46 protein-coding genes and 3 pseudogenes (1 of these 49 only partly in view) are annotated in these 56,817 nt (G+C 71.9%); 18 read left to right on the forward strand and 31 right to left on the reverse strand.

The window, feature by feature from the left end; translation table 11 throughout:
* Positions 1-108: 108 nt before the first annotated feature.
* On the reverse strand, positions 109-648 hold the full coding sequence (locus ACFW6P_RS22735) for a TetR/AcrR family transcriptional regulator (protein ID WP_386424507.1): 540 nt from the start codon (positions 646-648) through the stop codon (positions 109-111).
* Positions 649-672: 24 nt separating this feature from the next.
* On the opposite strand from ACFW6P_RS22735, the pseudogene ACFW6P_RS22740 reads away from it, so the two are divergent.
* Positions 673-1,612, forward strand: a pseudogene (locus ACFW6P_RS22740) (ergot alkaloid biosynthesis protein).
* A 17-nt stretch (positions 1,613-1,629) separates the two neighbouring features.
* Here ACFW6P_RS22740 and ACFW6P_RS22745 read toward each other — a convergent pair.
* The 5 genes from ACFW6P_RS22745 to ACFW6P_RS22765 all read right to left on the reverse strand — a co-directional run bounded on the left by ACFW6P_RS22745 (position 1,630) and on the right by ACFW6P_RS22765 (position 8,292).
* Positions 1,630-2,469: a carbohydrate ABC transporter permease gene (locus tag ACFW6P_RS22745; protein WP_386424509.1), complete on the reverse strand. Its 840-nt coding sequence runs from the start codon at positions 2,467-2,469 to the stop codon at positions 1,630-1,632.
* Entirely contained in the window at positions 2,466-3,827 is a 1,362-nt protein-coding gene (locus ACFW6P_RS22750) for an ABC transporter permease subunit (protein ID WP_386424511.1), read from the reverse strand. The genes ACFW6P_RS22745 and ACFW6P_RS22750 overlap by 4 nt, the downstream gene beginning before the upstream one ends.
* A 6-nt stretch (positions 3,828-3,833) precedes the next feature.
* Positions 3,834-5,159, reverse strand: coding sequence for an ABC transporter substrate-binding protein (locus tag ACFW6P_RS22755; RefSeq protein WP_386424513.1), 1,326 nt, complete (start codon positions 5,157-5,159; stop codon positions 3,834-3,836).
* Positions 5,160-5,196: 37 nt separating this feature from the next.
* Positions 5,197-6,855, reverse strand: coding sequence for a glycoside hydrolase family 13 protein (locus tag ACFW6P_RS22760; RefSeq protein ID WP_386424515.1), 1,659 nt, complete (start codon positions 6,853-6,855; stop codon positions 5,197-5,199).
* A 165-nt stretch (positions 6,856-7,020) separates the two neighbouring features.
* Positions 7,021-8,292 (reverse strand): ABC transporter substrate-binding protein, encoded by a 1,272-nt coding sequence (locus tag ACFW6P_RS22765; protein WP_386357427.1) that lies wholly within the window; start codon positions 8,290-8,292, stop codon positions 7,021-7,023.
* Between the two features lie 122 nt (positions 8,293-8,414).
* On the opposite strand from ACFW6P_RS22765, the gene ACFW6P_RS22770 reads away from it, so the two are divergent.
* The 3 genes from ACFW6P_RS22770 to ACFW6P_RS22780 all read left to right on the forward strand — a co-directional run bounded on the left by ACFW6P_RS22770 (position 8,415) and on the right by ACFW6P_RS22780 (position 12,082).
* Complete coding sequence (locus ACFW6P_RS22770; RefSeq protein WP_386357430.1) at positions 8,415-8,930, forward strand: PadR family transcriptional regulator; 516 nt, start codon at positions 8,415-8,417, stop codon at positions 8,928-8,930.
* A complete protein-coding gene (locus ACFW6P_RS22775) occupies positions 8,927-9,685 on the forward strand; it encodes an ABC transporter ATP-binding protein (protein ID WP_386357433.1) in 759 nt (252 codons plus the stop codon). Before ACFW6P_RS22770 ends, ACFW6P_RS22775 begins: the two co-directional genes overlap by 4 nt.
* A gap of 114 nt (positions 9,686-9,799) precedes the next feature.
* A complete protein-coding gene (locus tag ACFW6P_RS22780) occupies positions 9,800-12,082 on the forward strand; it encodes an FtsX-like permease family protein (RefSeq protein WP_386357436.1) in 2,283 nt (760 codons plus the stop codon).
* Between the two features lie 337 nt (positions 12,083-12,419).
* Here the strand turns inward: ACFW6P_RS22780 and pgi are convergent, their stop codons facing one another.
* The 12 genes and pseudogenes from pgi to uvrC all read right to left on the reverse strand — a co-directional run bounded on the left by pgi (position 12,420) and on the right by uvrC (position 27,121).
* Complete coding sequence (gene pgi, locus ACFW6P_RS22785) at positions 12,420-14,072, reverse strand: glucose-6-phosphate isomerase (RefSeq protein WP_386357439.1); 1,653 nt, start codon at positions 14,070-14,072, stop codon at positions 12,420-12,422.
* A 211-nt stretch (positions 14,073-14,283) separates the two neighbouring features.
* Positions 14,284-14,508 (reverse strand): annotated as a pseudogene (locus tag ACFW6P_RS22790) (MFS transporter); the annotation flags it as partial.
* 124 nt (positions 14,509-14,632) lie between these two features.
* Positions 14,633-14,968, reverse strand: coding sequence for an RNA polymerase-binding protein RbpA (locus tag ACFW6P_RS22795; RefSeq protein WP_003957010.1), 336 nt, complete (start codon positions 14,966-14,968; stop codon positions 14,633-14,635).
* A gap of 207 nt (positions 14,969-15,175) precedes the next feature.
* Positions 15,176-15,412 (reverse strand): preprotein translocase subunit SecG, encoded by a 237-nt coding sequence (secG, locus tag ACFW6P_RS22800; RefSeq protein WP_386357442.1) that lies wholly within the window; start codon positions 15,410-15,412, stop codon positions 15,176-15,178.
* A 95-nt stretch (positions 15,413-15,507) separates the two neighbouring features.
* Positions 15,508-16,284 carry a triose-phosphate isomerase gene (gene tpiA / locus ACFW6P_RS22805; RefSeq protein ID WP_386357444.1) on the reverse strand — a complete coding sequence of 259 codons (777 nt, stop codon included), beginning with the start codon at positions 16,282-16,284 and terminating at the stop codon, positions 15,508-15,510.
* 6 nt (positions 16,285-16,290) lie between these two features.
* Positions 16,291-17,502 carry a phosphoglycerate kinase gene (locus ACFW6P_RS22810; RefSeq protein WP_386357446.1) on the reverse strand — a complete coding sequence of 404 codons (1,212 nt, stop codon included), beginning with the start codon at positions 17,500-17,502 and terminating at the stop codon, positions 16,291-16,293.
* A gap of 140 nt (positions 17,503-17,642) precedes the next feature.
* Entirely contained in the window at positions 17,643-18,650 is a 1,008-nt protein-coding gene (gene gap, locus ACFW6P_RS22815; RefSeq protein WP_386357449.1) for a type I glyceraldehyde-3-phosphate dehydrogenase, read from the reverse strand.
* Between the two features lie 245 nt (positions 18,651-18,895).
* Complete coding sequence (locus ACFW6P_RS22820; RefSeq protein WP_386424518.1) at positions 18,896-21,850, reverse strand: M14 family zinc carboxypeptidase; 2,955 nt, start codon at positions 21,848-21,850, stop codon at positions 18,896-18,898.
* A gap of 150 nt (positions 21,851-22,000) precedes the next feature.
* The gene (whiA, locus tag ACFW6P_RS22825; protein WP_386424521.1) at positions 22,001-22,990 is read right to left on the reverse strand and encodes a DNA-binding protein WhiA; all 990 of its coding nucleotides are present in this window, start codon (positions 22,988-22,990) and stop codon (positions 22,001-22,003) included.
* Positions 22,981-24,063: a uridine diphosphate-N-acetylglucosamine-binding protein YvcK gene (yvcK, locus tag ACFW6P_RS22830; protein WP_386357458.1), complete on the reverse strand. Its 1,083-nt coding sequence runs from the start codon at positions 24,061-24,063 to the stop codon at positions 22,981-22,983. The genes whiA and yvcK overlap by 10 nt, the downstream gene beginning before the upstream one ends.
* Positions 24,060-25,019 carry an RNase adapter RapZ gene (rapZ, locus tag ACFW6P_RS22835; protein ID WP_386357460.1) on the reverse strand — a complete coding sequence of 320 codons (960 nt, stop codon included), beginning with the start codon at positions 25,017-25,019 and terminating at the stop codon, positions 24,060-24,062. Before rapZ ends, yvcK begins: the two co-directional genes overlap by 4 nt.
* Positions 25,016-27,121: an excinuclease ABC subunit UvrC gene (uvrC, locus tag ACFW6P_RS22840; protein ID WP_386424524.1), complete on the reverse strand. Its 2,106-nt coding sequence runs from the start codon at positions 27,119-27,121 to the stop codon at positions 25,016-25,018. The genes rapZ and uvrC overlap by 4 nt, the downstream gene beginning before the upstream one ends.
* 254 nt (positions 27,122-27,375) lie before the next feature.
* Here uvrC and ACFW6P_RS22845 point away from each other — a divergent pair, with 254 nt between their 5' ends.
* From ACFW6P_RS22845 to ACFW6P_RS22860, 4 genes are all read left to right on the forward strand, one after another.
* Positions 27,376-27,534, forward strand: a complete 159-nt coding sequence (locus ACFW6P_RS22845; protein WP_386424527.1) for a hypothetical protein — start codon at positions 27,376-27,378, stop codon at positions 27,532-27,534.
* Positions 27,535-27,811: 277 nt separating this feature from the next.
* Positions 27,812-28,759 carry a hypothetical protein gene (locus tag ACFW6P_RS22850; protein ID WP_386357465.1) on the forward strand — a complete coding sequence of 316 codons (948 nt, stop codon included), beginning with the start codon at positions 27,812-27,814 and terminating at the stop codon, positions 28,757-28,759.
* Positions 28,760-29,061: 302 nt separating this feature from the next.
* Positions 29,062-30,105: a LacI family DNA-binding transcriptional regulator gene (locus ACFW6P_RS22855; protein WP_386357467.1), complete on the forward strand. Its 1,044-nt coding sequence runs from the start codon at positions 29,062-29,064 to the stop codon at positions 30,103-30,105.
* Complete coding sequence (locus tag ACFW6P_RS22860) at positions 30,102-31,010, forward strand: carbohydrate kinase (protein WP_386357469.1); 909 nt, start codon at positions 30,102-30,104, stop codon at positions 31,008-31,010. Before ACFW6P_RS22855 ends, ACFW6P_RS22860 begins: the two co-directional genes overlap by 4 nt.
* Before the next feature lie 158 nt (positions 31,011-31,168).
* On the opposite strand, the gene uvrA is transcribed toward ACFW6P_RS22860, so the two are convergent.
* Positions 31,169-34,270, reverse strand: a complete 3,102-nt coding sequence (uvrA, locus tag ACFW6P_RS22865) for an excinuclease ABC subunit UvrA (RefSeq protein WP_386357471.1) — start codon at positions 34,268-34,270, stop codon at positions 31,169-31,171.
* A gap of 223 nt (positions 34,271-34,493) precedes the next feature.
* Between uvrA and ACFW6P_RS22870 the strand changes: the two genes are divergently transcribed.
* Both ACFW6P_RS22870 and ACFW6P_RS22875 read left to right on the forward strand, forming a co-directional pair.
* Positions 34,494-35,183 (forward strand): maleylpyruvate isomerase family mycothiol-dependent enzyme, encoded by a 690-nt coding sequence (locus tag ACFW6P_RS22870; RefSeq protein WP_386357473.1) that lies wholly within the window; start codon positions 34,494-34,496, stop codon positions 35,181-35,183.
* 61 nt (positions 35,184-35,244) lie between these two features.
* Entirely contained in the window at positions 35,245-35,901 is a 657-nt protein-coding gene (locus ACFW6P_RS22875; protein ID WP_386357475.1) for an MBL fold metallo-hydrolase, read from the forward strand.
* Positions 35,902-36,205: 304 nt separating this feature from the next.
* Here ACFW6P_RS22875 and aroQ read toward each other — a convergent pair whose 3' ends face one another.
* The 7 genes and pseudogenes from aroQ to ACFW6P_RS22910 form a co-directional block, all read right to left on the reverse strand.
* Positions 36,206-36,679 (reverse strand): type II 3-dehydroquinate dehydratase, encoded by a 474-nt coding sequence (aroQ, locus tag ACFW6P_RS22880; protein ID WP_386357477.1) that lies wholly within the window; start codon positions 36,677-36,679, stop codon positions 36,206-36,208.
* Between the two features lie 352 nt (positions 36,680-37,031).
* Positions 37,032-38,135: pseudogene (locus tag ACFW6P_RS22885) on the reverse strand (calcium:proton antiporter).
* A gap of 285 nt (positions 38,136-38,420) precedes the next feature.
* Positions 38,421-39,422: a TerC family protein gene (locus tag ACFW6P_RS22890; protein ID WP_386357479.1), complete on the reverse strand. Its 1,002-nt coding sequence runs from the start codon at positions 39,420-39,422 to the stop codon at positions 38,421-38,423.
* A 222-nt stretch (positions 39,423-39,644) separates the two neighbouring features.
* On the reverse strand, positions 39,645-41,663 hold the full coding sequence (locus tag ACFW6P_RS22895; RefSeq protein WP_386357481.1) for a TerD family protein: 2,019 nt from the start codon (positions 41,661-41,663) through the stop codon (positions 39,645-39,647).
* 73 nt (positions 41,664-41,736) lie between these two features.
* Entirely contained in the window at positions 41,737-42,315 is a 579-nt protein-coding gene (locus tag ACFW6P_RS22900; RefSeq protein WP_386357483.1) for a TerD family protein, read from the reverse strand.
* A 139-nt stretch (positions 42,316-42,454) separates the two neighbouring features.
* Positions 42,455-44,593, reverse strand: a complete 2,139-nt coding sequence (gene uvrB / locus ACFW6P_RS22905) for an excinuclease ABC subunit UvrB (protein ID WP_386357484.1) — start codon at positions 44,591-44,593, stop codon at positions 42,455-42,457.
* Between the two features lie 40 nt (positions 44,594-44,633).
* Complete coding sequence (locus ACFW6P_RS22910; protein ID WP_386357486.1) at positions 44,634-45,506, reverse strand: MHYT domain-containing protein; 873 nt, start codon at positions 45,504-45,506, stop codon at positions 44,634-44,636.
* 291 nt (positions 45,507-45,797) lie between these two features.
* On the opposite strand from ACFW6P_RS22910, the gene ACFW6P_RS22915 reads away from it, so the two are divergent.
* The gene (locus ACFW6P_RS22915; RefSeq protein WP_386424530.1) at positions 45,798-46,676 is read left to right on the forward strand and encodes a glycerophosphodiester phosphodiesterase; all 879 of its coding nucleotides are present in this window, start codon (positions 45,798-45,800) and stop codon (positions 46,674-46,676) included.
* Between the two features lie 52 nt (positions 46,677-46,728).
* Positions 46,729-47,283 (forward strand): methylated-DNA--[protein]-cysteine S-methyltransferase, encoded by a 555-nt coding sequence (locus ACFW6P_RS22920; protein ID WP_386357489.1) that lies wholly within the window; start codon positions 46,729-46,731, stop codon positions 47,281-47,283.
* Between the two features lie 13 nt (positions 47,284-47,296).
* Here the strand turns inward: ACFW6P_RS22920 and ACFW6P_RS22925 are convergent, their stop codons facing one another.
* Positions 47,297-47,722, reverse strand: coding sequence for a VOC family protein (locus ACFW6P_RS22925; protein ID WP_386357490.1), 426 nt, complete (start codon positions 47,720-47,722; stop codon positions 47,297-47,299).
* A 109-nt stretch (positions 47,723-47,831) separates the two neighbouring features.
* On the opposite strand from ACFW6P_RS22925, the gene ACFW6P_RS22930 reads away from it, so the two are divergent.
* Both ACFW6P_RS22930 and ACFW6P_RS22935 read left to right on the forward strand, forming a co-directional pair.
* Positions 47,832-48,737 carry a pseudouridine-5'-phosphate glycosidase gene (locus tag ACFW6P_RS22930; protein ID WP_386357542.1) on the forward strand — a complete coding sequence of 302 codons (906 nt, stop codon included), beginning with the start codon at positions 47,832-47,834 and terminating at the stop codon, positions 48,735-48,737.
* Positions 48,734-49,675, forward strand: a complete 942-nt coding sequence (locus ACFW6P_RS22935; protein ID WP_386357492.1) for a carbohydrate kinase family protein — start codon at positions 48,734-48,736, stop codon at positions 49,673-49,675. The genes ACFW6P_RS22930 and ACFW6P_RS22935 overlap by 4 nt, the downstream gene beginning before the upstream one ends.
* A gap of 30 nt (positions 49,676-49,705) precedes the next feature.
* Here the strand turns inward: ACFW6P_RS22935 and ACFW6P_RS22940 are convergent, their stop codons facing one another.
* Complete coding sequence (locus tag ACFW6P_RS22940; RefSeq protein WP_386357493.1) at positions 49,706-50,500, reverse strand: methyltransferase domain-containing protein; 795 nt, start codon at positions 50,498-50,500, stop codon at positions 49,706-49,708.
* A gap of 288 nt (positions 50,501-50,788) precedes the next feature.
* Here ACFW6P_RS22940 and corA point away from each other — a divergent pair, with 288 nt between their 5' ends.
* On the forward strand, positions 50,789-51,916 hold the full coding sequence (gene corA, locus ACFW6P_RS22945) for a magnesium/cobalt transporter CorA (protein ID WP_386357495.1): 1,128 nt from the start codon (positions 50,789-50,791) through the stop codon (positions 51,914-51,916).
* A 46-nt stretch (positions 51,917-51,962) separates the two neighbouring features.
* Here the strand turns inward: corA and ACFW6P_RS22950 are convergent, their stop codons facing one another.
* Together ACFW6P_RS22950 and ACFW6P_RS22955 are read right to left on the reverse strand one after the other, a co-directional pair.
* A complete protein-coding gene (locus ACFW6P_RS22950; protein ID WP_386357496.1) occupies positions 51,963-52,391 on the reverse strand; it encodes a CBS domain-containing protein in 429 nt (142 codons plus the stop codon).
* Between the two features lie 245 nt (positions 52,392-52,636).
* Complete coding sequence (locus ACFW6P_RS22955; protein ID WP_386424532.1) at positions 52,637-53,278, reverse strand: uridine kinase; 642 nt, start codon at positions 53,276-53,278, stop codon at positions 52,637-52,639.
* Between the two features lie 99 nt (positions 53,279-53,377).
* Here ACFW6P_RS22955 and ACFW6P_RS22960 point away from each other — a divergent pair, with 99 nt between their 5' ends.
* From ACFW6P_RS22960 to ACFW6P_RS22970, 3 genes are all read left to right on the forward strand, one after another.
* A complete protein-coding gene (locus ACFW6P_RS22960) occupies positions 53,378-54,076 on the forward strand; it encodes a DUF2293 domain-containing protein (protein ID WP_386424535.1) in 699 nt (232 codons plus the stop codon).
* A gap of 178 nt (positions 54,077-54,254) precedes the next feature.
* Positions 54,255-54,734 carry a DUF1772 domain-containing protein gene (locus ACFW6P_RS22965; protein WP_386357502.1) on the forward strand — a complete coding sequence of 160 codons (480 nt, stop codon included), beginning with the start codon at positions 54,255-54,257 and terminating at the stop codon, positions 54,732-54,734.
* Positions 54,735-55,185: 451 nt separating this feature from the next.
* The gene (locus ACFW6P_RS22970; RefSeq protein WP_386357504.1) at positions 55,186-56,676 is read left to right on the forward strand and encodes a glutamate synthase subunit beta; all 1,491 of its coding nucleotides are present in this window, start codon (positions 55,186-55,188) and stop codon (positions 56,674-56,676) included.
* 56 nt (positions 56,677-56,732) lie between these two features.
* On the opposite strand, the gene ACFW6P_RS22975 is transcribed toward ACFW6P_RS22970, so the two are convergent.
* Positions 56,733-56,817, reverse strand: the end of a protein-coding gene (locus ACFW6P_RS22975) for a carboxymuconolactone decarboxylase family protein (protein ID WP_386357506.1). It continues 410 nt past the right edge of the window; the window shows 85 of its 495 coding nt (coding positions 411-495); its start codon lies off the right edge, out of view — the gene reads right to left on this strand; it ends in the stop codon at positions 56,733-56,735.

Here is a 56,817-nt window from a genome sequence, read left to right on the forward strand (position 1 = left end):
GTGCTTGGGTTTTCCCGCGGGCGCCCCCCCCACCCCCCGCCCCCCTCCCCCCGCACGGGGGGGCACCCCCTGGGATCAGGAGGTCCGGCCGCTTCGGTCGTTCCTCGTTCAGCCGCCGCGCAGCACCCGCGCGGCGAAGGCGGCCAGGTCCGCCCTGAGCCGCTCCCGCGGCACGTGCTCCCGGTCGGTGAGGTGGTCGAGAAGGTCCGCGCGGACCGCGGCGAGCAGCGCGTGGGCGGCGAAGCCCGCGTCGGTGGAGCCGGGCAGCCGTTCCAGGGCGTCCCGAAGCGTGCCGTGCCACCAGTCGTAGTGCGCGGCGCGGTACGGACTGTCGCTCACCGGGCCCTCCAGCGCCACGGACAGGTGCCGCTGGTCGAGTGTGAGGCACAGCAGGGCGTCGAGCAGGGCCGGGACGCGTTCGGCGGGGGGCGTCGCGGGCCCGAGCGGACCGGGGCCCTCGGCGACGACGTGGCGGATCGGCTCCAGCCGGGACGCGTACAGCGCGCGGATCAGGCCGGTGCGGTCGCCGAACCCGCGGAAGAGGGTGCCCTTGCCGACGCCGGCCGCCGCGGCGATGTCGGCCATGGTGACGTCCTCGGGGCTCGCGCACGTGGCGAAGAGCCGGTCGGCCGCCGCCAGGGACGGCACGGCCGACTTCACGGGGAGCGACCGGTGAACGCCGCCGTTCTCGTCGTCGGTGCCACCGGGCCGGCGGGCGCGTGGCCCGCCTGCGCGCCGGGCGGGGCCTGCGGGTGCGGGCGGCGAGCCGGCGGGCGTCCCCCGTCGCGCGTTCCGGGGCGGTCCGCTTCGACTGGTACGACCCGGAGACGTTCGAGGAGGCGCTGCGGGGCGTGGACCGGGTCCATCTGGTCCCGCCGGTCGGGGACCCCGTTCCCGCCACCGTCATGCTGCCGTTCCTGGAACGGGCCCGTGCGTCCGGGGCAGCTCACGAGCCGCTGCGCACTGGCCGCGGACAGTGCTTCCAGGCAGGCCCGGAGCGTATGCGGACGCACCGGATCATGCTTCGACAACGCCGCCGCGTGAGCCGGGCCGTACTGCTCGGCTCCTGGGCGATCGCCTCCGACGGCCCGGCCGTCGGGCAGGTGCAGCAGGCCCTGCCCGGCCTGTTCGACGCGTGGGCGGTCCTGCGGCCCTCGTGGTTCATGCAGACCTTCACCGGTGATCACGCGCACGCCCGGAGCATCCGCGAGCACGGAACCATCCTGACCGCGACCGGCGCGGGGCGGGTGGCCTTCGTGGACGCGACGACATCGCCGCCGTCGCCGTGCACGCGCTGACCGCCGACGGCGACGCGGGAGGCGATCTGGTCCTCACCGGCCCGGAGGCCCTGAGTTACGACGAGGCGGCCGCGATCATCAGCGAGGTGACGGGCCGCCCCGTCACCCACCGGCGGATGGCCCACGAGCAGTTGCGCGACCGGCTGGCAGGGATCCTGCCGCCGGAGTTCGCCGCGGTCCCCGCCGGCCTGGACCGGAGCGTCGCCGAGGGGGCCGAGGACCGGGTCACGGACACGGTCGAACGTCTCACGGGCCGCCCACCGCGCAGTCTGCGCGCCCACCTGGAGCACGCGATGACGGCGGTGGGCGGCTAGCGGGCCGCGGTGGCGGGCTACTTCACCGAACCCGCCATCACCCCCTGCACGAAGTGCTTCTGGAACGCGAAGAACACGACCACCGGCACGATCAGGGAGACGAACGCCCCGGGCGCCAGGACGTCGATGTTGCTGCCGAACTGGCGGATCTGGGACTGCAGTTCCACGGTCAGCGGTTGTGAGGAACTGTCGGCGAAGAGCAGCGCCACCAGCATGTCGTTCCACACCCACAGGAACTGGAAGATGGCCAGGGAGGCGATCGCGGGCCGGCCGACGGGCAGGACGAGCCGGATGAAGATGCGCCACTCGCTGCCGCCGTCCATCCGGGCCGCCTCCAGCATCTCCTTCGGCATCTCGGCGAAGTAGTTCCGCAGCAGGAACACCGCGAAGGGCAGACCGTAGGCGACGTGGAAGAGGACGACGCCGGGGATCGTGCCGAACAGCCCCAGCTGGCCGAAGAGTTTGGCCACCGGCAGCAGGCCGATCTGCACGGGCACCACCAGCAGCGCCACCACGACGAGGAAGATCGTGTCCCGCCCGGGGAAGTCCAGCCACGCGAAGGCGTATCCGGCGAGCGCCGCGACGACCACGACCAGCACCGTCGTCGGCACCGATATCAGCACCGTGTTCCAGAAGGCCTGGGTGATGCCCGCGTTCCGCAGCAGCGCCGAGTAGTTGTCGAAGGACAGCTGCCCGGGGGTGGCGAACACCGTCCACCAGCCGCCCTTCGCCGTGTCCTCGGCGGACCGCAGGGACGACAGGAACAGTCCGGCAAGCGGTGTCATCCACACCAGGCCGACCAGCACGAGGAAGGCCTGGACGACGCCGTTGCCCAGGGATCGCCGTACCGCGTTCATCGCTGACTCCTTGTGAAGCGGCGGACGTTGAAGACCATGGCCGGGACGACCAGCAGCAGGAGCAGCACGCCCAGCGCGCTGCCGAGGCCCTGGTTGTTGCCGCCGCCGAACGACACCAGCCACATCTGCGTCGCGAGCACGGTCGCGTCCTCCTGCACGGGCCCGGGCGCGATGATGTAGACGAGGTCGAAGACCTTCATCACGTTGATCACGAGGGTGACGAAGACGACCGTGAGCACCGGGGCGAGCAGCGGGACGGTGATGCGGCGGAAGATCTGCCACTCGTTGGCGCCGTCCATCCGCGCCGCCTCCAGCGCGTCCCGCGGCAGCGTCGACAGGCCCGCGCCGATCAGCACCATCGCGAAGCCGGTCCAGATCCACAGGTACGCCCCGATGATCGCGGGGGTGACCAGGGCCGGACCGAGCCAGGAGACGCCCTCGTAGGGCGGGGCGAAGTTGGACGCCGGCAGATTCACCGCGTAGGAGCCCACCTGGAGTCCCTCGAAGCGGAAGGAGCCGTCGGGGGCGGTGGTCGTGGTGGCGATCGTCTCGCCGTCGCGGACGGCCTCCACCTTCATGCCGGGCAGTCCGCTCTCCCGGGCGTCGACCTTCCCCTGCTCCCCTCCCCCGCCGGGCGTGAAGTCCAGGTAGACGACACCGCGCAGTTCGTCGGCGCCGGCCTGCCGCCCCGCCGCCGCCGAGGCCGGCCGGGCGTCGCCGGGCAGGTCGGCGGGCTGCACGCCGACCAGGCCCAGCGTCACCGCGTCCCCGGGAGACACGGGGGTGGTCGTACGGTACGAGCCGTCCTTCTCCTTCGTCAGGCCCTGACCGTCACGCGCCCGGGCCGTCGGGTAGGAGGACGCGCTCTGGAAGGCGTCGTGGACGGAGACCACGGCCGCGTTGAGCACGCCCTTGTCGGGGTCCTCGTCGTAGGCGAGCCGGAAGATGATGCCGGCGGCGAGGAAGGAGACCGCCATCGGCATGAACAGGAGCAGTTTGAAGGCGGTGGCCCAGCGGACCTTCTCCACCAGGACGGCCAGGATCAGTCCGAGTCCGGTGAGCAGCGCCGGGGCCACGACGACCCAGATCGCCGTGTTGCGGACGGCCTTGAGGGTCGCCGGGTCGCGGAACATCTCCGTGTAGTTGTCGCCGCCGACGAAGGTCGTCCCGGAGGCGTCGAAGAAGCTGCGGCCGACGCTGAACAGCACGGGGTAGACGACGAGCGCGCCGAGCAGCAGCAGCGCGGGGAACACGAACAGCAGGGCGATGATCCTGCCGCGCCGCAGCCGCCGGGTGCGGTCGGTGACCGGGCCGGGCGGCGTCGGAGGGCTCGTCTCTTTCACGAGAGTCGCTGTCATGGCGTATCAGTCCTGGTACGCCTTGGCCGCCGCGGCCTCCAGCTTCGCCGCGGTGCCCTTCGGGTCGGACGGGTCGCGCAGGAAGTCCTGCAGGAGCTTCCACTCGCCGGCGCCCTTCGTGCCGCCGAACGCGGCCGGCGCCTGGTCGGACATGTCGAAGCGGACCGAGTCCCCGGCCTCGACGAGGGACTCGGCGGTGGCGCGGGTGACGTCGTCGCCGTACTCGGAGAGGTCGAGCTTCTTGTTCGGGGAGAGGAAGCCGCCGGCCTGGGCCCACACCGCGGAGGCCTCGGGGGTGGCCAGGAACTCCAGGAGGGCCTGCGCGGCCTTCTGGTTCTTGCCGTCCTTGAGGACGACGGCCGCGTCGCCGCCGCTGACGACCGGGGCCTCGCCGCCGCCGACCGCGGGGAACGGGAAGAAGTTCGCGTCCTCGCCGACCTTCTTGCCGAACTGGTCCTTGGCGACGCCGGCGACGAAGTCGCCCTCGTAGACCATGCCGGCCTCGGGCTCCGGTCCGAAGACCTTCTCCACCGAGCCGGGGAAGTCGGTGTTCAGGGCGCCCTTCTGGCCGCCCTCGATCAGCTGCTTGTCCTTGAAGAGCTTGCCGAGCGTGGTGAGGGCGTCGACGACGGAGGCGTCGGTCCACTTCAGCTCGTGCGCGGCGAGGGCGTCGTACTTCTCCGGTCCGGCCTGGGAGAGGTAGATGTTCTCGAACCAGTCGGTGAGGGTCCAGCCGTCCTGCCCGGCGACGGAGAACGCGGCGAGACCGGAGTCGGACACGGTCCTGCCGGCCTTCAGCATCTCGTCGTAGGTCTTCGGGGGCTTCACGCCGGCCTGGGCGAGGGCGTCGGGGCTGTACCAGACGGTCGACTTGTGCGCGGCCTTGAAGTACAGGCCGTACAGCGTGCCGTCGACGCTGCCGTACTCCTTCCAGACGGGGGCGTAGCCGGCGTCGACGGACTGCTCGGTCTTCTTCGACAGCGGCTTGAGCCAGCCCTGCTGCGCGAACTGCTTGAGCACGCCGACCTGCGGCACCATCACCACGTCGGGGGCGTTGCCGCCCTCGATCTTGCTGCCGACGACGGTGGAGACGTTGTCGCCGGTGGACACGAACTGCGTCTTGGCGCCGGTCTTCGCGGTGAAGGCGTCCAGGACCTTCTGGAAGTTCTTCTGCTCGGTGCCGGACCAGACGCCGGCCACGGTGATCGTCTGGCCGTCGAGTGCCTTGTCGCCGCCGCCTGCCGCGACGGGGCCGCCGCCGCAGGCGGTCGCGCCGAGTGCCAGGACGAGGGCGGTGCAGCCGGTGAGGAGGGTGGTGCGTCGTCGCATCATCGTTGATGTCCCTTCGGGAAGTTGACCAGCGGAGCGGTCAGGTACGGATCCACCAGGCGGCCGTCGAGCCGGAGAGCACTCGGGGCGGGCAGGGGCCGCTGGCGAGCAGGGGGGCGCCGGGGACCGGCGCGGGGGTGGGGGCGGTACCGAAGTTGACCGCGCACACCAGGTCGTCGCCGCGCTCGAAGGCCAGGACGCCGGGCGGGGCGTCCAGCCAGCGCAGCGTGCCCTCGCCGAGCTGCGGCAGGGCGGCGCGCAGCTGGAGGCCGTCGCGGTACAGGTGCCAGAAGGAGCGGGTGTCGGCGAGGGCGCGGTCGGTGGCGTACTCGGCGAAGTACTCCGGCTGCGGCAGCCAGGGCTTGGCGCTGTCCGGGGCGGAGGTGAAGCCGAACGGCGACGCCTGGCCCGACCAGGGCAGCGGCACGCGGCAGCCGTCGCGGATGCGGGCCCTGCTGCCGGTGCGGCGGAAGATCGGGTCGGTGAGCACGTCGTCGGGCAGGTCCACGACCTCCGGCAGGCCGAGCTCCTCGCCCTGGTAGACGTAGGCGGCGCCGGGCAGCGCCAGCATCAGCAGGGCGGCGGCCCGGGCCCGGGCGGCGCCGAGGCCGCTGCCCTCGGTGGCGGGCTCGCCGTAGCGGGTGACGGTGCGGACCTGGTCGTGGTTGTTGAGGACCCAGGTGACCGTGGAGCCGGTGCCGGCGATGTCCTGCATGGCCTCGGAGATGACCTTGCGGAAGGCGTCGGCGTCCCAGGAGGCGCTGAGCAGGTCGAAGAAGAACGCCTGGTGCAGCTCGTCGGGGCGGACGTACCGGGCGTGCTCGCGGGCGGTCGGGACGGAGACCTCGCCGACGAGGAGGCGCTCGCGGCCGTCACGCCCGGTGTACTCCTCGCACAGGGAGCGCCAGCGGCGCCACACGTCGTGCACCTCGGGCTGGTTCCAGGCGAGCGGGTTGACCGAGTCGCGGGTGCGGGCGTCGGCCTCCGGGTCGTCGGAGTCGGGCAGCTCCGGGTGCTTGAAGAGGCCGGCGGCGACGTCGATGCGGAAGCCGTCGATGCCCCGGTCCAGCCAGAAGCGCAGGACGCGGTCGAACTCGGCGCCGATCCCGGGGTTGCGCCAGTTCCAGTCGGGCTGCTCGGGGGCGAACATGTGCAGGTACCACTGACCGGGGCGGCCGTCGGGCTCGGTGATCCGGGTCCAGGCGGGGCCGCCGAACATGGAGTGCCAGTTGTTGGGCGGCTCGGATCCGTCCGGGCCGCGGCCGTCGGCGAAGTGGAAGCGGTCCCGGGCCGGGCTGCCGGGCGCCGCGGCGAGCGCCTCGCGGAACCAGGGGTGCTCGCTGGAGCAGTGGTTGGGGACGATGTCGAGCAGTACCTTGACGCCGAGCCGCCGCGCGGCGCCCACCAGCAGGTCGAATTCGGCGAGGTCGCCGAAGAGCGGGTCGACGTCGCAGTAGTCGGCCACGTCGTAGCCGTGGTCGTGCTGCGGCGAGGGATAGAAGGGGCTCAGCCAGATCCCGTCGACGCCGAGCTTCTTGAGGTACGGCAGTCCGGCCCGGACCCCGGCGAGGTCGCCGATGCCGTCGCCTGTGCTGTCGAGGAAGCTGCGGACGTACACCTGATAGATCACTGCGTCACGCCACCAGTGGTGCCTGTTCAACCCATCGACCTGTCTCTGAGGAGGACAGCGGTTATGCATGCATGTTAGGTAGCAGTGTCGAGAGGGTGTCAACGAAATGGCGCAAGCTACCGACGGGTTGGGGAGAGTAAACCTGCACTTACCGGACGCTGCGAGGCAAGATGAGACCCCCGCGTTACCTAACAAGCAAGCAGGAAGGGTCGTCGGTGGGCCGGCGTGACCGCGCTATCGGCGCGAGACGGCCGCGAGTTCGCGCGCCAGCCGGCGCACCGCCGCCTCGGGCGTCTGGTGCCCTGCCATGGCGTCGTGCACGACCGCCTGCACGACGAGGCTGACCTGGCCGTATCGGGGGCTCTTGGGACGCGGCGCGGCCGCGCGCACGCTCTGGCGCAGCGTCGGCAGGTAGGGGAACCGGCGGATCAGCTCGGGGTCCCGGTAGAGATCGGCCCGGACCGGCGGCAGCGCGCCGCGTGTGAGGACCTGGCGCTGGACGGGTTCACCGGTGAGGTACGCGATCAGCCGGGCGGCCGAGTCGGGGTGCCGGGCGTGCGTGCTGACGGCCAGGTTGGAGCCACCGAGGACGCTCGTGCCCGGCCCGTCGGGTCCGGGCAGCGGTACGGCGCCGACCTTGCCCGCGACCTTCGAGCCGGTCGCGGAGGAACCGACGTAGGCGTAGGGCCAGTTCCGCAGGAAGAGCAGCCGGCCGTCCTGGAAGGCCTGCTTGGACTCCTCCTCCTTGTAGGCCAGGGCCTCCCTCGGGATCCAGCCCTCGCGCACGCCGCGCGCCAGGAACCCGATGCCCTCGCGGGCCGCCGCCGAGTCGACGGTGACGCGTTCGCCCTCGTCGCCGAGGATCGAGCCGCCGGCCGAGTAGACGGCCTCTGCCGCGTTGACCGTGAGCCCTTCGTACGGCAGGAACTGCCCGGCGTACCCGTCGAGGCCGTACTTCGGGGCGAGGGTCTTCGCGTACCGCTCCAGCTCCGCCCAGGTGCGCGGCGGGTCGACGCCCTCTTCAGCGAGGACGTCCTTGCGGTAGAGGAGCAGGCCGGCGTTGGTGACGTACGGGACGGCGTAGAGCTGCCCGTCGTAGGTCGCCGTGTCCACGACCGGCGCGAGGAACGTGTCCAGCGGGAAGCGGTCGCGGGGCAGCGGCCGGATCCAGCCCGCCGCGGCGAACTCCGAGGTCCAGTTGACGTCGATGTTCAGCACGTCGAACCGGCTGCGTTCGCGGTCGCGCAGGTCCGTGGTCATCTGCGCCCGGGTCTCGTCGGCGGAGTCGGGCAGCTCGACGAGGGTCACCTTCTCGCCGGGGTGGGTGCGGTTCCAGCCCTGGAGGAGGGGGCCGAGGTAGCCGGTGAGGTCTCCGGCGGTGGCCAGGGTCAGGGGGCCGCGACCGCCCCGAGTGGGCTCGCCCGCCTGGGCTCCTGCGGCGACGTAGCCGGTCAGGACCACGACCAGAACGAGGAGGCCCCTACCCGCGGCATGGATCCACCGCATAGGTTCCTCCCTGAACACCGGCGACGGGCACCCTTACCCGGAATCAGAGGCCATGTATACCCGTTAGGTATGGGCGATACTAGGGCCTGGAGCACATTGGACCGGACAGGAGGACTGCACGCGTGCGCCTGCCCCTCCTGGCACTCCTCGCCCGCGGACCCGCCCACGGCTACGAGCTCAAGCAGGACCTTGAGCAACTGCTGGGCTCCGCGTACCCTCAGCCGAACGTCGGCCAGATCTATGTGACCCTCGGCCGCCTCGAGAAGTCGGGGCTGATCGAGGGTGAGGACGTCGCGCAGTCCAGCCGGCCCAACAAGAAGGTCTACCACCTCACCGACGCCGGGCGGGAGGCGCTGCGCGCCTGGTTCGAGGAGCCCGAGGACGAGCCGCGGGTGCGGGACGAGTTCTTCATGAAACTGGCGCTCGCCCCGCAGACCGGTCTCGCCAGCCAGATCTCCCTGATCAACCAGCAGCGGCGCCAGTACCTGAACACCATGCGGCAGCTGTCCAGGCTGGCCGCCGCCGAAGACCGCGACAACCGCATCGCCCACCTGCTGATCGAGGGCGCGATGCTGCATCTGCAGGCCGACCTCGACTGGCTGGAACGGTGCCAGGAAGAGCTGGAGGAGCTGGAGTGAGCGACGACCGTCCCGCTCCTGTGCTGCGTGCCGAGGGGCTGGTGAAGACCCACCACGGCGAGGGCGCGCCCGCCCACGCCGTGCGCGGGGTCGACCTGTGCGTCCGGCAGGGCGAGTTCGTGGCGATCACCGGCCCGTCCGGCGCCGGCAAGTCGACGCTGCTGCATCTGCTCGGCGGGCTCCAGCGGCCGGACGCGGGCAGGATATGGCTCGACGGCGAGTCCACCGACAGCTACAGCGAGGCCCGCTGGGCGGTGGAGCGCCGGAAGCGGATCGGGATCGTCTTCCAGTTCTTCAACCTGGTGTCGAACCTGTCCGTCGCGGACAACGTGGAGCTGCCCGCCCTACTCGCCGGGGCCTCGCCGAAGCAGGCGCGCACCGAGCGGGAGGCGCTGCTGGCCGAGCTGGGCCTGACGGGCAAGGAGCGTGGTATGCCGGGCGAGCTGTCCGGCGGCGAGCAGCAGCGCGTGGCCCTCGCCCGGGCCCTGGTCAACCATCCGCCGCTGCTGCTCGCCGACGAACCGGCCGGCAGCCTCGACAGCAAGGGCACCCGCGAGGTGATGCGGCTGCTGTCCCGCTTCCACCAGCGCGGGCAGACGATCCTGCTGGTCACGCACGACGCACGGCTGGCGAGCGCTGCGGACCGGGTGATCAGCTTCTTCGACGGCCGCATCGCCGACGACGCGGAACTGGACGGCGGCACGACCCCGCCCCGCCGGTCCGGCATATCGGGCGTGCTGGAGCTCAGGGACTGACATGCGCGGGTACGACGAGCGGATCGCGCGGGAATCGAGCCGGGAGCCCGGTCCGAACGCCGTCGAGGGTTCCCCGGGCCGGCGTGCCCGGCGCGGGCCGAGGGGCTGAGGCGCGTGCGAGCCACCCTGCGCTGGGCGCACTCCGATCTGCGCACACACCGCGGCGAGGCCCTGTTCCTCGTCCTCGCCACCGCGGGCATCGTCGCCTCCCTGCTGCTGGCCACGGCCCTGTTCGGCTACGCCACCAACCCCTGGCAGCGCGTCTTCACGCAGTCGCACGGCGCGCACGTGTGGCTGCACACCGACGCCTCGGCGGACACCGGCAAGCTGGCCGAGCTGGACGGTGTGGAGGCCGTCGCCGGCCCCTACCCGACCGCCGCCACCACCGTCTCCTCACGCGGCAGCCGTGCCTCCGTCGAACTGCGCGGCACCCCGCGACGCCCCTCCGTCGGGCGTCCGCCGATCGTCGCGGGCGGCTGGCTCGACCCCGCGACGCCGAACGGTGTCGTCCTGGAGAGCCGGCTGGCCCGTGCGCTCCTCGTCCAGCCCGGCGACACCCTGACCGTGCCCGGCACCGCCCGTGAGCTGACCGTCGTCGGCCTCGCCGACAGCGCCGAGCCGCGCTACCGGCCCGGGGAGCAGCCCGGCCTGGTGTGGGCCCTGCCGCCGGCCGTACCCGATCCCGGAGGTCAGGTGATCGGGCTGCGGCTGACGGACCCGAGCGACACCTCCTACGTCGTCCAGCGCGCCGTGACCGTGCTGGGGGCCGGTGCGATCGGCGAGGTCTCCACCTGGCAGCAGGCCCGTGCCGAGGCCCAGGGCGACAACCGGCTCCTCGGCCAGGTGCTGGGCCTGTTCGGGCTGGGCGCGCTGGTGGCCGCGGGGCTCGCCGTGCACGGGGCGATCGGCACCCGTATCCGCGGGCACCTGCGCGATCTGTCCGTGCTGAAGGCGATCGGCTTCACGCCCGGCCAGGTCGTGCGGATCTTCCTGCTCCAGCACCTCGCCTACGCCCTGCTGGGCGCCGTCGCCACCGCCGCGCTCGCCGAGGGTCTGGGCAGCCGGATACCGGGGCGGCTCGGGGACGCGGTCGGGGTGTGGCAGGGCCTGCCCGGGCACACCCTGGCGCTGATCGTCATCCCCGTGGGCGCCGTGCTGTTCATCGGCGCGACCACGGGGCTCGCCGCCTGGCGGGCCGGACGCGTGCCGCCGGTCCCGGTGCCGAGGCCGGCCGCACCCCCGGGCCGTCGGCTGTCCGGTGTGGCGCGCCGGGCCCTGGGCGTGCGGATCCCTCCCGCGCTGGTGCTGGGCTGGCACACGGCGTTCACCCGCCGCCCCCGCTCCCTGGCCACCGTCGCCCGGCTGACGCTGCCGCTGCTGCTGATCGTCGTCGCGATGAGCGCCTGGACCACCCTCGACCGCTTCCACAGCGAGCCCGAGCAGATCGGACTGCCCACCACGCTCAGCGTCCGCGCCGACGCGGGCCTGAGCGAGCGGCAGACCCGCTCCCTGCTGGAACGCGACCCGGAGGTCGCCGCCGCCTACCCCGGCGTCGAGACGGCCGCCCTGGTCCCCGGCCAGACCGCCACCATCGCCCTGCGCGGTCTCGGAACCGACCAGGACCCCTACCCGTACACCCTGGCCGAGGGCCGTCCCGCCCGCGGCGCCGACGAGGCGGTGGCCGGCCAGGGGCTGCTCGACCTGCTGGACGTGCGCGTCGGCGACTGGGTCCGGATGACCGTCGGCGACCAGCCGCAGATCCTGCACATCGTGGGCCGCAGCATCGAGCCGGAGAACGCCGGCCGGGTCATCTCCACGTCCCTCGACACCCTGCGCGCGAACGACCCCGGGCTCCGGCCGACCCTCCACGAGCTCCGCCTGGTCCCGGGCGCCGACCCGGGCGAGGTCGCCGAGCGGCTCGCCACGGCCGGGCGGGGCCACCTGGACGTGCACCCCGTGGCGAACCCCGCCGACGGGCTCTCCCCGCTGCGCGCGGTCGTCGCCGGGCTGGTGGCCGTCCTCGCCCTCATCGGGCTGATCGAGCTGCTGACCGCGATCGGCGGCACCGTCCGCGAGAGCGAGCGCGACCTGCTCGCTCTGAAGGCCATCGGCCTGTCGCCCCGGCAGATCACCGCGATCACGGTCACGGCCACCGGCCTCACGGCCCTGGCGGCCGTCCTCGCCGCCACCGCCCTCGGTCTGCCGCTGGCCCACTGGCTGATCGACGCCCAGGGCAGGAGCAGCGGCATCGGCGCGGGGCTCGCCCAGAGCCCGCCGGCCCCGCTCGTGCTGCTGCTGGGCGCGGCGGCGGTGCTCTGCGCGGCCGCGCTGGCCGCCGTCCCCGCGGCCCGGGCGGCCAGACGGCGCCTGGCGGACACGCTCAGCGCGGTGGCATGAGGACCTCCCGGCTCAGCGCGCCGGCCTGAGGTCGAGCCGTACGGATTCCCCCTCGATCAAGGTATAGCCCCGGGGGAGGCGACCGCACCGGCGACGAACCGGAGCCTCTTGAGCCGCTCCGCCGACGGACCGAGCGGCTGCGGTAACCCCGCGGGGTGGAACACCGCCCGGGCCGTGTCCCGGGGCTTCGGGACGGACCGCGGTGTGAGTCCCGCCGGTCCAACTCCCGCGGCTGCAAGCCACGTTGCGCTCCGCCGAGCGCTCGCTGTCATGATCGCCCGGGAGTCCACGGGACGCGGACGGCATCGCACCGTCCGCGCCCGCGGCCCGGCTCGGGTCACTGGCGGCCGCGCAGCTCCCGGTACGTCGAGACCAGCGCCTTCGTGGAGGCGTCCAGGCCCTCCACCTCCGCGCCCTCGGTCAGCGCCGGTTCGACGCGCTTGGCGAGGACCTTGCCCAGCTCCACGCCCCACTGGTCGAAGGAGTCGATGTTCCACAGCGCCCCCTGCACGAACACCTTGTGCTCGTAGAGGGCGACCAGCTGGCCGAGGACCGACGGGGTCAGTTCGGTGGCCAGGATCGTGGTCGTCGGGTGGTTCCCCTGGAACGTCTTGTGGGGCACCAGTTCCTCCGGCACGCCCTCGGCCCGCACCTCCTCGGGCGTCCTGCCGAAGGCGAGGGCCTGCGTCTGGGCGAAGAAGTTCGCCATCAGCAGGTCGTGCTGCGCCTTCAGGCCGTCGCTCAGTTCGCCGACCGGGCGGGCGAAGCCGATGAAGTCCGCCGGGATGAGCTGGGTGCCCTGGTGGATCAGCTGGTAGTAGGCGTGCTGCCCGTTGGTGCCCGGCGTGCCCCACACCACCGGCCCGGTCTGCCACTCCACCGGGCGGCCGTCGCGGTCCACCGACTTGCCGTTGGACTCCATGTCGAGCTGCTGGAGGTAGGCGGTGAACTTGGACAGGTAGTGGCTGTACGGCAGCACCGCGTGCGACTGGGCGTCGAGGAAGTTGCCGTACCAGACGCCCAGCAGGCCGAGCAGCAGCGGCACGTTGGCCTCGGCGGGGGCGGTGCGGAAGTGCTCGTCGACGATGCGGAACCCGTCGAGCATCTCCCGGAACCGGTCCGGGCCGATGGCGATCATCAGCGACAGGCCGATCGCGGAGTCGTAGGAGTACCGCCCGCCGACCCAGTCCCAGAACTCGAACATGTTCGCCGTGTCGATGCCGAACTCGGCGACCTTCTCCGCGTTCGTCGACAGGGCGACGAAATGCCGGGCGACGGCGGCCTCGTCACCGAGGGCGGCCAGCAGCCAGGAGCGGGCGGACGTGGCGTTGGTGACCGTCTCGATGGTCGTGAAGGTCTTGGAGGCGATGACGAACAGCGTCTCCGCCGGGTCCAGGTCCCTGATCGCCTCGTGCAGGTCGGCACCGTCCACGTTGGACACGAAACGCACCGTCAGCGACCGGTCGGTGAAGGCGCGCAGCACTTCGTAGGCCATCGCGGGACCGAGGTCGGAGCCGCCGATGCCGACGTTGACGACATTGCGGATCCGCTTGCCGGTGTGCCCCGTCCACGCACCGGACCGTACCCGGTCCGCGAAGTCGGCCATCCGGTCGAGCACGGCGTGCACCGCCGGCACGACGTTCTCGCCGTCGACCTCGATCACGGCGTCCCGGGGCGCCCGCAGCGCGGTGTGCAGCACGGCCCGGTTCTCGGTGGTGTTGATCCTCTCGCCGCGGAACATGGCGTCCCGCAGCCCGAACACATCCGTGGCGGCGGCCAGTTCGCGCAACAGCCGCAGTGTGTCTTCGGTGACGAGGTGCTTGGAGTAGTCGACGTACAGGTCCCCCACCCGGAGGGTGTACGCGGTGCCGCGGCCGGGGTCGGCGGCGAACAGCTCACGCAGCTGGACCTCGTCCAGCTGCTCGCGGTGCTTGGCCAGTGCCGCCCACTCGGACGTCTGGTTGAGCCTGGTACGGCCGTCTGCGTTCATCTCGGACTTCAGCCTTCTTTCCTGTCCTGCCTGCGTACCTTGCCCCGCTGCCGGTCCCAACCTAATTGATCAGCGCCACGCCGGCTGTCGTGGCCCCGTCGTCCGGCTCGACCACGGATACCTGCGCCGCGCGCACGGGTATCAGCGCGAGGACGGCGAAGGCGAAGAAGACGGCGGTGAGCAGGGGCGGGGTGCTGGGCCCCCAGGCGGTGGCGACGGCCCCGCCGAGCAGGCCGAAGACGATCCAGGGCAGATGGGCGCAGGCCGTGACGGAGGCGATGAGCAGCGGCTCGTGGGTCAGTGTGACGGCGAGCAGGGGCAGGGAGGCCGTGCGCAGCGCGTCACCGAAGCTGGACAGCACGGCCGCGCTCCACAACCGCCCGAAGTCCCCGCACCACGCGGGCACGCGCCTGCTCCCCGTCTCGACCGCCGACACCGCTCCCCCTCATGGTTCGTCCGACGCACAAACCGTAGAGGGCACCACTGACAGTCGGTCCGCGGCGCGTGCCGGAGAGGTGGCTCCGGCCGGGCACCTGTGGGTGTCCGGCCGGTCTCAAGTCCTAGATCTCGCCGCGCAGTTTGGCGAGCGCCTCGGCGAGGATCGCCTCGCCGTCGGCGTCGCTGCGCCGCTCGCGCACGTACGCGAGGTGCGTCTTGTAGGGCTCGGTGCGTGGCGGGTCCGGGGGGTTGTCCCGGTCCTGGCCTGCCGGAAAGCCGCAGCGGGGACAGTCCCAGGTATCGGGCACCTGCGCGTCGCTGGCGAAGCTCGGCTGGGTCTCGTGTCCGTTGGAGCACCAGAAGGAGATGCGCAGCCGGGGCGCGGACTCACCGCGCTCGGCCTCGCCCATCGGCCCCGCCCCGACCCGGCTTCCCCGGATCGCGTTGCCACTTGCCACGGTCGTAACTCCCTGCGTGATGGTGCCGCGAAGCGAGTCGGCGTTCCGCTTCGCTGCGAGCGCCTCAGTCTACGTAAGGCCCAACGCGCGTCCAGTGATTGGAGTTACAACCCTCACACGTAGACGCAAGCCCCATGATAGGCCGCGCTCAGCTGCGCGTACCGAACATGGGGCCTTACGTACCGATCCGTGCGGATTGCAGCTCGGTCAGTTGTTCACCTTCATCATGATGCCGAGTACGACGATGCAGGCGAACCACAGCAGACCGATCACGACGGTGATCCGGTCGAGGTTGCGCTCGGCGACCGAGGAGCCGCCGACGGAGGACTGCATGCCACCGCCGAACATGTCGGAGAGGCCGCCGCCCTTCCCCTTGTGCATCAGCACCAGCAGCATCAGCAGCAGGCTGAAGACGATCAGGGCGATCGAGAACCCCAAAACCACGGCTGGACCAACTTCCTCGGATTCGGATGGACGACGCGGGGCCCGGCACACTGCCGGACCCCGCAAGGGTACGACGAATCGCCGTTAGCGCATACTCACTGGTCGCGGAAGCGCACGATCTTGACGAACTCGTCGGCGTCCAGCGAGGCGCCGCCGACCAGGGCGCCGTCGATGTCGGCCTGGGCCATGATCTCGGCGACGTTGCCCGACTTCACGGAGCCGCCGTACTGGATGCGGACCTTGTCGGCCAGCTCCTGCGAGTACAGCTCGGCGATCTTGCCGCGGATGGCGGCGCAGACCTCCTGGGCGTCCTCGGCGCCGCAGACCTTGCCGGTGCCGATGGCCCAGACGGGCTCGTAGGCGATCACGACGGTCTCGGCCTGCTCGGCCGGGAGGTCCTTCAGACCGCCCTCGACCTGGGAGAGGGTGTGGGAGACGTGGTTGCCCGCCTCACGGACCTCCAGCTCCTCGCCGACGCACAGGATCGGGGTCAGGCCGTGCTTGTAGGCGGCCTTGACCTTGGCGTTGACGATCTCGTCGGTCTCGGCGTGGTACTGGCGGCGCTCGGAGTGGCCGATCGCCACGTACGTGCACTTCAGCTTGGCCAGCATCGGGCCGGAGATCTCGCCGGTGTAGGCGCCGCCGTCGTGCGCCGAGACGTCCTGGGCGCCGTACTTGATCTTGAGCTTGTCGCCGTCGACCAGGGTCTGCACGGAGCGCAGGTCGGTGAAGGGCGGCAGGACGGCGACCTCGACGGCCTCGTAGTCCTTGTCAGCGAGGGCGAAGGCGAGCTTCTGGACGTGGGCGATGGCCTCGAGGTGGTTGAGGTTCATCTTCCAGTTGCCCGCCATCAGCGGCGTGCGCGTGCTCATAAAGGGTCAGTCCTCCAGTGCGGCGAGGCCGGGGAGCGTCTTGCCCTCGAGGTATTCGAGGGAGGCGCCGCCACCGGTCGAGATGTGACCGAATGCGTTCTCGTCGAAGCCCAGGATGCGGACGGCCGCGGCGGAGTCGCCACCGCCGACCACCGTGAAGGCCCGGGAGTCGAGGAGAGCCTGGGCGACCGCCTTGGTGCCCTCGGCGAATTCGGGGTGCTCGAAGACTCCCATGGGGCCGTTCCAGAAGACGGTGGCGGCGTCGGCGATCTTCGAGGCGTACAGCTTGCGGGACTGCGGACCGATGTCCAGGCCCATCCGGCCGGCGGGCATGGCGTCCGCGGCGACGGTGGTGGCCTGGGCCGGGGCCTTGGTCTTGAGGTCCGGGAACTCCGGCGCGACCACGACGTCCGCGGGCAGCACCAGCTCGACGCCGTTCTTCTCGGCGCGCGCGATGTACTCCTGGACGGCCTGGAGCTGATCCTCCTGGACCAGGGACGAGCCGATCTCGTACCCCTTGGCCTTGAGGAAGGTGAAGACCATGCCGCCGCCGATGAGCAGGCGGTCGGCCCTGCCGAGCAGCTGGTCGATGACGGCGAGCTTGTCGGACACCTTGGCGCCGCCCAGGACGACGGCGTAGGGCCGCTCGACGTCGTCGGTGAGCTTCTTGAGGACACCGACCTCGGTGGCGATGAGGTGGCCGGCGTAGTGCGGCAGGCGGGCCGGGAGGTCGAAGACCGAGGCGTGCTTGCGGTGGACCGCGCCGAAGCCGTCGCCGACGTAGACGTCGGCGAGGGCGGCGAGCCGGTCGGCGAAGGCGGCGCGCTCGGCGTCGTCCTTGCTCGTCTCGCCGGCGTTGAAGCGAAGGTTCTCCACGACGGCGACCTGGCCGTCGGCGAGGCCGGCGACGACGGCCTGTGCGGAGTCGCCGACCGTGTCGGTCGCGAAGGCCACCTCGGCGCCCAGGAGTTCCCCGAGACGGGCGGCGGCGGGGGCGAGGGAGAAGGCGGGGTCCGGGGTGCCCTTGGGGCGGCCCAGATGGGAGGCGACGACCACCCGGGCGCCCGCCTCGGCGAGGGCCTCGACGGTGGGCAGCACGGCACGGATGCGGCCGTCGTCGGTGATGGTCGTGCCGTCCAGCGGCACGTTCAGGTCGGCGCGGACGAAGACCCGCCGGCCCGCGACTCCTCCGGCGAGGAGTTCGTCGATCGTCTTCATGGGGACTCCTGAAAGAGCTCGTGATCGCTCGGAAGCGCTCGTGATCGAACAGCTCCGATCGGTACGTGAGTCAGGGCTCGGACAGCGCGTTCTCGCGCTGCCCGAGCCCTGCTCTCACATGGTCGTGCCTGCTCGGTCGATCAGAGCTGGCTGCCGACGAAGACCGTGAGGTCGACGAGGCGGTTGGAGTAGCCCCACTCGTTGTCGTACCAGCCGATGACCTTCACGTTCTTGCCCTCCTGGACCATGGTCAGGGAGGAGTCGAAGGTGCAGGACGCCGGGGCGTTGACGATGTCCGAGGAGACGATCGGGTCCTCGGTGTACTCGAGGATGCCCTTGAGCTCGCCCTCGGCGGCCTTCTGGAAGGCGGCGTTGACCTCTTCCTTGGTGACCTCGCGGGACAGCTCGATGACCAGGTCGGTGACCGAGCCGGTCGGGACCGGGACGCGCATGGCCATGCCGTCCAGCTTGCCCTTGAGCTGCGGCAGGACCAGGGCGGTGGCCTTGGCCGCACCCGTGGTGGTCGGGATGATGTTCTCGGCGGCGGCACGCGCGCGGCGCAGGTCCTTGTGCGGGAAGTCCAGGATGCGCTGGTCGTTGGTGTACGCGTGCACCGTCGTCATCAGGCCCTTGACGATGCCGAAGTTCTCGTCGAGGACCTTGGCCATCGGCGCCACGCAGTTGGTGGTGCAGGAGGCGTTGGAGATGACGTGGTGGTTCGCCGGGTCGTACGTGTCCTGGTTGACGCCCATGACGATGGTGACGTCCTCGTCCTTGGCCGGAGCCGAGATGAGGACCTTCTTCGCGCCGCCCGCGATGTGCTTCTCGGCGTCGGCCTTCTTGGTGAAGATGCCGGTCGACTCGATGACGACGTCGACGCCCAGCTCGCCCCAGGGGATGTCGGCGGGGTTGCGCTCGGCGAGCACCTTGATGGTCTTGCCGTCCACGGTGATCGTGTCGGCGGTGTGCGTGACCTCCTGCTTGAGACGGCCCAGGATGGTGTCGTACTTCAGCAGATGAGCGGTGGTCGCGGTGTCACCCAGGTCGTTGACAGCCACGATCTCGATGTCTGCACCCTGCTCCAGGAGCGCGCGGAAGTAGTTACGCCCGATGCGGCCGAAGCCGTTGATGCCTACGCGGATCGTCACGAACCGATCTCCTCGTTGGTACGCCGGCCATGCGGTGCCGGCGAGCTCTGTTTGGGATGTCCCCGACCGCCTCCGACCCTACCTCCCTGAAGGCCCGGGAGTGACATCCAGATGCCCCCGTACACGGCAGGGCGGCCCGTACCGGCCAGTAGGGGTACGGGCCGCCCGCCCCCGAGAGCGAGATCACTCGATCTCGCTACCCGGAGTGGCGCCTGTTGACCGCGGAGTTCCCCGTTCGGGGGACGTCACACGTCCAGGGAGGCCAGCGCCTTTCTCAGCAATGCCGCCCGGTCGGGTGCAGTGGCGACGTGCTCCAGGCCGAAGCCCAGCAGCACGGTGTCGTCCGTGGTGACGGCGCCGTAGGTCTGGAACAGCGCACCCGTGCGGGTCCAGTCCTTGAGGGCGGCCGGGCTGCCCTCGGGCGGTCCGGGGACCTTCCAGGCGCCGAGGGACGTCTCGAAGCCCTCGGTCTCCTTCGCCGTGCCGCCGACGACGAGCGAGGCCTCGTCGGCGAGGACGCCGTGCCCGCCGGTGCCCGGGTCGGTGACGTAGCTGATCGAGATCTCGATCGTCCTGCCGGCGTAGGCGCTCAGGTCGAACTCCACCTGCTGCCAGCCGCCGGAGGATCCGGTGAGGGCGTGCCAGGAGCCGCTGCTGCCGCTCGCGGTGCAGCCGTCCTCCGACTGGGTCAGGTAGTGCCGCAGCCACGGGTGCTCACGGACGTAGAAGCCTGCTTCGCACTCGGCGGGCACGGTGGCGCGGGTGGCTCCGCCCTTCTCGGGCAGGGTCGTCCAGTCGTCGCCGCCCGCGCTGTGGGCCTCGATCAGGACGTTGTCGTAGCCGCGCTCGGTGTCCCACATCAGCCGGGTGCGCAGGGCGGGCTGCTCGGCCGCGGTGACACCGGAGAGGTCCACGGTGCGGGTGAGGCGCTTGTAGCCGTCGTCGGTGTGGACGGCGGCGGCCATGGACGACCCCGCGTACGGGCCGTAGGGGTTGACCGCACCGGCGAACTGTCCGGCGCCCTTGCTCGCGAACCGGGGGTAGCGGTCGGCGGGCAGTTCGTCGGAGGTCACGCTGTAGCGGCCCGCCCGGTCCAGCGGGTTGCCGGGCGCCGCCGCGAGCGGGCCCGTGAAGCCGCTCAGCTCGCCGGAGCCGGTGAAGCCGGTGGCCCCGGCGGCCGAGGTCCGGCTGTAGGCGCCCAGGTAGTACTGGCTGAAGTCGTCGGACAGGGCGCCGCCGCCGAGGTCGACGCTGCCGCCGGCCTGCTCACCGGCCTCGATCAGCCGGCCGCCCTCGTTGAGGAAGGCGCGCAGCTGCAGCTGGGTCGCGCTGCCGGGCACGCTTACGCCCGTGTAGTGGACGACGGTGTCGAAGTGGCTCAGCACGCCCAGCGCGTCGGGGGCGCCCCGCCGGGCGACGTCCCAGACCACCGCCTTGCGGCCGTTGGCGCGGAGCGCGTCCACATACGTCTGGGCCTGCGTGGCGGTCGCGCCCTCCTCGGCGACGACGAGGGTGTCCCCGCGGGGCCGCTCGACGACGGTGTAGGTGAAGCGCTCGCTGGAGACCTTCCTGCCGCTCCTCGTCTCCGCGGTGAACCACACCTCGACCTTGTCGCCGGGGTCTCCGTCCTGCACCTCGGCCCGGTACTCGTCGAAGTGGAGGTTGTCCTCACCGCCGTAGGTCTCGCCGCCCTTCCAGGCCTTGAGCGCCATGTCCTCGGTGCGGCCGCCGTTGACGCGGTACTTCAGCTCCTTGTCGCGCAGCGCCTTGCGCGCGACGCCGGAGACCTCCTGGTCGGCGCCGCGGGAGTACGACACCGGGAACGCGGCCGGGGTGAAGTCGGCGGCCTTCAGCCCGACGGACGAGGCGGGCCGGTCCGGGTGCGCGGCGGACTCGGCGACGGAGAGCGCGAACGGGACGTTCTTGGCGAACTCCTGCTGGATCAGCTTCTCGTCGTCCGGGAAGGTGAAGACCGAACGGCAGTCGGACGCCTTCCACTCGTCGTCCGGGTCCAGGCCGGAGGCGGTCTGGCAGGTCGACATCTCCGGGGTGAACATCGCCATGCCGTTGACGTTCGACGCGTGGCCGTCCGCCTCGCCGTTGGTGGTGTACAGCTCGGAGGAGATCTGCGGGTGGTAGCCCGGGACCGCGGAGTTCCCGGGCGTCCCGGCGAGCGCCTCGTACGCGACGTCGTCCGGAGTGGAGGTGGCGACCTGCCAGCCGACCCCGTAGAGCAGCAGTTCGGCGGCGGAGTGGTAGTTGATGCCGTAGGTGAAGCCGATCCGCTTCTCGAAGGCGTCCAGGGCCTTGGTCTCCGGCTCGGAGCCGGGGCCCGCGCCGCGGTAGGTCTCGCTGGTGGGGTGGGGGGAGGACCCCTCGTCGTCGTAGCCCCACTTGTAGGCGAAGTTGCGGTTGAGGTCGACGCCGTCGCCGGTGGTGATGGCGCCGTCGCCGTTGACGTCCCGCAGGTTCTTGCGCCACATGCGGTTGGCGTCGGCGGCGTGGGTGAAGTCGTAGCCGTCGGGGTTGGCCGAGATCAGGAACCACAGTTCGGTGGAGTCGACGATCTTCTTGACGCGCCGGTCCTTCTTGTATCCGTCCAGGTAGTGGTGCATCAGGCGCCGGGTCATCTCCGGCGTGATCCACTCGCGCGCGTGCTGGTTGGACATGTAGAGGACGGCGGGCTTCGAGCCGTCCTTCGTCCTCTTGGCGTTCCGGGTGAGCTTGAGGGCGAGGATGTCCTTGCCCTGGACGGTCCTGCCGATGGAGACGACCTTGGTGAGGTCCGGGTTCTGCCGCGCGGTCCTGAGGATCTCCTCCCTCAGGCCCCCCTTGCCGCTGTACGGCCGGAACACGCCCTCGGCGGCGTCCTCGACGCGTGCGTCGGCCCGGGTGGAGAGGGTGTGCTCGGCGAGGTCGACGCCCTGCTTGCGCAGCTTCGTCGCCTGCCGCTCGGTCAGGTAGACCTCGACGGTGGCGGTGCCCTTCTCGGGGACCCTTTCACTGAGTTCGTGGCCGTCCTGACCCGACGCCAGCAGCAGGGGTACCTGCTTCTGAGTGACGTCCGCGCGGAAGACCTTGACTTCGTCCGGGTCGATCGGGGTGGAACGTCCCGGCTGTGCCTGGGCGATGGGTGCGATGCTCGCTCCGCCGATCAGGAGCGCGCCGACAGCGAGGATCGATCTCGCTCTTCGTCTCATGAACCCCCCTAGCGTGGGTCCGCCACAGCAGCGAACAGATGCCAGGCTCATGACAGTCCATGATCGAGTCAAGGGCGCATCAGGACACGCGGAAGCCGGTGCCGATCACCCGAGCGGGCGTCCTCACCGGCTTCTTGACGTCCTGTCGGATCAGCCCACGAGGTTGTCGGCGAGCTCGTCGCTGAGGTTGGCCTCCGTGCCCGGAATGCCCAGGTCGGAGGCGCGCTTGTCGGCCATGGCCAGCAGCCGGCGGATGCGGCCGGCGACCGCGTCCTTGGTCAGCGGCGGGTCGGCCAGCGCGCCCAGCTCCTCCAGGGAGGCCTGCTTGTGCTCCATGCGCAGCCGGCCGGCCGCGGCGAGGTGCTCGGGCACGTCCTCGCCGAGGATCTCCAGGGCACGCTGCACCCGGGCCCCGGCGGCGACGGCCGCGCGCGCCGAGCGGCGCAGGTTGGCGTCGTCGAAGTTGGCCAGCCGGTTCGCCGTGGCGCGCACCTCGCGGCGCATCCGGCGCTCCTCCCAGGCCAGTACGGACTCGTGGGCGCCGAGACGCGTCAGCAGCGCGCCGATCGCGTCACCGTCACGGACGACGACCCGGTCCACTCCGCGCACCTCACGGGCCTTCGCGGCGATCGACAGCCGGCGGGCCGCGCCGACCAGGGCGAGCGCCGCCTCGGGGCCCGGGCAGGTCACCTCCAGGGAGGAGGAGCGGCCGGGCTCGGTGAGCGAGCCGTGCGCCAGGAACGCCCCGCGCCAGGCGGCCTCGGCGTCGCAGGTGGCCCCCGAGACCACCTGCGGCGGCAGACCGCGGATCGGGCGGCCCCGCCCGTCGACCAGGCCGGTCTGGCGGGCCAGCTGGTCACCGCCCGCGACGACCCGCACCACGTAGCGCGAGCCGCGGCGCAGCCCGCCGGGGGCCATCACGATCAGCTCCGAACCATGTCCGAAGATATCCAGGGTGTCCCGCTTGAGGCGGCGGGCCGCCATCGCCGTGTCCAGCTCCGCCTCGATCACGATCCGACCGCTCACCAGGTGAAGGCCGCCGGCGAACCGCAGGATGGCGGAGACCTCCGCCTTCCTGCAGCAGGTCCGGGTGACGGGGAGCCGGGAGATCTCGTCCTTCACCGCTGCCGTCATCGCCATGGGCCGATCCTTCCATGCATCCGAAAAATACGGTCGTACGCGGCGGCCAACAGCTCCGGGTCGTGCCTCGGGGTGCCGTCGGGCCGGGCCACCGGCGCCAGCTCGACCGCGGCCCCGAACCGCTTGGCGGCGGCATCGGTCAGGGAGTCCCGGTCGGGCACGGCGGCCTCGTCGGCCAGCACCACGTCCAGGGCGAGTTTAGGGGCGTGTCGTCCCAAAACCTCCAAATGACGCTGCGGGGAGAAGCCCTCGGTTTCTCCGGGCTGCGGGGCGAGGTTCAGGGAGAGTACCCGGCGGGCCTTGGTCTGTGTGAGCGCGTCCAGCAGCTCGGGCACCAGCAGGTGCGGGATGACCGAGGAGAACCAGGAGCCGGGGCCTAGCACCACCCAGTCCGCGTCCAGGACGGCCTCGACCGCCTCGGGCACGGCGGGCGGGTCCGCCGGCACCAGGTGCACCGACTGCACCTCGCCCGGGGTGAGGGCGACGGTGGCCTGGCCGCGGACCGTGCCGACCGCGTCCGGGTGTGCCGGGTCGTGGCCCCTGACCAGGGCCTGCAGCTCCAGCGGGACGGCGGACATGGGCAGCACGCGGCCCTGGGCGCCCAGGAGCCGTCCGACCAGGTCCAGGGCCTGGACGTGGTCGCCGAGCTGCTCCCACAGGGCGACGATCAGCAGGTTGCCGACCGCGTGCTCGTGCAGGTCGCCCTGGGACTGGAAGCGGTGCTGGATGACACGGGCCCAGGTCTGGCCCCAGTCGTCGTCCCCGCACAGCGCGGCCAGCGCCTTGCGCAGGTCACCGGGCGGCAGCACGCCGAGCTCGTCGCGCAGCCGTCCGCTGGAGCCGCCGTCGTCGGCCACGGTGACGACGGCGGTGAGGTCGCCGGTGATCCGGCGCAGTGCGGCGAGCGAGGCGGACAGGCCCATGCCGCCGCCCAGGGCGACGACCTTGGGCTGGGTGCCGCGGCGGCGCGCTCTGCCGCCGCGGGCCTCGGCGGGCCGGCCGCCCTTTCCTCCGGTGTCACCCTCGGGCACCACCCGGCGCAGCCGGATCAGCCGCGGAGTGCGTCGTGTCATTCGCGTCCCATGTCCCGGTGGACGACCACCGTCTCCACGCCCTCGGCAGCGAGGCGGGCGGCGAGCTTCTCCGACATGGCGACCGAGCGGTGCTTGCCGCCCGTGCAGCCCACGGCGATGGTCACGTAGCGCTTGCCCTCGCGGCGGTAGCCGGTGGCGACGAGCTGGAGCAGCTCGGTGTAGCGGTCGAGGAACTCCTTGGCGCCGGGCTGGTTGAAGACGTAGCCCGAGACCTCCTCGTTGAGACCGGTGTACGGGCGCAGCTCCGGCACCCAGTGCGGGTTCGGCAGGAAGCGGCAGTCGACGACGAGGTCGGCGTCGACCGGCAGGCCGTACTTGTAGCCGAAGGACATCACCGTGGCCCGCAGCTCCGGCTCCTCCTCGCCGGCGAACTGCGCGTCCATCTTGGCGCGCAGCTCGTGCACGTTCAGGCTGGAGGTGTCGATCACCAGGTCGGCGTCGCCGCGCAGCTCGCGCAGCAGCTCGCGCTCGGCGTCGATGCCGTCGACGATGCGGCCGTCGCCCTGGAGGGGGTGCGGGCGGCGGACCGACTCGAAGCGGCGCACCAGGGCCTCGTCTGAGGACTCCAGGAAGACGATCCTCCGGGTGACGTTCTTCGCCTCCAGGTCCGCCAGGGAGTCGCGGAGGTTGTCGAAGAACCGGCGGCCGCGGACGTCGACGACGACGGCGATGCGCGCCACGTTGCCCTGGGAGCGGGCGCCGAGCTCCACCATGGTGGGGATCAGCGCGGGCGGCAGGTTGTCGACGACGAACCAGCCGAGGTCCTCCAGGCACTTCGCCGCCGTGGAACGGCCGGCTCCGGACATGCCCGAGATGATCACCAGCTCGGGGATGGCCGCTTCCGGCGCCTGGGGCTTGTCGTTGGGCGTGCCCGTACTCACCTGTGCTCCTGCTCCGGCTTGCTGCTGTTGCCCGTCGTGCTCGTTCACATTCATGTCTCCTGCCCCCGTCGTTCGTCCGGGGCTCCCGTCCTGACCGGCTCCCCGCTGGAACCCATGGTGCCGGGTTCCTCCTCCATGATCTCTCCGGTCGCCGTGTTGACGGCGGGCGCGGCCGGCTCCGAGCGGGCGAGGGCCACGGCGATCGTCCCCGCCGTCTTGCGGCCTATGCCGGGGACCTCGCAGATCTGCTCGATCGTGGCGGATCGCAGTCTCTTCAACGAACCGAAGTGCTTCAGAAGTGCCTGCTTGCGCGCGTCGCCGAGGCCGGGCACGTCGTCCAGGGGGCTGGAGCGGAAGCGCTTGGACCGCTTGGTGCGCTGGTAGGTGATCGCGAACCGGTGGGCCTCGTCACGGACCCGCTGGAGCAGGTAGAGGCCCTCGCTGGTGCGGGGAAGGACCACCGGGTCGTCGTCGCCGGGCAGCCAGACCTCCTCCAGGCGCTTGGCGAGGCCGCAGACGGCGATGTCGTCGATGCCGAGCCCGTCCAGGGCGCGCCGGGCCGCCGCGACCTGGGGGGCGCCGCCGTCGACGACGACGAGCTGGGGCGGGTAGGCGAACTTCCTTGGGCGGCCGTCGTCCTCGGTGAGGGTGCTGTTCGTGGCGGTGAGGGCGGTCCCGATGCCGCCGCCGCTCTCACCGTCGTCCGCGCCGGCCGGACTCTCGGCGTTCTCGCCGTCCGTCCACTCGCCGGTCCTCTCCTTCTCGGCGAGGTAGCGCCGGAAGCGGCGGGTGATCACCTCGTGCATGGAGCGGACGTCGTCCTGCCCGGCGAAGCCCTTGATCTGGAAGCGGCGGTACTCGCTCTTGCGGGCCAGCCCGTCCTCGAAGACGACCATGGAGGCCACGACGTCGTCGCCCTGGAGGTGGGAGATGTCGTAGCACTCGATCCGCAGCGGGGCGCTGTCCAGGTCGAGGGCGTCGGCGATCTCCTCCAGGGCGCGCGAGCGGGTGGTCAGGTCGGAGGCGCGCTTGGTCTTGTGCAGCACGAGCGCCTGCTGGGCGTTGCGCTGCACGGTCTCCATGAGGGCCTTCTTGTCGCCGCGCTGCGGGATGCGCAGGGAGACGCCCGAGCCGCGCCGCCCGGCGAGCCACTCCTGGACGGGCTCCACGGGGTCGGGCAGGGCCGGGACCAGGACCTCCTTGGGGACCGCGTCGCCCGTCTCCTCGCCGTAGAGCTGCTGCAGGGCGTGCTCGACGAGGGCGCCGGTGGTGATCTCCTCCACCTTGTCGGTGACCCAGCCGCGCTGGCCGCGCACCCGTCCGCCGCGCACGTGGAAGATCTGGACGGCCGCCTCCAGCTCGTCCTCGGCGACCGCGATCAGGTCGGCGTCGGTCGCGTCGGCGAGCACGACCGCGTTCTTCTCCATGGCCTTCTTCAGGGCCCCGACGTCGTCGCGCAGCCGGGCCGCCCGCTCGTACTCCATGTCCTCGGCCGCCTCGGCCATCTGCCGCTCCAGGCGGCGGATGTAGGTGTTCGTCCGGCCTGTCATGAAGTCGCAGAACTCCTCGGCCAGTTCCCGGTGCTCCTCGGCGGAGACGCGGTCCACGCAGGGGGCCGAGCACTTGCCGATGTAACCGAGCAGGCAGGGGCGGCCGGTGCGGGCGGCGTTCTTGAACACGCCGGCCGAGCACGTGCGCACGGGGAAGACCCGCAGCAGCAGGTCGACCGTGTCACGGATCGCCCACGCGTGCGCGTACGGCCCGAAGTAGCGCACGCCCTTCTTCTTGTGACCCCGCATCACCTGCACGCGCGGGTACTCCTCGTTCATCGTCACCGCGAGGTACGGGTAGCTCTTGTCGTCGCGGTACTTGACGTTGAACCGGGGGTCGTACTCCTTGATCCACGAGTACTCCAGCTGGAGCGCCTCGACCTCCGTGGACACCACCGTCCACTCCACGGACGCGGCCGTGGTGACCATGGAGCGGGTGCGCGGGTGCAGGCCCGCGAGGTCCTGGAAGTAGTTCGCCAGGCGCTGGCGCAGGCTCTTCGCCTTTCCGACGTAGATCACCCGGCGGTGCTCGTCACGGAACCGGTAGACCCCCGGCGAGTCGGGGATCTCACCCGGCTTGGGGCGGTAGCTGGAGGGGTCGGCCATGTCTCACACCCTACTGGCGAGCACCGACAGCCCGGCGGGCCGCGGGACGTGATCACGGCCCCGGCGCGCGACGGTCTCGCACGGCGTGAGCCGCCGGGGGGTTACGGCGGGCCGGGAGCGGGAATGCCAGCTTCCCACGGGGACACGGCACCGTCCGGCGGACGGAGACCGTGTCGGTGCAGACACAGGTTGTCAGGCGGACCGGCCGCTCCCGTCGCGGAGCGGATCGGGCCACGGGTCGGAGGGCTGCGCGGATGAAGCGGATGCGGATCGAGAAGAACCGGCGGACGGTCCGTGCCCGCCGGCACGCGGACGAGGTGCTCGGGCTGCGCGACCTGCTGGACCCACGCGACCCCGACCTGGTGCGGGCCAAGCGCCTGTCCCTCGAGGAGCGGGGCGGCGACCGCGCGTAGGAGCACACCGTCCGACGCGAACGCCCGGGGCGCACGCCCCGGGCGTTCGCATGTCCGCACCAGGACGGGCCGCCGGACGGCGACGGGTACCGGGCCGGGCCGGCGTACATCACTGTCCGGCATCAGGTGTTGTCGGGACTAGGTCAACACGCTTCAATGCGGAGGAACTCGGGGCCCTGAACGACGGCGTACGGATGTGAAGACCTGCCCAGCGCCGGTGGGCGGCCCCGCGCGAACGGTCTGACCAGCCGTTGCCCACTCACAGAGAGGCTCCTGCATGCCGCACGCCACACAGCACGCGGACGCCGCCACCGTCGAACTGGACTCGGCTCTGCGGGGCGGCCCCTTCCACGTCGCCCTGCGTGCCGCGATAGCCGCCCGCGGGCTGCCGCTGCAGCGCGTGCAGCACCATCTGTCACGGCACGGCGTGAAGGTCGGCGTCACGAGCCTGAGTTACTGGCAGCAGGGCGCCAGGCGCCCGCAGCGGCCCGAGTCGCTGCGGGCGGTACGGGCGCTGGAGGAGATCCTCCAACTGCCCGAGGAGTCCTTGATACGGCTGCTCGCCGAGGCCGGCGACGGCCCCTCCGGCCAGCGTTCCGCGGCCCGCTCCTACCGCTCCCTCGTCGAGGCCTCCGGGGTCCTGGACCAGTTGCTGGCCGAGCTGGAGTGCCCTCCGGACGGGGGCCTGCACACCCTCGCGCACCACGAGCGGGTCCGAATCGGGGCCCGGCGCGAGCTGGCCGAACGCGACGCGCACCACATCGTGCGCGCCCACCGCGACGGCGTCGACCGCTTCGTCGCCGTCCACCACGGCGACCGGGGCGCCGTACCGGAGCGGATGCGGGTGCACGCGCTGGAGAACTGCCGCATCGGGCGCGTCCGTTGGCACGGCGACACGGGCCTGCTCGCGGCCGAGCTGCTCTTCGACGCCCGGCTGCGGGCCGGGGACACCTACCTGTTCCGTTACGGCGTCGAGGACGGGACGGCGGGGGTGTCCCGCGAGTACGCGCGCGGGTTCGACGTCCCCGGCGGGCAGTACGCGCTCCAGGTGGGCTTCGACGCGGCGGCCCTCCCGGCGCGCTGCCACCGGTTCGCCCAGCCCTCGGCCGCGGCGCCGCGCAGCGGATGCCAGGAGCTGGCGATCAGCGGGCGGCACCGGTCGGTGCACCTGGTGGAGCCGCGGGCACGGGCCGGGTTCCTGGGGATCGGCTGGGACTGGGAGTGAGCGGGCCGGGCCGGGAGTAGCCCCGGAGCCGGGAGCCGCCGCCCGGGATGGGAGCCAGTCGCTGGGCCGGGAGTAGCGCCCGGGTCGGGGGTGGTGGCTTGGGTCGGGAGTGGTGGCCCGGATCGGGAGCGCGCTGGCTCGCGGGTGGCGTCCCGGACGGACGGGGTCGGCGCTTCGGGCGGCGCAAGGGATCGCGTAGGCGATTGCGCAGACGATCACGTAAGCGATTGCGTAAGCGTTTACGTCTGCCGGTGAATGCGATACCTTCCCCGCCTGGGACACGACGTGGAGAAGGGAGCGGCATGCCGACCATGGCCGACGTCGCGCGGAGCGCAGGGGTGTCCGTGGCGACCGTCTCGCACGTGCTGAACGGCACCCGGCCGGTGCTGCCGCACACCCGCCAGGCGGTCCTGGACGCCGTGGAGGAGCTCGGCTACACCACGAACACGCTGGCCCGCTCGCTGGTGACGTCCCGCACCCGGTCCATCGGGCTGGCGGTGTCGGCGATCAGCAACCCGTACTTCACCGAGATCCTCCAAGGCGTCGAGGCCGCTGCGCTGAAGGCCGGTTACAGCCTGCTCATCGCCGATCCGCACGAGGAGCCGGAGCACGAGCGCAAGGTGGTCCAGCTGCTCCACGAGCGCCGGGTGGACGGCATGATCGTCGCACCCTCCGCCGATCCGCGCGGGCTGCTGGTCTACCTGGGGCGGCACGGCGTACCGGCCGTGTTCCTCGACCGGCTGGTAAACGATCCGGCGGCGGACGGCACCACCCGGTTCGACCAGGTGTGCTCCGACAACGCCGAGCCGACGTCCCGGCTGGTCACGCATCTCGCCGAGCTGGGCCACCGGCGGATCGGGCTGGTGGCGGGACTGCCGGGGCTCAGCACCACCACCGAGCGGATCATGGGGTACCGCAACGGCCTCGCTTTCGCCGGCCTGCCCTACGACGAGCGGCTGCTGGCGCACGGCGCCTCGGAATCGGCCGGCGCCGAGCGGGCCACGGCCGCGCTGCTGTCCCTCGGTGCGCCGCCCACCGCGCTGGTCACGGGCAACAACGCCATGACCATCGGCGCGCTGCGGGCGCTGCGCGCCCACGGGCGGTCCGTGCCCGGCGACATCGCACTGTGCTGCTTCGACGACTTCGCCTGGGCGGATCTGTTCTCGCCCCGGCTCACCGCGATCGCCCAGCCCAGCAAGGACATCGGCGCCCGGGCCGTCCGCGTGCTCCTGGAGCGTCTCGCCGAGCCGGACCGGCCCGCCCGGACCGTGCGGCTGCCCTGCACCTTCGTCCACCGCACCTCGTGCGGCTGCCCCGACCCGTCCGAGAGAGGAATCCCGTCGTGATCGTCGTCGCCGGTGAGGCACTGATCGACCTGGTACCGCGGGGCACGGGTGCCCTGGCGGCGCTGCGGCCCGCCCTCGGCGGCGGCCCGTTCAACACGGCCGTCGCGCTGGGCCGCCTCGGCTCCCCCGCGGCCTTCTGCTCCCGGGTCTCCCACGACGCTTTCGGGGAGGCGCTGCTGGACCGGCTGCGCGAGACCGGCGTGGACGTGTCGTCGGTGCAGCGGGGCACCGAGCCGACCACCCTCGCCGTGGCCACCGTCGGAGAGGACGGCTCGGCGGCGTACTCCTTCTACGTCGAGGGGACCGCGGACCGGCTGTTCGCGGCGCCCTCGGCGTTGCCGTCCGGTACTCGCGCGGTCTCTTTCGGCACCTGCTCGCTGGTGCTGGAGCCGGGGGCGAGCGCCTACGAGGAGCTGATGCGGGCGGCGGCCGCGCAGGGCGTGTTCACCGCGCTCGACCCGAACATCCGGGCCGGGCTGATCCCGGACGCGGACGCCTACCGGGCGCGGTTCAAGAGCTGGCTGCCGTCGGTGTCGCTGCTGAAGCTGTCCGCCGAGGACGCCGAGTGGCTCGGCGGCACGCCCCGGGAGTGGCTGGCGGCCGGTCCGGCGGCGGTCGTGATCACGCGGGGCGGCGAGGGGCTGACCGTGTTCACCGCCGACGGGGGCGAGTACTCCGTCCCCGGCGAGCGGGTGGAGGTCGTCGACACGATCGGCGCGGGCGACACGGTCAACGCGGCCCTGCTGCACGGGCTGGCGGTGCGCGACGCGCTCAGCGGGCGGGCGCTGGCCGCGCTGGGGCCCGAACGGTGGGCGGAACTGCTGGGTTTCGCGGCACGGGCGGCGGCCGTCACCTGCTCGCGCGCGGGAGCGGAGCCGCCGTGGGCGGGTGAGCTGGAGGGCTGACAGCGGACGGTGAGGCGAGGAGCACCCGGCCCGGAGGGCGACATGCGCCGTGCCCCGCAGGAGATGTCCTGCGGGGCACGGCGCACAGAGCCCGGCGCGTGGGGCCGGTGTCCGTGACGGTCCGGGACTCGCGCGCCGGGCGGGAGCAGCCGGAGCCGTCAGCCCTTGGCCGTCCCCGTCGTCTTCTTCGCGGCGGTCTTGGCCGCCTTGGCGGCCTTGGCGGTCTTGGCGGTCTTGGCGGCCTTGGCGGTCTTGGCGGTCTTGGCGGTCTTGGCCGTCTTCGTGGCCGCCGTCTTCTTGGTGGCGGTGCCGCCGACCCTCTTGGTGGCGGTCCTCTTCGTCGCCGTGGCCTGCGCCGCGACGGTCTTCTGCGCCGCCGCCCTGCGGGGTGCCTTCACCGAGGACGCGTCGCTGACGCGGTCGGCGCCGAGGACCTCCCGCAGGAACTTGCCGGTGTGGCTGGCCGGAACCGCGGCGACCTCCTCGGGCGTGCCCTCGGCGACGACCAGGCCACCGCCGGCGCCGCCCTCGGGGCCCATGTCGACGATCCAGTCGGCGGTCTTGATCACGTCGAGGTTGTGCTCGATGACGATGACCGTGTTGCCCTTGTCGACCAGGCCGGACAGGACCTTCAGCAGCTTGCTGATGTCCTCGAAGTGCAGACCGGTGGTCGGCTCGTCCAGGACGTAGACCGTGCGGCCGGTTGAGCGCTTCTGCAGTTCGCTGGCGAGCTTCACGCGCTGCGCCTCGCCGCCGGACAGGGTGGTCGCGGCCTGGCCGAGGCGGACGTAGCCGAGGCCGACGTCCTTCAGCGTGTTGAGGTGGCGGGCGATCGCGGGGACAGCCCCGAAGAACTCGGTGGCCTCCTCGATCGGCATGTTCAGGACCTCGGCGATGGACTTGCCCTTGTAGTGGACCTCCAGCGTCTCGCGGTTGTAGCGGGCGCCGTGGCAGACCTCGCACGGGACGTAGACGTCCGGGAGGAAGTTCATCTCGATCTTGATCGTGCCGTCGCCCGCGCAGTTCTCGCAGCGGCCGCCCTTGACGTTGAAGGAGAAGCGGCCGGGCAGGTAGCCGCGGACCTTCGCCTCGGTCGTCTCGGCGAACAGCTTGCGGACGTGGTCGAAGACGCCCGTGTACGTGGCCGGGTTGGAGCGCGGGGTGCGGCCGATGGGCGACTGGTCGACGTGCACGACCTTGTCGACGAGGTCGTCGCCGTCCACGCGCGTGTGCCGCCCGGGGACGTTCCTCGCGCCGTTCAGCTCGCGGGCCAGGTGCGTGTACAGGATGTCGTTGACCAGCGTCGACTTGCCGGAGCCGGAGACGCCGGTGACGGCCGTGAACACGCCGAGCGGGAACGAGACGTCGATGTCCTGGAGGTTGTTCTCCCGGGCGCCGTGCACCGTGAGCTGCCGGGACGGGTCCAGCGGGCGCCGGATGTCGGGCAGCGGGATGGCCTTCCTGCCGGACAGGTACTGACCGGTCTGCGACTCGGCGTTGGCCAGGAGCTCCTTCAGGGAGCCGCTGTGCACGACCTTGCCGCCGTGCTCACCGGCGCCGGGGCCGATGTCGACGATCCAGTCGGCGGTCTTGATGGTGTCCTCGTCGTGCTCGACGACGATGAGCGTGTTGCCCATGTCGCGCAGCCGGACCAGGGTCTCGATCAGCCGGTGGTTGTCGCGCTGGTGCAGGCCGATGGACGGCTCGTCGAGGACGTAGAGCACGCCGACGAGGCCGGAGCCGATCTGGGTGGCCAGGCGGATGCGCTGGGCCTCGCCGCCGGAGAGGGTGCCGGCCGCGCGGTTCAGCGAGAGGTAGTCCAGGCCGACGTCGACCAGGAACCGCAGCCGCTCGTTGACCTCCTTCAGCACCCGCTCGGCGATCTTCTTGTCGCGGGCGGTGAGCTTCAGCTCGCCCAGGAAGTCCGCGCAGTCGCTGATGGACATCGCGGAGACCTCGGCGATGGACTTGCCCATGATCGTGACCGCGAGGACGATCGGCTTCAGGCGCGTGCCCTCACAGGTGGGACAGGGCACCTCGCGCATGTAGCCCTCGAAGCGCTCTCGGCTGGAGTCGCTCTCGGCCTCGCTGTGCCGGCGCTTGACGAAGGGTACGGCGCCCTCGAAGGCCGTGGTGTAGCGGCGCTCGCGCCCGTAACGGTTGCGGTAGCGGACCTCGACCTGGGTCTTGTGACCGTGCAGCAGGGCTTTCCTGGCGCGCTGCGGCAGTCCCGCGAAGGGGATGTCCGTGCGGAAGCCCAGTGCGTCGGCGAGGGCGCCGGTCAGGCGGCCGAAGTAGTCCTTGGTGTGACCGTGCGACCAGGGGTGGATCGCGCCTTCGTCGAGGCTCTTGTCCGGGTCGGGGACGATCAGCTCCGGGTCGACCTCCATGCGCGTGCCGATGCCGGTGCACTCCGGGCAGGCGCCGAAGGGCGAGTTGAACGAGAAGGAGCGCGGCTCCAGTTCCTCGAAGGACAGGTCGTCGTACGGGCAGTACAGGTGCTCCGAGAACATGCGCTCGCGCTCGGGGTCGTCCTCGGGGAGGTCGACGAAGTCGAGCACGACCATGCCGCCGGACAGACCGAGGGCGGTCTCGACGGAGTCGGTCAGGCGGCGCTTGGCGCCGTCCTTGACGGTGAGGCGGTCGACGACCACCTCGATGGTGTGCTTCTCCTGCTTCTTCAGCGTGGGCGGGTTCGACAGCTGGATCGTCTCGCCGTCCACGCGCGCACGGGAGTAGCCCTTGGTCTGCAGGTCGGAGAAGAGGTCGACGAACTCGCCCTTGCGCTCGCGCACCAGCGGTGACAGCACCTGGAAGCGGCTGCCCTCGGGCAGCTCCAGGACCCGGTCGACGATGGCCTGCGGCGACTGGCGCGAGATCGGGCGGCGGCACTGGGGGCAGTGCGGCTTGCCGATGCGCGCGAAGAGCAGGCGCAGGTAGTCGTAGACCTCGGTGATCGTGCCGACCGTGGAGCGCGGGTTGCGCGAGGTCGACTTCTGGTCGATGGAGACCGCCGGGGAGAGGCCCTCGATGAAGTCGACGTCCGGCTTGTCCATCTGGCCGAGGAACTGCCGGGCGTACGAGGAGAGGGACTCCACGTAGCGCCGCTGCCCCTCGGCGAAGATGGTGTCGAAGGCCAGCGAGGACTTGCCCGACCCCGACAGGCCCGTGAAGACGATGAGCGAGTCGCGCGGGAGGTCGAGCGAGACGTTCTTGAGGTTGTGCTCGCGCGCTCCACGAACGATGAGACGGTCGGCCACGCCGGTCCGCACCTTTCTTGAGAGAAGTGACAGGGGCAAGGCCCCCGTCTTTCCCAGACTAGGGGGAGCCACTGACAACGCCGGTCGGATTCACGGGTTGCCAACAACCCCCCGGCTCTCCAGCATGCCCGACGCCATGTCCGACCATATAGCACGTGCTTTCGAATAACGGCACTCCTTCACTCCCTTCACCCGAAGGAGTGGCGCGGCTAGGGTCAGCAGCATGATCGATCACGCCCATGACCTGGCCTCTGTGCATGACGCGACGGAACGGCTGCTGACCGCAGTCGGCAGGTTGGACGACGCCGCTGTGACGGAGCCGTCACGGCTGCCCGGCTGGAGCCGCGGCCATGTCCTGGCCCACCTGGCCCGCAACGCGGACGCCCTGCTGAACGTCCTGCAGGAGCGACCCATGTACGTCTCCGCCGAGGCCCGTGACGCCGACATCGAGCGGGACGCCCCCCGCCCGCTCGACGCCCAGCTCGCCGACCTGCGCGAGAGCGCGGCCCGCTTCCAGGAGGCCGGGGACGCCCCCGCGGACTGGTCGCGCACGGTGGAGCTGCGCAACGGGGTCACGGACTCGGCGTCCCGGGTGCCGTTCCGGCGGTGGGTGGAGGTGGAACTGCACCACGTGGACCTGGGGATCGGCTACGAGCTGGAGGACCTGCCGGCGGAGTTCACCGAGCGGGAGATCGACTTCCTGGCCGGTCGTTTCGCCGGTCACCCCGGCGTTCCGCACACGCGGGTCTCCGACGGCACGCGCGCGTGGAGCACGGGACGGGAGGCGGGCGACGGCCCCGAGGTGACCGTCACCGGCGCCCCGGCGGACCTGCTGGGCTGGCTCGCCGGCCGCCGCGACGGATCCGCGCTGTCCGTGGCCGGCGGGCCGCTTCCGTCGCTGCCCCCGCTGTAGGGCCACGGCCGGCCCCTCGGCCGCGGGACCGGGGCCACCCCCCCGCTATAGGCTGGCGACCATGACGTACAGCGGACAGGTGAAGGTCGGCGGGCCTGCCGACGTCCACGAGCTCAAGGACCTGATGATCACCAAGATCGCGGTGGGTCCCATGAACAACAACGCCTATCTGCTGCGCTGCCGGGCCACCGACGAGCAGCTGCTGATCGACGCGGCCGACGATGCGCGGACGCTGCTCGGCATGATCGGTGACGACGGCATCGCGTCCGTCGTCACGACCCACCGGCACGGGGACCACTGGCAGGCGCTGGCCGAGGTCGTGGCGGCCACCGGCGCCCGCACGTACGCGGGGCGGGAGGACGCCGAGGGCATCCCCGTGCCGACCGACGTCATGGTCGACGACGGCGACACGGTCCAGGTGGGGCGCGTGGAGCTCACCGCGCGCCACCTGGCCGGCCACACGCCCGGCTCGATCGCACTCGTGTACGACGACCCGCACGGACATCCCCATGTGTTCACCGGGGACTGCCTCTTCCCCGGGGGCGTGGGCAACACCCATCAGGACCCCAAGGCGTTCGCCCGTCTCATCCACGACGTCGAGACCAAGATCTTCGACGTCCTCCCGGACGAGACGTGGGTCTACCCGGGCCACGGAGACGACACCTCCCTGGGCGCGGAACGCCCGCAGCTGCCCGAGTGGCACGCGCGCGGGTGGTGAAGCGGCGGGTGAGGTGAAGGAGAGCGCCCGCGGCAGTCGTTGACGTACTGCGCCGATCGCACAGGACTGCGCGGTGTGCGCCTCGCGCGAGGGAGGCCGGCGCTCAACCGCGTGCGGACCGGCGCACGCGCCCCGTGTGAATCGTTCGTACACGCCGGTGTCGTACGCGCGCTCCCCTCCCCCGTGATCGCGCGGTGAACTGGGAGCAGCCCCGCACAGGATGACGGCTCCTGAGCGGATGGGCCGCCGGCCAGTCGATCCCCGCCCCTCGGTCGGCGGCCCCGGCGGGGCTACGGACGGCGACTCACGTGTCGGCCCTGCCCGGACCCGCCAGTGCCGCGACCCGCTCCACGCCGAACACGTACCCCTGGACACCGCACCCCGCGATGACGCCGTCGGCCCGCAGCGAGACGTACGAGTGATGCCGGAACGACTCGCGCTGGTGGATGTTGGAGATGTGGACCTCCAACACAGGCATTCCGTCACACGTGTTGAGGGCATCCAGGATGGCGACGGAGGTGTGCGAGTAGGCACCGGGGTTGATCACGATCCCGCAGTGGTTCAGCCGTGCCTCGTGGATCCAGTCGACCAGTTCGCCCTCGTGGTTGGACTGGCGGAAGTCGACCGTACCGCCGTGCGCCGCCGCCGCCTTGGCGCACAGGGCCTGGACGTCGGCGAGGGTGTCGGATCCGTAGATCTCCGGCTGGCGCTGGCCGAGCAGGTTCAGGTTGGGGCCATTGAGGATCATGATCGGGGCGTTGGCCAGGGTGCGGGGCACGGTTCCTCCGGTCCGTCGGGGGCGGGCGGTCCGTGGCGGACCGCCGCTCACAGCCGGTTTATCACGCCGCGCCGGCAGCACACCCGGCCGCGGTCTCCCGGTATGCCGAGCCCGACCACTCCGGTCCACCCTCCCAAGCCGTCCCCCGGTGACCCGTCGCCGTGGTCTCATCTCAGCCGGGGTGCCGGGGCTCTCCCCGCTCCCCTGGGAACTGGGCCTGGAGCGGTTGCGCGAGGAGTTCGGACTGCGGCCGGTCGGGTATCCGACGACACGGGGCCGGTGCCGACAGGGAGTGCCGCGGCGGCGGAGACGGCCTCCGGGTGAGGTGGACGGCATGGCCGGGGTCCGGCACCTACGGGTTGACCGCCAGCTCCGGGTACACCGCGAACAGCACCAGGTGCACGCCGCCCTGCAGTGGCGTGGCCCGGCCCGGCACGACCGTCAGGGAGGCCACCACCACGGTCAGCGCGAGCAACACCACATGGATGGCGCCCAGGCCCAGGACGAGCGGACCGGAGAGAGCCAGAGGGAGGCGAGCGCGACGGCGGAGATGGTCAGGCCGATGCTGGCCATCGCAGAGCCGAGGGCGAGGTTCAGGCCGGTCTGCACACGGTCGCGGCGGGCCGAGCGCAGCGCGGCGATGGTCTCCGGCAGCAGCACCAGCAGGGCGGTGTCACGCCGACGACGGCATGGGCAGCAACCGGCGGCCTTGCTTCCGTTCATGCGCTCGGTGGCGTACAGGGAGCAATAGCCCTCCGGTCGTCCGGCCCCGCCCCTGAAGCCACGCGGGAAACGGCAGCGTCTCCACCCCCGACTCGATGGCGGGTGAGACTCCCCTTGGCGAGTCCGACCACACCGATCGGGGCCAGGCCCAGCAGCCCGAGGCTGATCAGGGCCGTACGGGCGGTCGGCGCCGCGGCGTGCTCGTCGCCGGTGATCACGTCGCCCTGGCGGGTGCCGGCAGGAAGCAGTCCCGGTGCCGCACGGTCTGCATGGCGACGAACAGGCCGTACAGGACCAGCGAGGAGAGAGCCGCGAAGGTCAGCTGGACGGAGGAGAACTGCGGGCCCGGTTTGCTGGTCGTGAACGTCGGCAGGACCAGGCTGAGCGTGGCCGGGGTGGCGACGGTCTCGAGGGCGGCGCCGGTGCCCTCGGGGGTGAAGACGGCGGTGCCGTGCCGCAGTGAGACGACCAGGAGACAGAGACCGAGGATGCCGTTGCAGGTGATCACCACGGCCGCGAGGACGGTGTCGCGAGCCAGGGTCGCGCTCCTGTCCCCGCCGTCGGCCATCAGGGTGACGATGAGGGCGACCTCGATGATCGTGACGGCGACGGCGAGCACGCGGGAGCCGAACGGTTCGCCCACCCGGTGGGCGACGACCTCGGCGTACTGCGCGGCGGCCAGAACGGCTCCCGCGAGCACCAGGGTCGCCACGGCCACGACCGCGCCCGGCAGACCGCGTCCTCAGGTGAGGACCAGCAGCACCACGGCGAGCAGCGGCCCCCGGGGCGTCCACTGCGCCGTGACCGGCCTGCGCCGAGCGCTCATGCTGATCGTCGCAGAGCCGGCGGGGCCGCGCACTCCGGTCCCACCGGACCGCACGCCCCGTGGAGCGGGGCTACGTGAGATCGCGCGCGTCCGTGAGGCCGCAGTGGGTGAAGACCCGATCACCGGGACCGGTGGCCGGCATGCGCCGAGCACCGATCCCGGTGATGGTTCCTGCTGCCTTCGACGCGCGGGTCAGACGTCGATGCTGTCCTTCGGAGCGCTTCCGCTCGGGTCCTGCGCCGCCTCGGCCGCCGCCTGCTTCTTGGAAGCGCGGAGGCTGGTGATGGTGGTGACGATCAGGACGGAGCAGATGACGCCGAGCGAGACCGGAATGCTGATCTCGGGAACGTGCACCCCCGACTCGTGCAAGGCGTGCAGCACGAGCTTCACCCCGATGAAGCCCAGGATGATCGACAGGCCGTAGGAGAGGTGGACCAGCTTCTTCAGCAGACCGCCTATGAGGAAGTACAGCTGCCGCAGACCCATCAGGGCGAACGCGTTGGCCGTGAAGACGATGTACGGGTCCTGGGTCAGGCCGAAGATCGCGGGTATGGAGTCCAGGGCGAACAGTACGTCCGTGGTGCCGATCGCGAGCATCACGACCAGCATCGGGGTCATGACCCGCTTGCCGTTCTCGTGGATCCACAGCTTGGTGCCGTGGTAGCGGTCGGCCACACCGAAGCGGCGCTCGGCGGCCTTGAGCAGCTTGTTCTCCTCGTACTCCTCGTCGTCCTCGTCCGCCCGGGCCTCCTGGATGAGCTTCCAGGCGGTCCAGATCAGGAAGGCGCCGAAGAGGTAGAACACCCAGGAGAAGCTGGCGAGGATCGCCGCGCCGGCCGCGATGAAGATCGCTCGCAGGACCAGGGCGATGAGGACGCCGATCAGCAGCACCCGCTGCTGGTACTGCGAGGGCACCGCGAACTTCGCCATGATCAGGACGAAGACGAACAGGTTGTCGACGCTCAGCGACTTCTCGGTGATGAAGCCCGCGAAGAACTCGCCGGCGGGCTGACCGCCGGCGAAGACGAGCAGGCCGAGCCCGAAGAGTATGGCGAGGACGACCCAGACGACCGTCCAGATCCCGGCTTCCTTGATCGATACGTCGTGGGGCTTGCGGCCGATGAAGAAGTCGACCGCGATCAGAGCGGCGAGACCCACGATCGTCAGGACCCATAGGGTCACGGAAACATCCACTGCGCCTCCGGCAGTCGTCACGGCAAGTGTCAGCGTCGTCGCTGCCGGAGGTCTCTTCCACCCAGGGATGGGCCGACGCCCCGGGATCAGGCCTGATCCGTATTGACGGGAACGCCGCAGCAGACAGGGAGTACTCCCCTCCGTGCCCACCACAGTACCCAATCACCAAGAGAAGGTAAAGTGATTGGCAAAAGAAATATCAAATCCGCTGGTCAGAGGGCTTTAGATGAACTTGGTGCGAGCGGCCGCCACCTGGGCGAGCACCAGTTGGAGCACCTGGCTTCCGGGCGGTACGGGCGACGGCTCGTACGTCCAGGCGTGCCCCACCCACGGGTCGGCGAGGTGGTCGTCGGGCACCGGCGTCAGCCGCAGCAGCGAACGCCACAGCGGGTCGAGGAGGGGACCGTAGGCGGAGGACTCCTCGCGGTCCGCGACCATCATGAGGTGGACGCCGAAGGAGGGGCCCTCGTCGGCGAGGTAGCGCAGCTGGTTAACGGCCCGGTCGTCGAAGCCGTGCGGGAAGTCGTTGACGATCAGCAGCTGCTGGGAGGTGTCGAAGCCGGGGGGCAGGGCGTCGGCTGCCCCGCCCCGGATCGCCATCTGCACCAGGTCGACCCGCTGGGTGAGCCGGGTCAGCACGTCCGTCACCCCGGCGGCCCCGAGCGCGGGCGGAGCCGCGAGCACACCGGTCTGCACCAGCGGCGCCAGCGCCTGCGCGCCCGAACCCGCCGGGTCGATGACGTGGACGGTGAACTCGCCCGCCGGGTAGACGGCCAGCAGCCGGGCCGCGTGCGCGACGGCCGCCTCCATGGCGAGGCGCCCCAGGGCGCGCGCGTCGGCGAACGCGTCGCCGGCGGAGGCGGTGCGTCCGCTGTCGATCCACAGGCCCCGCTCCAGCGGCAGCCGGACCAGCATGGGGATGCGGACCCGGTCGGCCTCGGGGAGGTGGAGGTCGCCCAGGCGCAGGGCCATGGGGATCTCCATCGGCACCCGGTAGGCGTGCCAGACGGGGTTGTCCCAGCGGGCGTAGGCCGGCGGGAGGGCCGGTTCGACGACCTCGGCCTCGGCCGCGAGCTGGGCGAGGTCCCGGTCGAAGGCCTCGCGGGCCTGGGCGACGAGCTGGGCGTGCCGGGCACGGGCCGCCTCGCGGGCGGCGTCGCCCTGTCCGCCGATCCGGCTGCGCGGGTCGGCCAGGACCTGCTCCAGCTCCTTGTCCATGCGGGACTCGGCGAAGTCGACCGCGCTGCGGTACGCGGCCGCGCTGCGGGCGAGGTCCTCGAACATGCCCCACACCTGGTTGTAGAGCCGCTCGTCCATGGACCAGCCGGTCGCGTCGCCCGCGACGGGCTGGGCGGGCTGACCGGGGGCAGCGGGGGGCGCGGTGGGAGGCGGCGGGGGCGGGGCGGCGTTCTGCCGGCGCGGGTGGCTGTAGTCGACCGGGCCGCCGGTGGTGGGCGCGCACTGCGCGGTGACGGCGTCGGGGTCCGGCGCGGAGCCGGGGTACGCCGGTGTCTGCGGGGCCGGTTGTCCCGGTCCGGCCGGGGTGTGACCGCCGTGGGGGGATGTCGGGGGCACCGGGCCGGGCTGGGGCGCGGTGCCGCCCTGGTCCGGGCCGAGGACCGGGGCCGCGGCCTGCCGGGAGCGGTCGCCGTCCGCCGTGCGCGGCGGAGGCGCCTGCACCGAGCGGGCGAGCCCCCGGGCGACGGCGTCGTGGATGCTGCCGGCGAGCTGCCCGGCCTCGGGCAGGCCCTGGTCGGCGAAGAGCTCGGCGAGGCCGCCGGCGTAGCCCTGTCCGACGGCGCGCACCTTCCAGGCGCCCTGCCGGCGGTAGAGCTCCAGGGCGACGACGGCCGACTCGGCGTCCAGGCCCGTGAGGGTGTAGCTGACGAGCTCGCCGCCTTCGAGCCCGGTGACGGCGGTGAAGGGGGCGGCCACGGACCCGAAACGGACCGGGCCCGCCCCGCCGCCGGGCAGGGCGAGCAGCACACTGACCCGGTGGACGGCCTCCGGCATGGCGTCCAGGTCCACCGCGAGCCGGTGGTCGGCGGCGGCCTGCCGGGAGACCTCGAGACCGGGCTGGGTGGGCGCGCCCGGGTGGGCCACCCACTCCACGCCCTGAATCCGGCCGTTCTCGTCGCTCAGCGCGGCCGCCGCCACGAGGGGTGTGCCGGCCGAGACCCGGATCTCGAGACGGGCCTGGGAGAGCGGGTGGTTCTGCCCCCGCACCAGCTCGGCCGTCATCGCCTTCGTCCCCCTGTGTCGTTGTGTGGTGTCGTGTGCCGCTCGCCGGCGCCCCGGATCCGGGACCGTGATCTCAGAGGACCGGCAGGATGGCGGGCATCAGGTCCTGGAAGGTACGGCCGTTGGCCGGGTTGCCCAGGGCCGTCATGGTCCAGCCCGGGCCCGAGCGGTGCACCTTCGCCATGATCTGGGCCGTGTACTGGCCGCCGCCGGCGAGCGTGTACCGGGCGAGCTCCTGGCCGTTGGTCTCGTCGACCAGACGGCAGAACGCGTCCTGCACCTCCTGGAACGTCTGGCCCGTGAAGGAGTTCACGGTGAAGACGATCTGGTCGATGTGGACCGGGACGCGCGCGAGGTCGACGAGGATCGCCTCGTCGTCGCCGCCCTGGCCGACACCGCCGACGAGGTTGTCACCGGTGTGGCGCACGGAGCCGTCGTCGCTCACCAGGTGGCGGAAGAAGACGACGTCGACCGGCTGCTTGTCCGCGAAGAGGACGGCGGAGGCGTCGAGGTCGATCTCCCGCGTGCGCGAGCCGAACAGGCCTCGCCGGGGAGCCGCCTGCCAGCCGAGACCCATGCGTACCGCGGTCAGGCTGCCTCCGTCGTTCTTCTGCAGACTGATGGCCTGACCCTTGGTCATGTTGACGGTCACGCGCTGATTCCCCTCTCGAACGTCCCCTGTTGCCGCGCAGTCGCGGTTGACCAGCACCTTACGCAGGGGCACTGACAGCGACGTACCCCGGTCCGCACTTTGTGTCGGTCTTGCAACACTGCGCGTGCGCGGTGGGCCGTCAGGCCAGGCCGGCCTCCTTCATCTGGCGCAGTTCCTTCTTCATCTCGGAGACCTCGTCGCGCAGCCGGGCCGCGATCTCGAACTGGAGCTCCGCGGCGGCGGCCCGCATGCGCGCGGTGAGTTCCTCGATCTGACCGGCGAGTTCGGCCGCGGGGCGGTCGGTGGGGATCGCCTCCTTGGCCTTGCCCTTGGCCGGCTTGGTGCCCTCGCCCGCCCTGCCGAGGGAGGGGACGGGCGCCTTGGTGCCGCCGCCGTCCTTGCGGGACTTGCGGTACCCCGAGCCGAGCAGCTGCTCCGTGTCGACGTCCTCGCGCGCGATCTGGGCGACGATGTCGTTGATCTTCTTGCGCAGTGGCTGGGGATCGATGCCCTGCTCCTTGTTGTACGCGTTCTGCTTCTCCCGGCGGCGGTTGGTCTCGTCGATGGCCTTGGCCATGGCCGGGGTGATCTTGTCGGCGTACATGTGGACCTGGCCGGAGACGTTGCGCGCCGCGCGGCCGATGGTCTGGATCAGGGAGGTACCCGAGCGCAGGAAGCCCTCCTTGTCGGCGTCCAGGATCGCCACGAGGGACACCTCGGGCAGGTCGAGGCCCTCGCGGAGGAGGTTGATGCCGACGAGGACGTCGTACTCGCCCGCGCGCAGCTCGCGCAGCAGTTCGACGCGGCGCAGTGTGTCGACGTCGCTGTGCAGATAACGCACCTGGATGCCCAGCTCCAGGAAGTAGTCCGTGAGGTCCTCGGCCATCTTCTTGGTGAGCGTGGTGACCAGGACGCGCTCGTCCTTCTCCGTGCGCTGCCGGATCTCGTGCACCAGGTCGTCGATCTGGCCCTCGGTGGGCTTGACGACGACTTCCGGGTCGACGAGGCCGGTCGGGCGGATGATCTGCTCGACGACACCGTCGGAACGGGAGAGCTCGTAGGTGCCCGGGGTCGCCGACAGGTAGACCGTCTGGCCGGTGCGCTCCTGGAACTCCTCCCACTTCAGGGGCCGGTTGTCCAGGGCGGAGGGCAGGCGGAAGCCGTGGTCGACGAGGGTGCGCTTGCGGGAGGCGTCACCCTCGTACATGGCGCCGATCTGCGGGACGGTGACGTGCGACTCGTCGATGACGAGGAGGAAGTCGTCGGGGAAGTAGTCGAGCAGGGTGTTCGGCGGGGAGCCGGGGAGCCGGCCGTCGAAGTGCATCGAGTAGTTCTCCACACCGGAGCAGGTGCCGATCTGGCGGAGCATCTCGATGTCGTACGTCGTGCGCATCCTCAGGCGCTGGGCCTCCAGGAGCTTGCCCTGCCTCTCCAGCTCCGCCAGGCGCTCGCCCAGCTCCTTCTCGATGTCGTTGACGGCCCGCTCCATGCGCTCGGGACCCGCGACGTAGTGGGAGGCGGGGAAGACGTAGAGCTGCTGGTCGTCGCTGATGATCTCGCCGGTGAGCGGGTGCAGCGTGGAGAGCGCCTCGATCTCGTCGCCGAACATCTCGATGCGCACGGCGAGCTCCTCGTAGACCGGGAAGATCTCGATGGTGTCGCCGCGGACGCGGAAGGTGCCGCGGGTGAACGCCATGTCGTTGCGCGTGTACTGGATGTCCACGAAGCGGCGCAGCAGCCCGTCGCGGTCGACCTCCTCGCCGACCCGGAGCGGGACCATGCGGTCCACGTACTCCTGCGGGGTGCCCAGGCCGTAGATGCAGGAGACCGAGGCGACCACGACGACATCGCGGCGGGTGAGCAGCGAGTTGGTCGCGGAGTGGCGCAGGCGCTCGACCTCCTCGTTGATCGAGGAGTCCTTCTCGATGTAGGTGTCCGACTGCGGGACGTAGGCCTCGGGCTGGTAGTAGTCGTAGTACGAGACGAAGTACTCGACGGCGTTGTTCGGGAGCAGCTCGCGGAACTCGTTCGCCAGCTGGGCGGCCAGTGTCTTGTTCGGCGCCATGACGAGCGTGGGGCGCTGGAGCTTCTCGATCATCCACGCGGTGGTGGCCGACTTTCCGGTGCCGGTCGCGCCGAGCAGGACGACGTCCTTCTCGCCGGCCTGGATGCGCCGGGCGAGGTCGGCGATGGCGGTCGGCTGGTCGCCGTTGGGCTGGTAGGGGCTGACGACCTCGAAGGGCGCCACCGAGCGTTCGATCTGGGAAACGGGCCGCATGGGTTCCACCGTACGACTCCGCACTGACAACCGGCTCCGGTCAGCGGTTCTGCGGGGTGCGCGAGCGCCGCTGCGCCGCAGGGGCGCCGGGGCGGGTCCGCAGGCGGTGCGGGTGGTGGTGGACGGCGGTGTGGCTGCGGGCGGGGATGCCGGGCCGGGGTTCGACGGGGGTGACGGCGGGCTTGCCCATGACCATCAGCGGGTCGAACATCACCACCACGCCCGCGAGCAGCAGGAAGGCGAGCGGCCCGATCAGCATCGGGGCGAGCAGCGACGCGGGCGAGACGCCCGAGGTGGGCTCGGCGGGGCCGTGCACGTGGACGCTGAGGGCGGCCATGCCGGTGTAGTGCATGCCGCTGACGGCGAGTCCCATGACGAGGCCGGCGCCCACGCTCCAGAGGAATCCCCGGACCTGTCCGGCCGCCCACAGGGCGGCGGTGGCGGCGCACATGGCGATCACGACGGAGGTGGCGACGGTGAGGGTGTTGTACTCCAGCTGCCCGTCGAGGCTCATGCTGGCCATGCCGAGGTAGTGCATGGACGCGATGCCCAGGCCCGTGAGGGTGCCCCCGGTGAACAGGGCCGTTCCCCTGGCTCCCTTGTAGCCGACGATGAAGATCCCGACGCCGACCATCACGATCGCCACGGCCAGGCTTGCGAAGGTCATCCAGCCGTCGTAGTGGATCGGTGCGCCCTGGACGGTGAACCCCATCATCGCGACGAAGTGCATGGTCCATATCCCGGAGCCGATCGCGGCCGAGCCCAGGGCGAGCCAGCCGGGGCGCCAGGACTGGGCCACGAGCATGGATCTGGTGGTGCAGCGCAGCCCCAGGGCCCCGCCGAGGCAGGCCATGAAGTAGGCCACGAGGGGTGTGACCAGGCCGTAGCTGAATCCGTCGACCGTGCCTTGCATGCGCGGCTGCCCTTCCCGCCCTGTGCGTCCCGGAATTTCTGATGTGCGCCCCCTCCCAGGACCGCGGGAGCGGTCAGGGTTGACGCAGAGAGTATGACTCCCACCGCAATGGTCGAACGACCCTCCGGCAAAGAAACACGGCCCCGCCCCAGTTGTGCGCTCCCCGTGAGGGGAGTTGGGCCGCTTCCGTTCAGCGTGCGGCCATCCCGTACCCCTTGAATGTTGACCCTCTGCTGTCACAGTGGAGCTGTCCGTGAGGACGCCGCTGACCGTTCGACGCGAGGAGTACGCATGCACGCGCGCGCCGTTGCCGCCTCGACCACCGCGCTCCTGGGGACCGCCGCCCTCCTCTTCCCGATCTCCCCGGCGCGGGCGACCGCCGCCGCAGACGGCTCGGCGCCGCTGGTCATCGCGCACCGCGGTGCCTCCGCGTACGCGCCCGAGAACACCCTGGCCGCCGTGGACGCGGCGGCGGAGCTGGGCATCCGCTGGGTGGAGAACGACGTGCAGCGGACCCGGGACGGCGAGCTGGTCGTGCTCCACGACGACAGTCTGCGGCGCACCACCGACGCCGAGGAGGTCTTCCCCGACCGGGCCCCCTGGAAGGTGGGGGATTTCACCGCCGCCGAGATCGCCCGCCTGGACGCGGGCAGCTGGTTCGGTCCTGCGTACGAGGGCGCGCGCGTGCCGACGCTGGAGCAGTTCCTGCACCGCGTCGATCACCACCACCAGAAGCTCCTGCTGGAGATCAAGAACCCGGAGCTGTATCCGGGCATCGAGCGGCAGACGCTGAAGGTCCTCGGCAACGAGGGCTGGCTGGACCGGCCGCACCGGGCGGGCCGGCTGATCGTGCAGAGCTTCAGCGCGGACAGTGTGCGCACGGTGCACGAGCTGAAGCCGGGCGTGAAGACGGGCCTGCTGGGCACGCCGCCGGTGGCGGACGTGCCGGCGCACGCCGGGTACGCCGATCAGATCAATACCTCCCACCGTTCGCTCAGCCTGGCGTACGTCGCGTCCGTCCAGGCGTTCACCGGACCGCACGGCAGGCCGCTGGAGGTCTTCGCCTGGACGGTCGACGACGCGGAGACCGCCCGCCGGGTCACCGGGTACGGCGTCGACGGCGTCATCAGCAACCGGCCGGACGTGGTCCGGGAGGCCGTGGGCCGGTGAGGGGCCGTCCGGCCGCGACGGCGTTGTCAGTGGCGGGCCGTACGGTGGTCACATGGACAGTCACGGGAAGGACGGCGGGCGGGTCGTGTGGGCCGTCGTGGGGACGGCTGTCGGTCCGCTGCTGCTGGCCGCCACCCGGGACGGCCTGGTCAACGTGGTGTTCCACGCGACGGACGCGGTGCGGCAGCGGGCGGTCGAGCGGCTGGCGTCGCGGTTCGGCGCCGAGCCCGTCGAGGCGCCCGGCTCGCCGCTGCTGGCCGAGGCGATACGTCAGTTCGAGGCGTACTTCGCGGGTGAGCAGCGGGATTTCGGCCTGCCGCTGGACTGGTCGCTGATCTCCGGCTTCCACCGGGAGGTCCTGCGCGAGCTGGCCGAGGGCGTGCCGTACGGCTCGGTCGTCGGGTACGGCGAGCTGGCCGGGCGGGTCGGCCAGCCGGGCGCCGCGCAGGCCGTGGGCATGGCGATGGGCGCCAATCCGCTGCCGGTGGTGGTGCCCTGTCACCGGGTCGTCGAGAGCGGCGGTGGCATCGGCGGCTTCGGCGGCGGCCTGGAGACGAAGCGGAGGCTGCTCGCCCTGGAGGGGGTGCTTCCCGAGCCGCTGTTCTGATCGCCGGGCCCGGTCAGTCGTAGTGCCGCGCCTCGAAGACGTTGCCTTCCGGATCTCGGAAGTAGAAGCTGCGCGTGGCCGGACCGCGGGCTCCGAAGGAGTCCTTCGCAAGATCCGGCACCGGTACGGAGTGGTCCGCCAGGCGGCTGAGCAGCGCGTCGAAGTCATCGCGGGGCAGGGACAGGCAGACGTGGTTCACGGGGTGGCCGGCGCTGGCGGCTGCGCCGGGCAGCATCGTCATGCGTTCCGCGTACGCCTGCGGCATGAGGTCGAGGATGGTCTCGTCGTTGACGCGCACGGAGGGGGACACCTCCCCGGCGGCGAACTCGGCGAGCCTGAGCGGGGCCAGGCCGACCGTCGTCCCGTAGAACTCGGTCGCGGCGACCGGGTCGCGGACCCAGAGGACGACGTGGTCGAGTCGTGGTGCGTTGTCGGTCATGCTCCCAGGCTCACGGCGTCACGGACGGCCCGCAAGGGTTTGGCCGGGTGCGCGGGCCGCCAGGGATGAGGGAAGACCGACCGACCGGCTGACTGGAGGCAGGCCCGTGGTGCTGGTGGTGTCCGAAGAAGTACGGGAGGCGCTCGACGCGCGCCGGCCCGTGGTGGCCCTGGAGTCCACGATCATCGCCCACGGGCTGCCGCGGCCGCGCAACCTCCGGGTGGCGCTGGAGCTCGAGGCAGCCGTGCGGCAGGAGGGGGCGGTGCCCGCGACGATCGCCGTGCTGGACGGACGCCCGCTCGTCGGGCTGGACAAGCAGCAGCTGGAGCGGGTAGCGAACGAGGACGGTATCCGCAAGCTCGGGCACCGCGACCTGCCGCTCGCGGTGGCAGCCGACGCCAGCGGCGCGACCACGGTGTCGGCGACGGCCATGCTGGCGGCGCAGGCGGGCGTACGGGTGTTCGCCACGGGCGGGCTCGGCGGGGTGCACCGGGAGTGGACGGTGACGCAGGACGAGTCGGCCGACCTGGGGCTGCTGGCACGGACGCGGATCACCGTGGTGTGTGCCGGGGTGAAGTCCATCCTGGACGTGCCGGCGACCTTGCAGCGGCTGGAGACGCTGGGGGTCGCGGTGGCCGGGTACCGCACCGGCCGGTTCCCCGGCTTCTATCTGTCCGACTCGGGCCATCCGGTGGACTGGACGCTCGGGACGCCGGAGCAGGTGGCGGGCGTGATGCGGGCCCAGGACGCGCTCGCCGGACCGGAGTCGGCGCTGATCGTCGCCAACCCCGTGCCCGAGGCGGAGCAGCTCGATCCCGAGCTGCACGCGCGCGTGCTCGCGGACGCGCTGCGGGCGTGCGAGGCGGAGGGGATCACCGGCCAGCAGGTGACGCCGTTCCTGCTCGACCACCTGGTGCGGCACACCGACGGGGCCTCGCTGAGCGCCAACCTTGCGGCCGTCCGGGGCAACGTACGGCTGGCGACGCGGATCGCGGCGGCTTGGGCCCGGGGATGACCGACGCGGCGGGGGGTGGTCCGGCCGGCCCGGCGGGAGGACGGGCGCTGCTCGTCGTCGGGGATGTCGTCACCGATGTCGTCGCACGGCACCGGGGGCCGCTGGCGGCGGGCACGGACACGGCTGCCGCCATCCGGACGGTGCCGGGCGGGGCGGGGGCGAACGTCGCGTGCTGGGCCGCCCACCACGGTGCGGCCGAGGTGCGGTTGCTCGGGCGTGTGGGAGCGGATGCGGCCGTCTGGCACGAGCGGGAGCTGACCGCCCACGGAGTGCGTCCGTTGCTCGCCGTCGACGAGGGGGCGCCCACGGGCACGGTGATCTGCCTGGTGGACGAGGACGCTTCGGCGGAGCGGACGTTCCTGACGGACAGCGGCGCGTCGCTGCGGCTCGGGCCCGCCGACTGGTCGGGCACGCTGCTCGACGGGGTCGCACGGCTGCACCTGTCGGGTTATCTGCTGTTCTCGGAGTCGAGTCGCGCCCTGGCGGCGGTGGCCCTGGAAGCGGCACGGGCCCGGGGAGTGCCGGTGAGTCTCGACCCGGCGTCGGCCGGCTTCCTGCGAGTGCTCGGCGCCGAGCGGTTCCTGGCACTCGTGGAGGGCGTGGACGTGCTGCTGCCGAGCCGTGACGAGGCGTGTCTGCTGACGGGGCTGACGGACGCGGCCGAGGCGGCGGCCGAGCTGAGTCTGCGCGTTCCGCTGGTGGTCGCCAAGCAGGGCTGCGAGGGGGCGCTGGTGGCCCGCTCGGGGAAGGTGTGCGCCCGCGTGCCGGCCGCACCGGCCACCGCGCGGGACACCACGGGCGCCGGCGACGCCTTCACGGGGGCGTTCCTCGCCGCGCTGCTCGCGGGCGCCGGGGCGGAGGAGGCCGCTGCGCAGGGCTGCCGGGCGGGAGCGCGGGCGGTGGAGCGGGTGGGCGGCAGACCGCCTCCACCGGGCTGACGTCCGACGTCCCGGGACCGGCCGGTGCCGCTACGGCTTGCGCCCCCACGCCGAGATCATGGGCGCCGTCGTCAGGTCGAGCACGCCGGACGTGACGTTGACGAGGTGCCGGTCGACGTCCTGGGGTGTCGCGAGGCCCGCGCCGACGAGCCGGTCGCGGACCTGACGGATCGTGACGGCCTCCAGGTCCGCGCAGGCCGGTGAGGCGAGGGGGAAGTAGGCTTCGGCCTCGACGCGGGTCAGGCCGGCCTCGCGGAGCAGGCGCGGGAGGGTACGGCCGCAGGGGAGTTCGGCGCCGCGGGCGGCGAGCAGGCTGCGCAGGGCCTGCCGCAGCCGGTTCGCGAGCTGCGGTTCGGGCCCGTACTCGTCGGGGCACGGCAGGGGCTGCAGGCCGGGGTCGGCGTCCTCCACCAGGAGGCGGCCGCCGGGACGCAGGGCCCGGGCCATGGACCGCAACGCCCGCACGCGGTCGGGCACGTGGACGAGGGCGAGACGGGCGTGGACCAGGTCGAAGCCCTCCTCCGGCGGGTCCTGCGCCGCGAGGTCGTGGACGCGCACCTGGACGGGCGCCCGGGTGGCCGGGGCGAGCCGTGCGACGTCGGTGTCGGTCGCGAGGACGCGTCCGGTCGGGCCGACCCTCTTCGCCAGCCAGGACACCACGGAGGTGGCGCCGGCTCCGGCTTCCCAGCACCGCCAGCCGGATGAGACGCCGAGCGCTTCGAGATGCCGGAACGTCGTGGGGTCGAAGAGCGCGGCGAAAGCGCTGAAGTGCTCGGCCGCCTCGGTCTGCCGGTCGTCCAGGAGGTGCCCATCGGTTCGCGTCATGCCGCGATCATCCCATTTGTCACACTTATCGCACCAGCCGGCGTTCCCCCACCGGTGCTCCCGTCGCCTCGCCGATACGGAGAACCGCACGGCGCCGATTCGGAGAACCGCACGGCGCCGACACGCGTCGAACCGTCAGAGCGACGGCGTCGGCACGTCGTTCGTCCACAGCCGGGAACAAAGCGGAACGGTCCCTTTCCACAGGCTCACACGCAGCCCACACGGGCCTGGCAGACTGGCGCGCCAAGGCGCAGGGACGGCGCGAGTGGTCCACGCAAGGAGATCCGGATGTCCATGGCAGGCAATCTGCGGAAGGTCACGAGCCTCGGCGGCGTCGGCGGCCTGCGCAAGGTGGCTCGGCTGGCCCGGCGGCGTCCGCGCGTCGACCTCAGTCACCCGGCACGGTCCCCGCTGGGCTCCTCGGTGGTGAACTGCGTGACGTACCGGGACGGTGTCCGCACCCCCGCGCGCGGCGAGCTGGGGGACGTCGTGGAGCAGGTGCGCACGGACCGGAACGGCTTCGTGTGGCTGGGGCTGCACGAACCGACGGACCAGGAGTTCGCCGGAATCGCCGAGTTGTTCGACCTGCACCCGCTGGCCGTCGAGGACGCCGTCGAGGCCCACCAGCGCCCCAAGCTGGAGCGCTACGGCGAGACGCTCTTCGCGGTCTTCAAGACGGTCTGCTACGTCGAGCACGAGGAACTGACCGCCACCAGCGAGGTGGTGAACACGGGCGAGATCATGCTGTTCGTCGGCCGCGACTTCGTGATCACGGTGCGGCACGGCCGGCACGGCTCCCTGGGCCCGCTGCGCGAGGAGCTGGAGTCCGACCCCCGGCAGCTGGCCAAGGGCCCCTCGGCGGTGCTCCACGCGATCGCGGACCACGTGGTCGACGACTACCTGACCGTCACGGACTCCGTGAACCTCGACATCGACCAGGTCGAGACGGAGGTGTTCGCGGAGACCGGGGCAAGGGTCGACCCGGGCCGCATCTACCAGCTCAAGCGCGAACTGCTCGAACTGAAGCGGGCGGTGGTGCCGCTCAGCCGCCCGCTCGAGGAGCTGGCCACCCGTCCGATCCGGGTGGTCGACCCGGAGATACAGGCGTACTTCCGCGATGTCGCGGACCATCTGCTGCGGGCCAAGGAGCAGATCGCCGCCTTCGACGAACTGCTCAACTCCATCCTGCAGGCCCACCTCGCGCAGGTCACGGTCGCGCAGAACGAGGACATGCGGAAGATCACGGCCTGGGCCGCGATCATCGCGGTGCCCACGATGGTCTGCGGCGTGTACGGAATGAACTTCGACCACATGCCGGAGCTGCACTGGAGGTACGGCTACGGCGTGGTCCTCGCCGTCATATCCGTCGCCTGCGCGGCGCTCTACCGGGTCTTCCGGCGCACCGGCTGGCTGTGACGCGGGCCCTGGCCTGCGGAGGTGTCCCGGCGGGTGGGCAGCGGGGTCAGCCCGAGGAACTCTGGGCGTAGACGCTCTCCGCCCAGGAGGCGATCTGGTCGTCGGCCAGATGCCGGGCGAGGTCGGCTTCGCTGATCATGCCCACCAGGCGCTTGTCCTGGATGACGGGCAGACGGCGGATCTGGTGCTGCCGCATCTCCTGGAGCACCTCGCTGACATCGGCGTCCGCGTCGATCCAGCGGGGCGTGCCCTTGGCCATCTCACCGGCGGTGACCCGGGCGGGGTCATGGCCCGTGGCCACGCAGCCGACGACGATGTCGCGGTCGGTGAGGATGCCGCAGAGCCGTTCGTTCTCGTCGCTGATGGGCAGGGCTCCGACGTTCAGCTCCCGCATGAGCTGGGCGGCGCGGTCGAGGGTCTCGTGGGCTGGGATCCACTGGGCGCCGCGGTGCATGATGTCTCCGGCGGTGGTCATGTGGTACCTCCCGGTGCCGGACGGCCGGCGCGGCGCGGGACGCACCGCTAGTCCCGGCGCTCTTCATTCTCGCCGCGCCAGCGGAGCCCCGCACGCGGAGCCGACCGCCCCACCGGAGCCCCGCACACGGAGCGGATCGCGCCTCCGGGAGCCCGCACACGGAGCAGTGCCCTGACGTCGCCTCCCGGAGGCTCGTCCCACTCCCGGCAGGGGGCCTCCCCCCACTCGCCCCGGCGGCAGTGCGCTCAGCCGCTCCAGGCGGGGTGGCGCGGATCGTCCGCCCGCACCAGCACATCGGCCGTGCCGGCCGGGTCCGTCTCCCGCTCGTAGCGCTCGAATGCCGGGAGGGTCCAGTGCTCGTCCTCGGGTGTGCAGCGGCGCAGAGCGCCGGAGGAGAGGAGGACGTGGACGCTCAGATCGAAAGGGAACCAGCGCCTCAGAAGGAGAGGGCCGTGCATCAACATGAGCCCGCCGGGCGGGAGTCGCACGTAGGGGCTGCGGGTGGCGCGATCGGCGGCCGGGTCCCACAGGTCGGGCAGGACGCGGCCGTCGCCGCCGGCTTCGAGAGGGCCGAACACCTCGCGCCACAGGGCGCCGGTGTCGTACCAGCCGTCGTAGTACGACTCCACGTCCCGGTGGCCGTACTCCAACCGCACGGAGGCGGGGCGCAGGAAGCCCTCCGCACCGACGACCAGCGAGGAGCGGCCACGGACGCGGAGCGCCTCGCAGACCCGGTGGGCCAGGTCTCCCGGGCGGGCGGCCGGCGCGCCGTCGAAGGCGATGCGCGGCCAGGGGCTGCCGTCGGCCGGCTCCAGGTCGAGCAGCCGCTCCGCGAGCAGGTCGCCGAGCCGGTCCCAGGTGATCGCTTCGAGTCTCACAGGGCCCATGATGCGGCAGAGGGCGGCGGGACGTGCGAGACCTCAAGTCGCCGCCGGAGAAGGGCAGGAGCGGTCATTCGTGCGCGGGTCAGGGGGAATGTACCTTGTATGTCCCCGCGCGCCATGCTCCCGCCCCACGCCGGACCTCTCGTCTTCGAACCCCTCAAGCGGCGGTACTGCGCCGAGTGCCGGCGAGGTCCGCTGCCGCTGCTCGTGCTGGAGGACGGCGCCCCGAGCTGCCTCGACTGCGCCGACCTGGGGCATCTGGTGTACCTGCCGAGCGGCGACACCGCGCTGACCCGCAGAGCGCGGGAGGAGAGCGCGTTGTCCGCGGTGGTCGTGCGGTTCAACCGGCGCAGGAGCCGCTACGAACGGCAGGGTGTGCTGGTCGAGGAGGCCGCGCTCGCCAGGGCCGAGCAGAGGTGCCTCGCGGACACCGAGGCCAGACTGCGGCGCCGGGTGCGGGACGCGCGGCGGCGGGCGGCTCAGGACGACGTGTTCGCCGAGACGTTCGCCGCGGAGATACTCCGGCTGTTCCCCGGGTGCCCACCGGACCGTGCCCAGGCCATCGCCCGGCACGCCTCGGAGCGGGGCAGCGGACGGGTGGGCCGCAGCGCGGCGGGGCGGGCACTGGCCGAGGGCGCGGTGGTCTCGGCGGTCGTGGCGTCCGTACGGCATCTGGACACGCCGTACGACCGGCTGCTGATGAGCGGGGTGCCCCGGCACGAGGCGCGGCGGCGGATCACTGCGGCGGTGGAGACGGTGCTGAGGGGGTGGAGCGAGGCGGGGCTCGGCTCCACGGCGTGACGCGGGAGCGCTCCGTGCCGACGGGCGAGGGCCGTCCGGCTCGGCGCCGGGCGGGCCGTGGACGTTCGCGCATGCCTCCGCGCCGCTCGGCCATGGCCGCCGCGCCCGTACGGGTTTCCACTGGTGGTGAGGGCGGGTGCCCGGCAGGATCCCGGCTCGGCGGGCGGAAGAGGCTGACATGATCGACGGACCGTTCTTCGTGCTCACGGTGCTGGGCGTGCTCGGTACGGGGCTGGTGGCGGGGGTGTTCTGCGGATTCTCGGCCTTCGTCATGCGGGCCCTCGCCATGCTGCCGCCCGCGCGGGGCGTCGCCGCGATGCAGGCGATCAACGTGACGGCGGTGACCACGCCCTTCATGGCCGTGTTCCTCGGGTCGGCCGTGCTGTGCGCCGTGATCGCCGTGGTGACGTTCGTGGTGTGGCCGGAGGAGGGGGCGGTGGAGCTGCTGGTGGGCAGCGCGCTGTACCTGTTCGGCTCGTTCGGGATCACGACGGCCGCGAACGTGCCGCGTAACGACGCGCTGGCCGGGCTGGAGCCGGACACGCCGGTGGCGGCCGCGTACTGGCCGGAGTACGTGCGCGGGTGGACGCGGTGGAACCACGTCCGGACAGTGACCTCGGCCGGGGCGGCGCTGGCATATCTGCTGGCCCTCACCTGACGCGTCCGCCAGCCTCACCCGGCGCGTCCGCCAGCCTCACCCGGCGCGTCCGCCAGCCTCTCCTGACGTGTCCGGCAGCTCTCGTGACGTGCAGTCTCTCGTGACGTGTCCGGCAGCCTCTCCTGATGCGTCTGTCAGCCGGCCCTTGACCGAACGGCCCCCACCGGCCCGCATCCGCGGGCTCCACCAGCCACGCACCCGCCACCCCTGCGACGGCCACCCCCGCGACCCTCACCGCACCCGCCGCACCCGCCGCACTCGCCACGCGCGCCACTCCCCCCACCGCGGCCTCCGCCGGCCCTCACCGAGGCCTCCGCTCCGGGCCTCCACCGCGACGGGCACCGGCCCCCGCGCGGTCGTATGGTGGCCACAGGAGTCGCGGCGGCGGTCGCGCACGGAGTGCCGCCCGATGACGCACCGCCCGTCCCACGCGCACGCAAGGAACACGGCCATGGCCGATCCCAAGGGTTTCATGACCACGCCCCGCCAGGAGTGGCCGCGCCGACCGGTCGAGGAGCGGGTGCGGGACTGGAACGAGGTCTACGTCCCGGGGGCGCTGCTGCCGATCATCGGCAAGCAGGCGGATCGCTGCATGGACTGCGGAGTCCCCTTCTGCCACGAGGCCTGCCCGCTGGGCAATCTCATCCCGGAGTGGAACGACCTGGTGTCCAGGGAGGACTGGCGGGCGGCGGCCGACCGGCTGCACGCGACGAACAACTTCCCCGAGTTCACCGGCCGGTTGTGCCCGGCGCCGTGCGAGGCCGGGTGCGTACTGGCGATCAACCAGCCGGCCGTCACCATCAAGAACGTCGAGTGCGCCATCGCCGACCAGGCCTGGGAGGAGGGCTTCGTTCCGCCGAGGCCTCCGGAACGGCTGTCCGGCAAGACGGTCGCGGTGATCGGCTCCGGCCCCACGGGGCTGGCCGCGGCCCAGCAGCTGACCCGGGCGGGGCACACGGTCGCGGTGTACGAGAAGGACGACCGGCCGGGCGGGCTGATGCGGTACGGCATCCCCGCGTTCAAGATGGAGCGGCGGCACCTGGAGCGGCGGCTGGAGCAGATGCGGGCCGAGGGCACGAGGTTCCGCACGTCGACGGCGGTCGGGCGGGACGTCGGGGCCGACGAGCTGCGGGCCCGCTACGACGCCGTGGTGATCGCGACGGGGGCGACGGCATGGCGGGAGCTGACGGTACCCGGACGGGAACTGACGGGCATTCACCAGGCCATGGAGTACCTGCCGCTGGCCGACCGGATCTGCGAGGGCGATCTGGAGGTCTCCCCGCTGTCGGCCGCCGGGAAGCACGTCGTCATCGTCGGCGGCGGCGACACCGGGGCGGACTGCCTGGGTACGGCCGTGCGGGAGGGCGCCGCGTCGGTAACCCAGCTGGACATCTACGCGCTGCCGGAGGCCCGGCGCGACGAGGACTCCGAGCCCTGGCCGACGTACCCGGTGCGGATGTACCGGCTGTCCGCCGCGCACGAGGAGGCCCGTGACCTGCGCACCGCCCCGGTCGCGGACGCGGACGCGCGGCTGTTCGCGGCGTCCACGCTGCGCTTCGGCGGCGACGAGGACGGGCGGGTGCGTTGGCTGCACCTGGTCGAGGTGGACGCCGGGCGCCGCCCGGTGGAAGGCACCGGGCGGACGCTCCCCGCCGACCTCGTGCTGCTGGCCCTCGGCTTCTCCGGGCCGGACCGCACGGACGGGCTGGTGGACCAGCTGGGCTTGGAGACGGAGCCGCGCGGCACGCTCGCGCGGGACGCCGGCTTCGGCACCAACGTGCCCGGTGTGTTCGCCGCGGGCGACGCCGCCCGGGGGCAGTCGCTCATCGTCTGGGCGATCGCCGAGGGGCGTGCGGTGGCGGCGGCCGTCGACCGTCATCTGACGGGCAGTTCACGGCTGCCGGCGCCGATCGCACCGTACGACCGGCCCATGGCGGTGTAGGGGACCGTCGGCTGTCCCCGCCAGACGGTCACCGCTTGTCCGTCCCTGCGGGATCGTCACCGCTCGTCCGTCCCCGCCACCTTCCCCGTCGACAGGGCCACCCGGTTCCACGTGTTGATCGCGCAGATCAGCGCGAGGACC

It is taken from the genome of Streptomyces sp. NPDC058741, assembly GCF_042746715.1.
Classification (GTDB): Bacteria; Actinomycetota; Actinomycetes; order Streptomycetales; family Streptomycetaceae; genus Streptomyces.

Coding starts and splice junctions, on each gene's coding strand:
- ACFW6P_RS22855 (WP_386357467.1), top strand. CDS start 29,062: ATGCCGACCATGGCCGACGTCGCGCGGAGCGCAGGGGTGTCCGTGGCG.
- tpiA (WP_386357444.1), bottom strand. CDS start 16,284: ATGAGCACGCGCACGCCGCTGATGGCGGGCAACTGGAAGATGAACCTC.
- ACFW6P_RS22810 (WP_386357446.1), bottom strand. CDS start 17,502: ATGAAGACGATCGACGAACTCCTCGCCGGAGGAGTCGCGGGCCGGCGG.
- ACFW6P_RS22940 (WP_386357493.1), bottom strand. CDS start 50,500: ATGACGCGAACCGATGGGCACCTCCTGGACGACCGGCAGACCGAGGCG.
- ACFW6P_RS22955 (WP_386424532.1), bottom strand. CDS start 53,278: ATGGGCCCTGTGAGACTCGAAGCGATCACCTGGGACCGGCTCGGCGAC.
- ACFW6P_RS22935 (WP_386357492.1), top strand. CDS start 48,734: ATGACCGACGCGGCGGGGGGTGGTCCGGCCGGCCCGGCGGGAGGACGG.
- ACFW6P_RS22875 (WP_386357475.1), top strand. CDS start 35,245: ATGACGTACAGCGGACAGGTGAAGGTCGGCGGGCCTGCCGACGTCCAC.
- ACFW6P_RS22895 (WP_386357481.1), bottom strand. CDS start 41,663: ATGACGGCCGAGCTGGTGCGGGGGCAGAACCACCCGCTCTCCCAGGCC.
- ACFW6P_RS22970 (WP_386357504.1), top strand. CDS start 55,186: ATGGCCGATCCCAAGGGTTTCATGACCACGCCCCGCCAGGAGTGGCCG.
- uvrB (WP_386357484.1), bottom strand. CDS start 44,593: ATGCGGCCCGTTTCCCAGATCGAACGCTCGGTGGCGCCCTTCGAGGTC.
- ACFW6P_RS22845 (WP_386424527.1), top strand. CDS start 27,376: ATGAAGCGGATGCGGATCGAGAAGAACCGGCGGACGGTCCGTGCCCGC.
- ACFW6P_RS22915 (WP_386424530.1), top strand. CDS start 45,798: ATGCACGCGCGCGCCGTTGCCGCCTCGACCACCGCGCTCCTGGGGACC.
- ACFW6P_RS22965 (WP_386357502.1), top strand. CDS start 54,255: ATGATCGACGGACCGTTCTTCGTGCTCACGGTGCTGGGCGTGCTCGGT.
- uvrC (WP_386424524.1), bottom strand. CDS start 27,121: ATGGCCGACCCCTCCAGCTACCGCCCCAAGCCGGGTGAGATCCCCGAC.
- ACFW6P_RS22850 (WP_386357465.1), top strand. CDS start 27,812: ATGCCGCACGCCACACAGCACGCGGACGCCGCCACCGTCGAACTGGAC.
- pgi (WP_386357439.1), bottom strand. CDS start 14,072: ATGAACGCAGACGGCCGTACCAGGCTCAACCAGACGTCCGAGTGGGCG.
- ACFW6P_RS22755 (WP_386424513.1), bottom strand. CDS start 5,159: ATGATGCGACGACGCACCACCCTCCTCACCGGCTGCACCGCCCTCGTC.
- ACFW6P_RS22765 (WP_386357427.1), bottom strand. CDS start 8,292: ATGCGGTGGATCCATGCCGCGGGTAGGGGCCTCCTCGTTCTGGTCGTG.
- ACFW6P_RS22925 (WP_386357490.1), bottom strand. CDS start 47,722: ATGACCGACAACGCACCACGACTCGACCACGTCGTCCTCTGGGTCCGC.
- ACFW6P_RS22950 (WP_386357496.1), bottom strand. CDS start 52,391: ATGACCACCGCCGGAGACATCATGCACCGCGGCGCCCAGTGGATCCCA.
- ACFW6P_RS22870 (WP_386357473.1), top strand. CDS start 34,494: ATGATCGATCACGCCCATGACCTGGCCTCTGTGCATGACGCGACGGAA.
- corA (WP_386357495.1), top strand. CDS start 50,789: ATGTCCATGGCAGGCAATCTGCGGAAGGTCACGAGCCTCGGCGGCGTC.
- ACFW6P_RS22820 (WP_386424518.1), bottom strand. CDS start 21,850: ATGAGACGAAGAGCGAGATCGATCCTCGCTGTCGGCGCGCTCCTGATC.
- ACFW6P_RS22910 (WP_386357486.1), bottom strand. CDS start 45,506: ATGCAAGGCACGGTCGACGGATTCAGCTACGGCCTGGTCACACCCCTC.
- yvcK (WP_386357458.1), bottom strand. CDS start 24,063: ATGACACGACGCACTCCGCGGCTGATCCGGCTGCGCCGGGTGGTGCCC.
- ACFW6P_RS22750 (WP_386424511.1), bottom strand. CDS start 3,827: ATGACAGCGACTCTCGTGAAAGAGACGAGCCCTCCGACGCCGCCCGGC.
- ACFW6P_RS22745 (WP_386424509.1), bottom strand. CDS start 2,469: ATGAACGCGGTACGGCGATCCCTGGGCAACGGCGTCGTCCAGGCCTTC.
- ACFW6P_RS22920 (WP_386357489.1), top strand. CDS start 46,729: ATGGACAGTCACGGGAAGGACGGCGGGCGGGTCGTGTGGGCCGTCGTG.
- ACFW6P_RS22760 (WP_386424515.1), bottom strand. CDS start 6,855: ATGCATAACCGCTGTCCTCCTCAGAGACAGGTCGATGGGTTGAACAGG.
- whiA (WP_386424521.1), bottom strand. CDS start 22,990: ATGGCGATGACGGCAGCGGTGAAGGACGAGATCTCCCGGCTCCCCGTC.
- rapZ (WP_386357460.1), bottom strand. CDS start 25,019: ATGAATGTGAACGAGCACGACGGGCAACAGCAGCAAGCCGGAGCAGGA.
- ACFW6P_RS22960 (WP_386424535.1), top strand. CDS start 53,378: ATGTCCCCGCGCGCCATGCTCCCGCCCCACGCCGGACCTCTCGTCTTC.